Origin of the sequence: Qipengyuania sp., from assembly GCF_042095715.1 — a bacterium.
Taxonomy (GTDB): Bacteria; Pseudomonadota; Alphaproteobacteria; order Sphingomonadales; family Sphingomonadaceae; genus Qipengyuania.
Window position 1 is genome coordinate 1 of record NZ_JBELMO010000012.1, and the last position, 55,655, is coordinate 55,655.

Annotated in this window: 53 protein-coding genes (1 of these 53 running past the window's edge); 26 read left to right on the forward strand and 27 right to left on the reverse strand. The window is 62.6% G+C overall.

What is annotated here, in order from left to right; genetic code table 11:
• Positions 1–147 precede the first annotated feature (147 nt).
• On the reverse strand, positions 148–3,216 hold the full coding sequence (locus ACFDTG_RS04845; RefSeq protein ID WP_375289886.1) for a TonB-dependent receptor: 3,069 nt from the start codon (positions 3,214–3,216) through the stop codon (positions 148–150).
• Between the two features lie 220 nt (positions 3,217–3,436).
• Between ACFDTG_RS04845 and ACFDTG_RS04850 the strand changes: the two genes are divergently transcribed.
• The 5 genes from ACFDTG_RS04850 to ACFDTG_RS04870 all read left to right on the forward strand — a co-directional run bounded on the left by ACFDTG_RS04850 (position 3,437) and on the right by ACFDTG_RS04870 (position 11,126).
• Positions 3,437–5,266 carry a rhamnogalacturonan lyase gene (locus tag ACFDTG_RS04850; protein WP_375289937.1) on the forward strand — a complete coding sequence of 610 codons (1,830 nt, stop codon included), beginning with the start codon at positions 3,437–3,439 and terminating at the stop codon, positions 5,264–5,266.
• Positions 5,266–6,468: a rhamnogalacturonan acetylesterase gene (locus ACFDTG_RS04855; protein ID WP_375289887.1), complete on the forward strand. Its 1,203-nt coding sequence runs from the start codon at positions 5,266–5,268 to the stop codon at positions 6,466–6,468. The genes ACFDTG_RS04850 and ACFDTG_RS04855 overlap by 1 nt, the downstream gene beginning before the upstream one ends.
• An 85-nt stretch (positions 6,469–6,553) precedes the next feature.
• On the forward strand, positions 6,554–6,865 hold the full coding sequence (locus ACFDTG_RS04860) for an L-rhamnose mutarotase (protein WP_375289888.1): 312 nt from the start codon (positions 6,554–6,556) through the stop codon (positions 6,863–6,865).
• Positions 6,862–9,900 (forward strand): beta-galactosidase, encoded by a 3,039-nt coding sequence (locus tag ACFDTG_RS04865; RefSeq protein WP_375289889.1) that lies wholly within the window; start codon positions 6,862–6,864, stop codon positions 9,898–9,900. The genes ACFDTG_RS04860 and ACFDTG_RS04865 overlap by 4 nt, the downstream gene beginning before the upstream one ends.
• A gap of 173 nt (positions 9,901–10,073) precedes the next feature.
• Positions 10,074–11,126, forward strand: coding sequence for a glycoside hydrolase family 105 protein (locus ACFDTG_RS04870; RefSeq protein WP_375289938.1), 1,053 nt, complete (start codon positions 10,074–10,076; stop codon positions 11,124–11,126).
• A gap of 24 nt (positions 11,127–11,150) precedes the next feature.
• Here ACFDTG_RS04870 and ACFDTG_RS04875 read toward each other — a convergent pair whose 3' ends face one another.
• Positions 11,151–12,434 (reverse strand): oligogalacturonate lyase family protein, encoded by a 1,284-nt coding sequence (locus tag ACFDTG_RS04875; RefSeq protein WP_375289939.1) that lies wholly within the window; start codon positions 12,432–12,434, stop codon positions 11,151–11,153.
• A 185-nt stretch (positions 12,435–12,619) separates the two neighbouring features.
• Here ACFDTG_RS04875 and ACFDTG_RS04880 point away from each other — a divergent pair, with 185 nt between their 5' ends.
• Genes ACFDTG_RS04880 through ACFDTG_RS04890 form a run of 3 tightly spaced genes read left to right on the forward strand, consistent with a single transcriptional unit; the run spans position 12,620 to position 16,356 of the window.
• Complete coding sequence (locus ACFDTG_RS04880) at positions 12,620–14,152, forward strand: MFS transporter (RefSeq protein WP_375289890.1); 1,533 nt, start codon at positions 12,620–12,622, stop codon at positions 14,150–14,152.
• Positions 14,152–15,141: a glycoside hydrolase family 43 gene (locus ACFDTG_RS04885; RefSeq protein ID WP_375289891.1), complete on the forward strand. Its 990-nt coding sequence runs from the start codon at positions 14,152–14,154 to the stop codon at positions 15,139–15,141. Before ACFDTG_RS04880 ends, ACFDTG_RS04885 begins: the two co-directional genes overlap by 1 nt.
• A 3-nt stretch (positions 15,142–15,144) precedes the next feature.
• Positions 15,145–16,356 carry an SGNH/GDSL hydrolase family protein gene (locus tag ACFDTG_RS04890; protein WP_375289892.1) on the forward strand — a complete coding sequence of 404 codons (1,212 nt, stop codon included), beginning with the start codon at positions 15,145–15,147 and terminating at the stop codon, positions 16,354–16,356.
• Between the two features lie 3 nt (positions 16,357–16,359).
• Here the strand turns inward: ACFDTG_RS04890 and ACFDTG_RS04895 are convergent, their stop codons facing one another.
• Positions 16,360–17,364, reverse strand: coding sequence for a glycoside hydrolase family 43 protein (locus tag ACFDTG_RS04895; protein ID WP_375289893.1), 1,005 nt, complete (start codon positions 17,362–17,364; stop codon positions 16,360–16,362).
• Between the two features lie 216 nt (positions 17,365–17,580).
• On the opposite strand from ACFDTG_RS04895, the gene ACFDTG_RS04900 reads away from it, so the two are divergent.
• Both ACFDTG_RS04900 and ACFDTG_RS04905 read left to right on the forward strand, forming a co-directional pair.
• The gene (locus tag ACFDTG_RS04900; RefSeq protein WP_375289894.1) at positions 17,581–18,402 is read left to right on the forward strand and encodes a rhamnogalacturonan acetylesterase; all 822 of its coding nucleotides are present in this window, start codon (positions 17,581–17,583) and stop codon (positions 18,400–18,402) included.
• Entirely contained in the window at positions 18,393–19,361 is a 969-nt protein-coding gene (locus ACFDTG_RS04905) for an alpha/beta hydrolase (RefSeq protein WP_375289895.1), read from the forward strand. Before ACFDTG_RS04900 ends, ACFDTG_RS04905 begins: the two co-directional genes overlap by 10 nt.
• Before the next feature lie 11 nt (positions 19,362–19,372).
• Here the strand turns inward: ACFDTG_RS04905 and ACFDTG_RS04910 are convergent, their stop codons facing one another.
• The 6 genes from ACFDTG_RS04910 to rhmD form a co-directional block, all read right to left on the reverse strand.
• Positions 19,373–20,152, reverse strand: coding sequence for an IclR family transcriptional regulator (locus tag ACFDTG_RS04910; protein ID WP_375289940.1), 780 nt, complete (start codon positions 20,150–20,152; stop codon positions 19,373–19,375).
• Between the two features lie 108 nt (positions 20,153–20,260).
• Positions 20,261–21,409 carry an FMN-dependent L-lactate dehydrogenase LldD gene (gene lldD, locus ACFDTG_RS04915; RefSeq protein WP_375289896.1) on the reverse strand — a complete coding sequence of 383 codons (1,149 nt, stop codon included), beginning with the start codon at positions 21,407–21,409 and terminating at the stop codon, positions 20,261–20,263.
• 24 nt (positions 21,410–21,433) lie between these two features.
• Complete coding sequence (locus ACFDTG_RS04920; RefSeq protein WP_375289897.1) at positions 21,434–22,345, reverse strand: amidohydrolase family protein; 912 nt, start codon at positions 22,343–22,345, stop codon at positions 21,434–21,436.
• 24 nt (positions 22,346–22,369) lie between these two features.
• Positions 22,370–23,122, reverse strand: coding sequence for an SDR family NAD(P)-dependent oxidoreductase (locus ACFDTG_RS04925; protein WP_375289898.1), 753 nt, complete (start codon positions 23,120–23,122; stop codon positions 22,370–22,372).
• Positions 23,119–23,973, reverse strand: a complete 855-nt coding sequence (locus tag ACFDTG_RS04930; RefSeq protein ID WP_375289899.1) for a fumarylacetoacetate hydrolase family protein — start codon at positions 23,971–23,973, stop codon at positions 23,119–23,121. Before ACFDTG_RS04930 ends, ACFDTG_RS04925 begins: the two co-directional genes overlap by 4 nt.
• Before the next feature lie 10 nt (positions 23,974–23,983).
• Entirely contained in the window at positions 23,984–25,171 is a 1,188-nt protein-coding gene (rhmD, locus tag ACFDTG_RS04935) for an L-rhamnonate dehydratase (RefSeq protein ID WP_375289900.1), read from the reverse strand.
• A 128-nt stretch (positions 25,172–25,299) separates the two neighbouring features.
• On the opposite strand from rhmD, the gene ACFDTG_RS04940 reads away from it, so the two are divergent.
• Positions 25,300–26,067, forward strand: coding sequence for an SDR family NAD(P)-dependent oxidoreductase (locus tag ACFDTG_RS04940; protein ID WP_375289901.1), 768 nt, complete (start codon positions 25,300–25,302; stop codon positions 26,065–26,067).
• A gap of 412 nt (positions 26,068–26,479) precedes the next feature.
• Entirely contained in the window at positions 26,480–26,734 is a 255-nt protein-coding gene (locus tag ACFDTG_RS04945; RefSeq protein WP_375289902.1) for a hypothetical protein, read from the forward strand.
• A gap of 101 nt (positions 26,735–26,835) precedes the next feature.
• Here the strand turns inward: ACFDTG_RS04945 and ACFDTG_RS04950 are convergent, their stop codons facing one another.
• Entirely contained in the window at positions 26,836–27,306 is a 471-nt protein-coding gene (locus ACFDTG_RS04950) for a hypothetical protein (protein ID WP_375289903.1), read from the reverse strand.
• A gap of 329 nt (positions 27,307–27,635) precedes the next feature.
• Positions 27,636–27,887 (reverse strand): SWIB/MDM2 domain-containing protein, encoded by a 252-nt coding sequence (locus ACFDTG_RS04955; protein ID WP_375289904.1) that lies wholly within the window; start codon positions 27,885–27,887, stop codon positions 27,636–27,638.
• Positions 27,888–28,193: 306 nt separating this feature from the next.
• Between ACFDTG_RS04955 and ACFDTG_RS04960 the strand changes: the two genes are divergently transcribed.
• The gene (locus ACFDTG_RS04960) at positions 28,194–29,624 is read left to right on the forward strand and encodes a S41 family peptidase (protein ID WP_375289905.1); all 1,431 of its coding nucleotides are present in this window, start codon (positions 28,194–28,196) and stop codon (positions 29,622–29,624) included.
• A gap of 55 nt (positions 29,625–29,679) precedes the next feature.
• On the opposite strand, the gene ACFDTG_RS04965 is transcribed toward ACFDTG_RS04960, so the two are convergent.
• The 3 genes from ACFDTG_RS04965 to ACFDTG_RS04975 all read right to left on the reverse strand — a co-directional run bounded on the left by ACFDTG_RS04965 (position 29,680) and on the right by ACFDTG_RS04975 (position 31,719).
• On the reverse strand, positions 29,680–30,072 hold the full coding sequence (locus ACFDTG_RS04965) for a response regulator (protein ID WP_375289906.1): 393 nt from the start codon (positions 30,070–30,072) through the stop codon (positions 29,680–29,682).
• Positions 30,072–31,133 carry a PAS domain-containing protein gene (locus tag ACFDTG_RS04970; RefSeq protein WP_375289907.1) on the reverse strand — a complete coding sequence of 354 codons (1,062 nt, stop codon included), beginning with the start codon at positions 31,131–31,133 and terminating at the stop codon, positions 30,072–30,074. The genes ACFDTG_RS04965 and ACFDTG_RS04970 overlap by 1 nt, the downstream gene beginning before the upstream one ends.
• 130 nt (positions 31,134–31,263) lie before the next feature.
• Positions 31,264–31,719, reverse strand: a complete 456-nt coding sequence (locus ACFDTG_RS04975) for a COG3650 family protein (RefSeq protein WP_375289908.1) — start codon at positions 31,717–31,719, stop codon at positions 31,264–31,266.
• Positions 31,720–31,828: 109 nt separating this feature from the next.
• On the opposite strand from ACFDTG_RS04975, the gene ACFDTG_RS04980 reads away from it, so the two are divergent.
• Complete coding sequence (locus tag ACFDTG_RS04980; RefSeq protein ID WP_375289909.1) at positions 31,829–32,368, forward strand: hypothetical protein; 540 nt, start codon at positions 31,829–31,831, stop codon at positions 32,366–32,368.
• Positions 32,369–32,401: 33 nt separating this feature from the next.
• On the opposite strand, the gene ACFDTG_RS04985 is transcribed toward ACFDTG_RS04980, so the two are convergent.
• Entirely contained in the window at positions 32,402–33,637 is a 1,236-nt protein-coding gene (locus ACFDTG_RS04985) for a polyhydroxyalkanoate depolymerase (RefSeq protein ID WP_375289910.1), read from the reverse strand.
• Positions 33,638–33,780: 143 nt separating this feature from the next.
• Between ACFDTG_RS04985 and ACFDTG_RS04990 the strand changes: the two genes are divergently transcribed.
• The 5 genes from ACFDTG_RS04990 to ACFDTG_RS05010 all read left to right on the forward strand — a co-directional run bounded on the left by ACFDTG_RS04990 (position 33,781) and on the right by ACFDTG_RS05010 (position 39,468).
• The gene (locus tag ACFDTG_RS04990) at positions 33,781–35,583 is read left to right on the forward strand and encodes an ABC transporter transmembrane domain-containing protein (RefSeq protein WP_375289911.1); all 1,803 of its coding nucleotides are present in this window, start codon (positions 33,781–33,783) and stop codon (positions 35,581–35,583) included.
• 136 nt (positions 35,584–35,719) lie between these two features.
• Positions 35,720–37,876 carry a M13 family metallopeptidase gene (locus ACFDTG_RS04995; RefSeq protein ID WP_375289912.1) on the forward strand — a complete coding sequence of 719 codons (2,157 nt, stop codon included), beginning with the start codon at positions 35,720–35,722 and terminating at the stop codon, positions 37,874–37,876.
• A 74-nt stretch (positions 37,877–37,950) separates the two neighbouring features.
• Positions 37,951–38,760 (forward strand): undecaprenyl-diphosphate phosphatase, encoded by an 810-nt coding sequence (locus ACFDTG_RS05000; RefSeq protein WP_375289913.1) that lies wholly within the window; start codon positions 37,951–37,953, stop codon positions 38,758–38,760.
• Positions 38,761–38,854: 94 nt separating this feature from the next.
• Positions 38,855–39,124, forward strand: a complete 270-nt coding sequence (locus tag ACFDTG_RS05005; protein WP_375289914.1) for a hypothetical protein — start codon at positions 38,855–38,857, stop codon at positions 39,122–39,124.
• 74 nt (positions 39,125–39,198) lie between these two features.
• A complete protein-coding gene (locus tag ACFDTG_RS05010) occupies positions 39,199–39,468 on the forward strand; it encodes a hypothetical protein (protein ID WP_375289915.1) in 270 nt (89 codons plus the stop codon).
• 97 nt (positions 39,469–39,565) lie between these two features.
• Here ACFDTG_RS05010 and phhA read toward each other — a convergent pair whose 3' ends face one another.
• A complete protein-coding gene (phhA, locus tag ACFDTG_RS05015) occupies positions 39,566–40,456 on the reverse strand; it encodes a phenylalanine 4-monooxygenase (RefSeq protein WP_375289941.1) in 891 nt (296 codons plus the stop codon).
• Between the two features lie 105 nt (positions 40,457–40,561).
• Here phhA and ppk2 point away from each other — a divergent pair, with 105 nt between their 5' ends.
• Positions 40,562–41,338 carry a polyphosphate kinase 2 gene (gene ppk2, locus ACFDTG_RS05020; RefSeq protein ID WP_375289916.1) on the forward strand — a complete coding sequence of 259 codons (777 nt, stop codon included), beginning with the start codon at positions 40,562–40,564 and terminating at the stop codon, positions 41,336–41,338.
• On the opposite strand, the gene ACFDTG_RS05025 is transcribed toward ppk2, so the two are convergent.
• The 5 genes from ACFDTG_RS05025 to ACFDTG_RS05045 form a co-directional block, all read right to left on the reverse strand.
• A complete protein-coding gene (locus ACFDTG_RS05025) occupies positions 41,335–42,573 on the reverse strand; it encodes an acetyl-CoA C-acetyltransferase (protein WP_375289917.1) in 1,239 nt (412 codons plus the stop codon). The genes ppk2 and ACFDTG_RS05025 overlap by 4 nt on opposite strands.
• Before the next feature lie 166 nt (positions 42,574–42,739).
• The gene (locus ACFDTG_RS05030; protein WP_375289918.1) at positions 42,740–43,966 is read right to left on the reverse strand and encodes a CoA transferase; all 1,227 of its coding nucleotides are present in this window, start codon (positions 43,964–43,966) and stop codon (positions 42,740–42,742) included.
• A gap of 3 nt (positions 43,967–43,969) precedes the next feature.
• On the reverse strand, positions 43,970–45,145 hold the full coding sequence (locus tag ACFDTG_RS05035; RefSeq protein ID WP_375289919.1) for an acyl-CoA dehydrogenase family protein: 1,176 nt from the start codon (positions 45,143–45,145) through the stop codon (positions 43,970–43,972).
• Positions 45,142–45,330, reverse strand: a complete 189-nt coding sequence (locus ACFDTG_RS05040; protein WP_375289920.1) for a hypothetical protein — start codon at positions 45,328–45,330, stop codon at positions 45,142–45,144. The genes ACFDTG_RS05035 and ACFDTG_RS05040 overlap by 4 nt, the downstream gene beginning before the upstream one ends.
• A 5-nt stretch (positions 45,331–45,335) precedes the next feature.
• On the reverse strand, positions 45,336–45,647 hold the full coding sequence (locus ACFDTG_RS05045; protein ID WP_375289921.1) for a hypothetical protein: 312 nt from the start codon (positions 45,645–45,647) through the stop codon (positions 45,336–45,338).
• Between the two features lie 129 nt (positions 45,648–45,776).
• On the opposite strand from ACFDTG_RS05045, the gene recQ reads away from it, so the two are divergent.
• The 5 genes from recQ to ACFDTG_RS05070 all read left to right on the forward strand — a co-directional run bounded on the left by recQ (position 45,777) and on the right by ACFDTG_RS05070 (position 50,057).
• Entirely contained in the window at positions 45,777–47,552 is a 1,776-nt protein-coding gene (gene recQ, locus ACFDTG_RS05050) for a DNA helicase RecQ (protein ID WP_375289922.1), read from the forward strand.
• A gap of 82 nt (positions 47,553–47,634) precedes the next feature.
• Positions 47,635–48,549, forward strand: coding sequence for an SPFH domain-containing protein (locus ACFDTG_RS05055; protein WP_375289923.1), 915 nt, complete (start codon positions 47,635–47,637; stop codon positions 48,547–48,549).
• Positions 48,550–48,574: 25 nt separating this feature from the next.
• The gene (locus ACFDTG_RS05060; RefSeq protein ID WP_375289924.1) at positions 48,575–48,766 is read left to right on the forward strand and encodes a toxin-antitoxin system HicB family antitoxin; all 192 of its coding nucleotides are present in this window, start codon (positions 48,575–48,577) and stop codon (positions 48,764–48,766) included.
• A gap of 20 nt (positions 48,767–48,786) precedes the next feature.
• Positions 48,787–49,749, forward strand: coding sequence for an alpha/beta hydrolase (locus ACFDTG_RS05065; protein ID WP_375289925.1), 963 nt, complete (start codon positions 48,787–48,789; stop codon positions 49,747–49,749).
• Entirely contained in the window at positions 49,746–50,057 is a 312-nt protein-coding gene (locus ACFDTG_RS05070; protein ID WP_375289926.1) for a hypothetical protein, read from the forward strand. Before ACFDTG_RS05065 ends, ACFDTG_RS05070 begins: the two co-directional genes overlap by 4 nt.
• On the opposite strand, the gene ACFDTG_RS05075 is transcribed toward ACFDTG_RS05070, so the two are convergent.
• The 3 genes from ACFDTG_RS05075 to xth form a co-directional block, all read right to left on the reverse strand.
• Positions 50,058–50,765, reverse strand: coding sequence for a tetratricopeptide repeat protein (locus ACFDTG_RS05075; protein ID WP_375289927.1), 708 nt, complete (start codon positions 50,763–50,765; stop codon positions 50,058–50,060).
• A gap of 100 nt (positions 50,766–50,865) precedes the next feature.
• Positions 50,866–51,891 (reverse strand): GTP cyclohydrolase II, encoded by a 1,026-nt coding sequence (ribA, locus tag ACFDTG_RS05080; RefSeq protein WP_375289928.1) that lies wholly within the window; start codon positions 51,889–51,891, stop codon positions 50,866–50,868.
• 47 nt (positions 51,892–51,938) lie between these two features.
• Entirely contained in the window at positions 51,939–52,742 is an 804-nt protein-coding gene (xth, locus tag ACFDTG_RS05085; RefSeq protein WP_375289929.1) for an exodeoxyribonuclease III, read from the reverse strand.
• A 94-nt stretch (positions 52,743–52,836) separates the two neighbouring features.
• Here xth and ACFDTG_RS05090 point away from each other — a divergent pair, with 94 nt between their 5' ends.
• Positions 52,837–54,213 (forward strand): alkaline phosphatase, encoded by a 1,377-nt coding sequence (locus ACFDTG_RS05090; RefSeq protein ID WP_375289930.1) that lies wholly within the window; start codon positions 52,837–52,839, stop codon positions 54,211–54,213.
• Positions 54,214–54,434: 221 nt separating this feature from the next.
• Here ACFDTG_RS05090 and ACFDTG_RS05095 read toward each other — a convergent pair whose 3' ends face one another.
• The 3 genes from ACFDTG_RS05095 to arfB all read right to left on the reverse strand — a co-directional run.
• Positions 54,435–55,094 (reverse strand): outer membrane lipoprotein carrier protein LolA, encoded by a 660-nt coding sequence (locus ACFDTG_RS05095; RefSeq protein ID WP_375289931.1) that lies wholly within the window; start codon positions 55,092–55,094, stop codon positions 54,435–54,437.
• A 70-nt stretch (positions 55,095–55,164) separates the two neighbouring features.
• Positions 55,165–55,332 (reverse strand): 50S ribosomal protein L33, encoded by a 168-nt coding sequence (gene rpmG, locus ACFDTG_RS05100; RefSeq protein ID WP_375289933.1) that lies wholly within the window; start codon positions 55,330–55,332, stop codon positions 55,165–55,167.
• Between the two features lie 123 nt (positions 55,333–55,455).
• Positions 55,456–55,655, reverse strand: the end of a protein-coding gene (arfB, locus tag ACFDTG_RS05105; protein WP_375289934.1) for an alternative ribosome rescue aminoacyl-tRNA hydrolase ArfB. Its footprint extends 205 nt past the window's final position; only the last 200 of its 405 coding nucleotides appear in the window; its start codon lies beyond the right edge, outside the window — the gene reads right to left on this strand; the stop codon is at positions 55,456–55,458.

The following is a 55,655-nucleotide window of genomic DNA, read 5'->3' on the forward strand; positions in this document are numbered from 1 at the left end:
ATCGGGTTGCGCGAGCAATTTGGGGGATCCCGCGGGGGTGGTGGCGCCGGAGGAGATAATCCCCGCACCCAGCCACGACAGGAAGATTTGGCAACACCGGTTCATGCCTGCCGGCTGCCATCCAATTTTCTGGCTCCACTCACCGCGTCAGAACGCGGCCCGGAAGCCGAAGAAATAGCGACGACCGGAGTAGGCGAGTTCCGTCATGCGGATATCGCCAGCCGTCGAGCGCTCAGCAGTCCCGGTGAGGTTCTTTGCCTCACCGAAAATTTCCAGCTTTTCGACAGGTCCGAGCTTGAAGGTGTAGCCGAGCCGTGCGTCGAGATAGCCCGAACCGTCACGGAACACCGGATTTCCGGACCGATCGGCTGCAGCGATCAGATATCGGCTACGCCAGTTGTAAGCGAGCCGGGCCGCGATCCCGTACTTCTCGTAATAGCCGATCAGGTTGTAGCTATGACGTGAAAGGTAGGGGTAAGGCAGGCTTCCGCCGGTCAACTGATCGACCAGTCCGACATTCGAGCTGTCCGAATAGGTGTAGTTCGCGATCGCGCCGAAACCGTCGAGCGGGGAAGGCAAGAAGGTGAACGCGGTCTGCGCCGAGACCTCGACCCCCTTCTGGACTGCACCCGTACCGTTGATCGGCTGGTTCACATCAAACAGGCGGCCGTCGCCAAAGAAGTTGACGTTACGGACCAGAGTTCGGGACAGGATGAACGACGAGATGTCCTTCTGATAATATCCCACGCTGAACGATGTATCGCGGTTGGGATACCAGCCGACATTGAGATTCCACTGCGACGCCCGGTAAGGCTTGAGATAGGGATTGCCAGCCGAGCAGCCATCGAGCGTATCGTCCGCCATCCCTTCCGCTGTCAGGTCGTAGAGACAATTCGAATTCGGCGCGAGATCGGTGAAACGCGGACGCGCCATCACTTGCGACCAGTCGGCACGCGCAATGATCTCCGGCGTGATCACGAAGGCGGCGTTGAACGCTGGCAGCCAGTCCCAGTATTCGTTTTCAAGCGAGATGAGTTGCGTGCCGACGGTCACGTCGGTGAAGCCGGCAGCGTTGTTTGAGGGTCGACGCTCCCGAATGATGTTCGTGCCAGACGATACGTCATGCGTGCGGACTACGCGCAGGCCGAAGTTGCCGAACAACTGCATATTTCCGATCGGCTGGTCGTAATTGACCTTGAAATATCCCGCTGCGATCTTCTCCGTGATTGCGAAAGCCGGTGCCTGCGGCTGGCCATTGCAGACGCGCACACAATCGTGATTGAAGCCGGACTGATCGAAATAGTCCGATACCAGGTCGAAATTCGGCGTGAGCCAGGAATTTTGCAGACCCGAACGATTGAAGCCGGGCTGGTCGTAAAAGGTCCCCGGAGTCTGCTCGACAGAACCACCAAGAAAAGCCGCGAGGCGATCCGGAGACCAGACCGGGCTGAACGTCGGTGCCGGGTTGGGCGACGTACCAGTGCAGGGCAGCGCGTAGGTCAGGTTGTCGGGCGAACCATTTACAATCGACTGGATCGTGACATTGGCGGAAGGTATGCAAGTTCCGTCGGGCGTAAGATATCCGCCGCCGCCATAGCTGACGGCGCCGGCCTCGCGGTACTGGAAACCCCACTCCAGGCTTTTGAGAAAGCTCTTTTCCACCAAGAGGTCGAAGTCGACCTTGTACTGATCTTCGGTATTGTCGGTTTCGGTCGGACGATAATCGAGGCGGGGCCCAAGCGCCCGCGCGGAAGCATCGTAGTCGAATGCCGAGATGTCGTCGGCATCGAAGCCAGCCGGGAACTGGAAGCTAGGGGTCCCGGTTTCCGGATCAAGTTCGATACGCACGCTACGCGGAGAAGCCTGGATCGAAATCCGATTGGTGTCGCCAAAAGTGGTCGATTTGGAGTTCACCGCCAGTCCGGTCACCGAAAGGTTGCCTATGTTCCAATCGAACCCGGCATTATAATAGGTCGACTTCTGAACGTAGCCGAAGTCGCGCTTTTCGACATTAAAGATTGAACCTGCGCCCGCGTTAGCCGTCGACGCGTTGTTCGTGACCGTTGGAGCTGTCGTCAGCCCGATCACATTGCCATTGTCATCGACCGTTACTGATGACCCCAGCGTATAACGAGACGTCGCTGTAAGATCGAACACGCGGTTGTAGTCGGTGAGGTGGTTGTTGCGCTCGTTATACTGGATGCCGACATACGCGCGAAAATTGTCTGCGATCTCCCCCTGGAGGGTCGCATCCAGAGACAGACGCTCGTCGTTCCGCACCCAGATCCCATAGCGCGGAATGCGGGGCGAAAAGTCATAGAACTGCGCCTGGCAATCCGCGCGCGTAGCACCGGTGCTACCGGTCGTCGGTACGGCACCGCAGCCAGCCAGACTCTCGATGTTGGCGAAATTAGGATTTACCGTGTTGCGTCGGCCATCGCCGTTGAGATCGCCGAGCCGGACCCATTCGGTGTTACGAATGAAATCGCCGCGGGTATCGTTCCGATCATAGGTCGCGTTGACAAGAAAGCCGATGCGATTGTCGAGGAATTTCGAACCCGCTACCAGTGTCGCGCGCGGCTTCCAGCTTCCAATCGTATCGACGGTCTGGCCTGCCAACGACGCTACCAACAGCGGCTCGCGAAGCTCGAGAGGTTTGCGGGTCGTAATGGCGACCGTTCCGCCGACGCCGCCTTCGGTAAGGTCCACCGAATAACCCTTGAAGACGTCTACGGACTTGATCAGCTCTGCTGCGAGTTCGCGAAAGTCGTTGCCGCGTCCGCCTTGACCAAGTGTTGTAGCTCCGTTCACTTCCACCCGGTTGAGGTCCGGTTCGACGCCACGGATCGAGACCTGTACGCCTTCGCCGAAGTCTCGGGTCAACTGAACACCAGTCACGCGTGACAGTGCCTCGCCGATATTCTTATCGGGGAATTTCGCCACATCTTCGGCAACGATGGAATCGACCGTGGTGCCGGCATTCTTCTTCCGATCGATAGCCGATGCCAGCGACTCACGGATGCCGCTGACCACAATTACGTCGCCGGGTTCAGAAGTGCTCGATGAGGTAGAAGAATTGGCCGGCGCGTCGGACTGCGACGTTTCGTCCCTATTTTGCTGCGAATCGCTTGCCTGAGCCATCGCGGTCGTCGTCGACAGGGCCAGTACCACCACCGAGGTGGTTGCAAAAGCTCTCGACAAAACACTGATTCTCATCACTTCCCTCTCCCAATAAGGCTTGTGTTTTCGCGCTCGTTTTCACGCTTTTTGCGCGCCTCTTGTGATCTTTGGCATATCGGCAACCCATGCTCTTGCCAACAATAATTTTCAGCTATAGGACTTTGATACCATAATATGGGAGAGATTGATGGCGCGGATGGGAAAGCGCGGCGTTGGAGCAATCCTCGCGACAATATTCGCGACGGGCTGCGCGACGATGCCGATGGGAAGTCGTATTGACGTCGTCGGTCGAGCAGCTGTCGCGGTGCCGGCGATAGGCGAAGGAATGCTGGTCGATTGGCAATTCGCCCCGGGGGAAGCGGTGTCGCTTTTGCGTGACGGCGAGCAGATCGCCACGGTGACGGGTCACTCGACGTTTCATGACCCTGAAGGCACGCCGCAGTCGCGTTACACGCTGATTGTGGAGGAGGCCCCTCCCGCTCCTATATCGACTTGGAGCAAGGGCTACTTGTCGATACCGCTCGATAAGCCCGCCATGCGAAAGTCCCCTGCGGGTGAAGCATATGAATACCGCGCCAACGATGTCTCGGCGGGGGATCTGGACGGCGACGGGCAATTTGAACTTGTCGTGAAATGGGATCCCGGAATATCCAAGGACAATGCTTTCGGCGGATACACCGGCGAGACGATCCTCGATGCCTACAGCATGGATGGTCAAAGGCTCTGGCGCATCGACTTGGGTCCGAACATTCGCTCGGGCGCGCACTACACGCAATTCATGGTGGCCGACTTCGATGGCGACGGCAATGCTGAGGTCATGGTCAAGACGGCCGACGGCACTGTTGACGGAACCGGCAAGGTGCTCGGCGACGCCAATGCCGACTGGCGCGAAAGGAACGGCACCTCGGCGACCAAGGACCGGACCGGCTCCACCCGAGACTCCGCCGGTGCGATGAGGGCCGAGTTAACGGGTCGTATCCTTTCCGGTCCGGAATTTCTCACCGTTTTCGACGGTGCGACGGGAGCAGAGCTCGCGAGCGCACCCTACTCACCGCCCCGTGGCATGGTCTCGGAAACTGCAACCCGAGACGAACTTGCTCGTTTGTGGGGCGATGGATACGGCAACAGGTCCGAACGCTATCTCGCGTCCGTTGCCTATCTCGATGGCAAGTTGCCGAGCGGGATATTCGGTCGCGGCTATTACGCGCGCAGCGTGATAGCGGCCTGGGACTGGCGGGGCGGTGAATTGACCCAGCGCTGGCTTTTCGACAGTTCCAGCCCAGGCGACGATCGCTTTGCCGGACAGGGCAATCACCAGATGTCGGTTGCGGACGTCGATGGAGATGGCCGTCAGGAGATCATCTATGGGTCCATGGCACTGGATGACGATGGGTCTGGATTGTGGTCAGCCGAACTTTACCACGGCGATGCACTGCATGTAGGCGACCTTGATCCAACGCGTCCGGGCCTCGAACGGTTCGGCGTCCACGAGGAGATGCGCAACGGAAATATCGGCTCCGCGATGCTCGATGCGGCGACCGGCAAGGTTCTGTGGACCACTCACGCCGACAAGGATACCGGGCGCGGCGTCGCGTTCGACATCGATCCCCGCTTCCCAGGCGCCGAGGCATGGGCATCGAACGATCCACGGCTGTTCGACGCGCGGGGCAATCCCATAGGTGAGAAACATCCCCGCTCGATCAACTTCGGTATCTGGTGGGACGGTGATGCTCAGCGCGAATTGCTCGATGGGACGAGCATCTACAAGTGGAACTGGAATGACGTTCGGGACGACCGGATCTTCCTTGCCGATGGTGCTGCGTCGAACAACGGCACCAAGGCTACGCCTGCGCTCAGCGCCGATTTGGTGGGGGATTGGCGCGAAGAGGTGATTTTTCGGAACGAAGACAGCACGGAACTGCGCATATATACGACACCCTACCCGACGACCATCGGGCTGCCGCCCCTGATGACGGACCCGCAATACCGGGTGGCCATCGCCTGGCAGAATTCGGCCTATAACCAGCCGCCGCATCTTTCGTTCGACCTTGCCTCGCGCGTGAGCGGGATAGGCCCGGCGAAGTGATGGGCTTTGCCCTCCCGATCTCTGTGTCGGGTGCTCTGCTGTGGATCGGCCCAGTGATGGCACAGGAGCGAACAATCGCCTCCTACGTTCTCGCGCCCGCGCGGGTTTATGATGGATCGTCGGGTTTCGAGCCGGACGATCCGCGCAGTTTTTCAATAGCCGTTCCGGAAGGGAACTGGCGGGTATCGCTGACGATCGGCAATGCGGCCCATGCTGCGACGACGACGGTCAAAGCCGAAGCGCGTCGCCTGATGATCGACCGCCTGAAAACTCGCAAGGGGGAGTTCGTCGAACGCAACTTCGTCGTCAATGTCCGTATGCGCTCCCTCACAGCGCCGCCGGCAAACGCGCCCGGCGGCGCAAAGGTGGCACTGAAGAGCAGCGAAGAAGGCAGCCGGACATGGGACGACCGGTTGACACTCGACTTCTCGGACCCGGCGGACGTCAGGCGGATAACACTCGAGCAAGCGGATGTACCGACGATCTATCTCGTCGGCGATTCGACAGTAACCGACCAGCGCTACGAGCCAGCGGCGAGTTGGGGCCAGATGCTCCCAGCCTTCGCGGGCAGCGGTGTCGCTGTCGCAAACCACGCGGAATCCGGCGAAACCCTGAAGTCGTTTCTGGCGGAATTGCGCCTGGCGAAAGTGCTATCGACTGTCCGGGAGGGCGACTACCTCTTCATCCAGTTCGGCCACAACGACCAGAAAAGCCAGTGGCCCCAGACGTATGTCGACCCTCGATATGCTTACCCCGCCTATCTCCGCACCTACATTGCCGAAGCAAGGGCACGAAAAGCCATCCCGGTTCTTGTTACACCGCCGGAGCGAAGAAATTTCGAGGCCGATGGCTCCGTCCGAGAAACCTTGACCGAATATGCCGACGCGATGCGTTCGGTCGCAGAACGTGACAATGTTCCGTTGATCGACCTGAATGCCTTCTCACGGACGCTGTATTCCGAACTCGGCGAGGAGCAGGCAGCTCTACTGTTCAACGACGGCGGAAAAGATCGGACGCACCATGACAACGCAGGCGCCTGGCTGCTTGCGCGGTTCGTTGCGGCAGAGGCGCGGACCGGGGTCCCGGGTCTCCGCTCGGCGATTGAGCCTGTCGCTGCTGGATCGCCCGAAGAGAACTACCGGCGCGCGCTCGGCATCGTCGCCAGTTCAGCGAGCAGCACAGTGCGCCCCGAGGGCAATTGATTGTCCATCGTTACCAATTGACTCAATCATAATCGGAATATAATATGGAACGAAATTTCATAATATGGGCGAGAGGGACATCGTGATGCGCCATGCATTTCGTATGCAGTTGAAGCCGGGTATGCGCGACGCGTACCGGGCTGCCCACGACCACATCTGGCCCGAATTGGTGGATCTCCTGCGTGCAAGAGGGGTGCGCGACTATTCGATCTATCACGATGAAGACAGCAACGCCCTGTTTGCCATCCTGACCATCGAAGGCGAAGATCGTCGCGCGGACCTTCCCTCTCATCCGGTTATGAAGCGATGGTGGGACGAGATGGCTCCGTTCATGGAAACCCATCCCGACAATCGACCGTGCGAATGGCCTCTCGAGCGGGTGTTCCACCTCGCATGAGGATGATACCGACCTCGTCATTCGTGCTTGCTGCCGCGATCTCGCTGGCGCTCCCCGGGCCGACAGCTTCGGCCCAGGAAGCGACCGCTCCGGCCGACGTCGACGCGCCGATCCAGCAGTTCGGGCGGGTGGCGTTCGACGGTCGCTCGCTCCTCATCGACGGCGAACGCAAGATCATCTGGGGCAGCGAAATGCATTATTTCCGCCTGCCCAGCCCCGACCTGTGGCGTGACATTCTTCAGAAGATGAAGGCGAACGGGTTCAACACCGTCGCGCTTTACTTCGACTGGGGATACCACAGCCCCAAGCAGGGGGTGTACGATTTTAGCGGCATTCGAGATGTCGATCGCCTGCTGACGATTGCGCAGGAGGAAGGTCTCTACGTCATCACCCGCGCGGGGCCGTATGTGAATGCTGAACTCAGTCGCGGCGGATATCCGGGCTGGATGGTCAACCAGCGGGCTCGCGCACGGACGGATGATCCCGAATACGAAGCCGCGGGTGACGAGTGGCTGACGCGGATCAACGCAATCATCGCGCGGCATCAGATCAATGGCGATGGCAAAGGGAACAGCGGCTCGGTCATCCTGCATCAGATCGAGAACGAGCTCGCGGTCACCACGCCCAAACAGCGTCGGTACATGGATCACCTCTACGCTAAGGCCCGCGAAGACGGGATAACGGTGCCAATCTTTCACAACGACCAGGGCCGCAATGGCTACTGGGTACCCGAAAGCAGCGATGTCCCGGAGACCGTTGCCGGGCCGACCGACATGTATGCCTGGGACAGCTATCCCGGCGGGACCTGCACCGTCGGCGGCGAAGTGACTCGCGGATCGCCTGCCCCCGACTTCGGCTACTATGGACCCGGCGGCGCCCGGGGCGGTTCATCGGCCTCCCCGAAGACGCCGGGTTTCGCGGCCGAATTCGGCGGCGGCTGGTTCGACTACTGGGGGTCCAACGGCGGTTACGAGTGCAACGCCGTCCAGCGTGGACGGCGGTACCAGCGGGTGTTCTATGGCACCAATCTGGCCAACGGGATCGGAATCCAGAGCTTCTACATGGGCTATGGCGGGACAAGCTGGGGCTGGCTGCCCGCACCGGTGGTGTTCACCAGTTACGATTATGGCGCGGCTATTTCCGAAGTCCGCACGGTTCGCGACAAGGCCAAGGAACTCAAGCAACTGGGCGGTCTGATCGAGGCTGTGCCGGACCTTGCCGGAATGGTGCCCGCAGGAAAGCCAACGATTTCGACCGATAAGGTTCGGATCTATCACAACCGGCGGCCTGAAACCGATGCGCGGTTCCTGATGGTCACACAGAACCCGTCAAACGGCAGGGCGGACATACGCTTCAACTTCACAATAGACTTGCCTGGCGGTTCGTATCGCATCCCTTCGAGCGGCGACATGGAGCTCAACGGATTTGACGCGAAATGGTTGATCGCCAATGTCACGCTAGGCGGACAAAAACTGGTCTATTCGACATCCGAACTGCAAACCGCGCTTACGGTTGACGGAAAAGAGACCGTCCTCTTTTACGGACGGGAAGGCGAAGCCGGCGAAACCGCCCTGCGATATTCCAGCGAGCCACAGGTTCGGGTGATCGAAGGCGACGTAGCTCACAGCTGGGATGCCTCCCGCGGTGACCTGATTTTGACTTACTCGCATTCCGGCCTCGCCCGCGTTGCGATCGAAGGCGGCGGGCGCCCGGCGTCGACGCTGCTCATTGCCGACGAAGAAACCGGCTGGCAGTTCTGGAAGCAGGAAACGACCTCCGGCGATATCCTCGTTCGCGGTCCGGAACTTCTCCGTGAGGCAAGCGCAGCGCGTGGCTCTCTCGATCTCTTGGGCGACACCGACATTGCATCTCCACTCGAAGTGTGGGCTCCGCGCGCCCTCCGAGAGGTGAGCTGGAACGGGGAGCGGATCGCAATGCGGCCGTCACCCTCGGGTAGCCTGGTCGCAATCCGCGATCTGCCCGGCCCGGACCCCCTTGATCTGCCCGCACTCACCGAGTGGAAACGGATGAAAGGGTCGCCCGAAAGCGCCGGCGATTTCGACGACAATTCGTGGCAGAAGACCGAGGGCCAGCGCTATTCCAGCACCACGGCACGCCCGGACGGTCAGCCCAACTTGTTGATGGATCCTTATGGCATCCATGACGGCGATGTCTGGTATCGTGGAAGGTTCGACGGCTCCCCGGATGCCGAACGCATTCGGCTCCACTATGGAGCCGGAGGCAGCGGAATGATTCAGGTCTATATGGATGGCGAATTCGTCGGGCAGGACGAACTGCCCGGCGGCTTGCCCCGCCCGATAACGACCGGGGTGGCAAGCTTCGATCTGCCGGACGCGGCCCGCAAGCCGGGACGGCACGTTCTCGCGGTCCTCCTTCGCAACAACGGTCACAACTGGAACCTGGAAGCGGACGACTTTCACAAGGAGGCACGCGGCCTCGTATCCGTATCGCTTGACCGACCGGGCGGACGCAGCTTCGCCGTGCCGATCGAGTGGAAAATCCACGGGCGGGGCGAGGACCTTCCCGACTTGGTTCGCGGCGTCGCCAACAATGGCGGGCTGAACGGTGAATTCGACGGCTGGCATTTGCCTGGATTCGAAGATGCGAAGTGGCAGCGCACCATTCTGCCCGACAGCAAGGTCGAACCGGGCGTCACCTGGTATCGCACACACTTTGCCTTGGACGTGCCGGAGGGACAGGACGCAACCATCGGCGTCGCGTTCGGCGACGTAGACCAGCCGCGCTCCCCTGTCGCTTACCGCGCTACGCTATTCGTAAATGGTTGGAACATGGGGCAGTTCATCGCTCACGTCGGGCCGCAGCGGGTCTTTCCGATCCCGCGCGGCATCCTCGATCATAACGGCCGAAACACCATTGCACTCGCCGTTATCTCGGATGGCGCGCCCGGCCACGCGCTGGAAGCAGTCCGCCTGGTCACTCTCCATAATCGCCGTGGCGGCCTCGACGTACGGAACGTCCCAGCCCCCGGCAAACCCGAGGAATTGCTAAGATGACGGTTCAAAACGCCGCAGTCCACGACGGGGGTGATCCGCAGAGCCTCGGCGAAGAACAGGGGAAGCGCTCAATGGCATCGGAAACAGGCTCGCACGACGAGGACGACAGCATTCTACGTGCGCCCACCCGAGCCGTCAGTCGGAACGATGTGATAGCCACCATCCGCCGGCTGATGGACAACCTCGTCAATATCAAGGACGAGACGGGTGAGTTCCTGCTGCATCTACCCGACGGACGGGTGATAGACACCAAGGGCTGGAACGGGTGGGAGTGGACCCATGGCGTCGGTCTTTTCGGCATGTGGCGCTACTTCGAACAGACCGGCGATCGCATGGCCCTCGATATCATCAAAGGCTGGTTCGCCGATCGTCTTTGCGAAGGAACGCCGACTAAAAACATCAATACGGTCGCGCCCTTCATCACGCTCGCTTACCTTCACGAGTACGAGCCCAACCCGGCGAACATCCCCTATCTCGAAACCTGGTGCGACTGGCTGTTGGCCGCCGACGGACTACCCAAGACCGAGGACGGCGGTTTCCAGCATATCGTCTATAACGATGTGAACCCGGGCGAGATGTGGGACGACACGTTGATGATGAGCGTCCTGCCGCTCGCCAAGATTGGCGTGTTGTTGGGGCGCCCGCATTACATCGAGGAAGCGAAGCGGCAGTTCCTGGTCCACATCAAGTATCTTTTCGACAAGAAAACCGGGCTGTGGTTTCATGGGTGGAACTTCAACGGTCGCCATAACTTTGCCGAGGCGCTTTGGGCTCGCGGCAATTGCTGGGTAACTATCGCGATCCCCGAAATCATCGAAATCCTCGACCTCCAACCGGGTGACGCCTTCCGCACATTCCTGATCGATACGCTTGAGGCGCAAGTCCGCACGCTGCGTGAAACTCAGGACGACAGCGGGTTGTGGCACACCTTGGTGATGGATCCGTCCAGCTATCTCGAAGCCTCGGCCACCGCTGGCTTCGCCTATGGTATCCTGAAGGCCGTGCGCAAAGGTTACCTTCCGCGCGAGTACGAAGAAACCGGTCTGCGCGCGATCAAGGGCGTGATGGACAATATCAGCGATGACGGCGAACTCGAGCAGGTCAGCTTCGGCACGGCGATGGGGGACACCCTGCAATTCTACAAGGATATCGAACTCACCTCGATGCCGTACGGACAAAGCCTGGCAATCTGTGCGCTCGGCGAATACCTGAGGACGTATATCTGACCGCTGCGGCGGCAGCGGCGGACATCAAGAAGCGCTCTTCACCTCGACCGCGTAGACGTGGCTCGCCCCTTCGAAATTGCCTCTGAAGACGATCCATTTTCCGTCTGGCGTGAACACCATATTCGGCTCCAGCCGATAGTCCTGCTTGCGCATGTCGACGAGCTTCTGCGAGTCGAGCACGCCCGGTTCGATCAACTCGTCGGCATTGTCGGCATGGATGTCGGCGACATCGGGGATGGCGCGGGGCGTAAACAGGTAGAGGTACTTTCCGTCGGGCGCGTGGGCGACCATCTCGCTATCGCCCCCGTCGCCGGAAAAATGCTGCATGTCGGGTGCTTGGTTGTAATGCACCGACCATTGGTTGCGGTCGATCTTGTACCAATGCCGTTTTCCTGTCTCGATTTCATGTCCGGCGAGCCAGAAAACCTCCCCGCGAGGGGTCTGCAGGTCGTACCAGATGGTCTTGCCGTCGGGCGAGAAGAACTCGTGACCCGCGATCTCCATGTTCATCATCCGCTCGTGCACCTTGGTCTTGCCTGTTCCATCGGTGCGGATCGTCCAGATCCGATCGACCTCGTGCCAAGGGCCTTCGTGACAGTACATGATCTGGTGCGGATCCGTCGGCGAGAACTGGATGTGGTTGAGCCAGTCCTTAGACGCGACGACCACCTTGCGTTCGCCGGTCCGGATGTCGATCGTGAAGATCTCCATCGGCAAGCCTGCCTTCAGACGTTCATGCAGCCTCCGCTCTTTCGCTTCGGCGTAGGTATAGGGTGTGCCGTCGGGACGCGTCGCGCGATAATCCGTTTCACCGGGCCGTTGTGCGGGCGCGACCTGCCCCGGCTGACGTCTCGTCCCATCGGGATTGAGGTCGTAGTCCGTCAGGGTGACCTGCCCGAGCAGCAGTGTTTCATCCGCATTGATCGAGCCGATCGTTCCGCCCGGCACCCGCGCGACCAGGCGCGTCTTCCCGCTGTCGATATCGACGGCGCGGATCTCGGTCGCACCGCCCGCATCGTCACGGGCGCGGGTGGTGTAGTATGCGCTTCGGGTTTTGCGACCGGTGAACAACAGCGTGACCCCCTCACCCTTGACGAGCGGCGCCAGGCCCCACGTGCCGACCGTGACGACGCCGATGCCATCGGGCAGCTGCACGACCATCTTGTCGCCTTGGGGGGTGAAGCTGTTCTGGTGAAAATAAAGGCTCGTCGTTCCCGGGACCGTACTGATACGCACGACCCGGTGCCCGGTTGTCGCGTCGACCCAGGACGCCGCAGGAGTGGCCAGAACGGTTGACGGGGCGCCCATGCCGGCAAGCAGTACGGCGGCGGCAATCGCTGTCTTGAAAGACTTCACCAGCGGGTTCCCTTCCCTACGATCCGCCTAGGAATTAGGACCTTGCGGATTTCATATAGTATGATACGTTTCCACAATATGGCGCTAAAGGCGTGACTAGGCAAGCCGAATGCTTGCCGGGACGGAGGATAGCAGGGATGGCCACGGGCACACCCGTCGCGAAGGGGTCTACGGCGGGCGCAACGGCCCGTCCCGTGCGTCTCATCAACTTTCTCGCTTATGGATCGAACGACATCCTTGGGGCGGGTTCGATGGCGGTCATCTCGTCGTGGGTCCTGATCTTCTACACCCAGTTCTGCGGCCTTTCGGCGACCCAAGCGGCGCTGATCTTTGCGATCGCGCGACTGATCGATTCCATCGCATCCCCTTTGATCGGACACATCACCGACCATTTCGGCTCGACGTGGCTTGGCCGGCGGTTCGGCCGTCGGCGTTTCTTCATTCTCGCCGCGATCCCGCTCATGCCCAGCTTCGCGCTGATGTGGCTGCCCGGGCAGACGTTCTGGTATTATCTCATCAGCTACGTTCTGTTCGAACTGATCTATGCCATGGAGATCATTCCGTACGAAACGCTCGCGGCGGAAATGGCGAGCGATTACAAGACGAAGGCCAAATTTGCCGGGTTTCGCATCCTCTTTGCGCAGGCCTCCGCGATCCTTGCGGGTTTCCTGCCGCTGTGGCTGATCGATTACCTTGGCCGCGATAGCGCCGATACGTTCTTTTACATGGGTATCGTTTTCTCGGTGCTGTTCATGCTGGCGGTTGCGTTCCTCTATTTTTTCAGCTGGGAACGCAGGCATCCTGAAATGGCGAAAAGGGAAGGGCCGGGAGGAGGCCTGGGGAGCGTGCTTAAGGGGCTTTTTCGCAATCTGGCCTCCACGATGCGCATACGGGCATTCCGCCTGCACCTCGGCATGTATCTTGGCGGCTATATCAGCCAGGACATATTCAACGCAGCGTTCACCTTCTTCGTCGTTTTCGCGCTGGCGGGATCGACCGCGATTGCCGGCGCGCTGCTCGGCACCATGTACATGGTTCAGTTCGTCGCGGTGATCATCGCTATCAATCTCGCGCTGCGAAAATCGCCTTCGCTGGCCTATCAGATCGCCGCGGCCTGCTTTGCGATCGGCGTTATCATGCTGCTCTACTACTGGTCGCAGGGGGTAACCGCCACGAGTGCACTGATCTACATCGTCATCGGCCTTGCCGGCCTGGGCCGTGGCGCGCTTAACTATATTCCCTGGGCGACCTACAACTACATGGCTGATGTCGACGAGGCGGTGACGGGCCTGCGCCGGGAAGGCAGCTTCGCAGGCGTCATGACCTTCGTGCGCAAGGCCACGCAGGCCGCCGCCGTCGCGGGCGTCGGCGTGCTGATGGAAAAGGGCGGGTTCATCTCCGGCCAGGAACAGCAGAGCGCCCAGGCGATTCAGACCCTCGCCCTCATTCTCGGCGTGGGTGTCCTGTCCGTCCTGGCATTTGGTGTGTTCGTCTCGCTGCGCTTTCGCCTCGACCCGCGCACCCATGCCATACTCATGCATGAAATCGAACACCTCCGTACCGGTGCAACCGAGCCTACCAGTGTCGAGAACGGTCGCGTGGTAGAGAACCTGACCGGGTGGCCTTATGAGCGGCTTTGGGGCCGCAACACGGTGGCGGTTCAGGCGTAATGATACTGACCGCGGCGCTTGCGCTTCTGGCAGCGGGCACAGTATCGGCGGACGCTGGCACGCTCGCCCCGGCGCCGCTCTATCGTGATCCCGTCCATGATGGCGCCGCCGACCCGAGCGTCGTGTACGATCCCCGAGCAGGCAAGTGGGTGATGTTTTACACCAATCGCCGCGCCGACATGGAGCTGGACGATTCCAAGGACGTGCGCTGGGTCCATGGCACGGCAATCGGTATCGCTCGCTCGAAGGACGGCGCCGACTGGCGCTATGCCGGAACGGCGAAGCTTCCCTCGGCCTGTACCGGCGAAACGCTCTGGGCGCCGGATGTCCTGCGTGTCGGCAAAACCTGGCACATGTGGGTGACGGTGGTGCCGGGCATCTATCGCGACTGGAATGCGCCCCGTCGAATCGTCCACCTTGCCAGCGACGACCTTCGAACCTGGACGTGCAGTGATGCCCCCGAACTCGGATCGGACCGGGTTATCGACGCAGAAGTAATGCCGCTTCCGACCGGTGGCTTCCGCATGTATTTCAATGACGAGCGCAAGGGCAAATCCGTCCGCTTCGCCGACAGCGATGACCTCATAAACTGGAGCATCCGCGATACCGTGATCCAGACGCCCGGCGAAGGTCCGGTAGCGTTCCAGTGGAAGGGCAGTGTCTGGTTGATCAGCGATGCCTGGAAAGGCTTGTTGGTCATGCGCTCCCAGAACGGGGCGAACTGGACCAAGCAAGAGAACTATCTCCTAGACGAACCCGGCGTTCGCCTGACTGACAGAGCCAAGGGCCAGCATCCCGACGTAGTCGTGGTCGGCGACCGAGCCTGGCTGTTCTATTTCGTCCAGCAGAGCGGCGAACCGGAAGCCGCCGGCAAACCCGGGTGGGGCCGTCGAAGTGTGATCCAGGTCACCGAACTTCATGAGTGTGATGGCCAGCTTTCGGTATCTCGCGACGAGCCGTCCCGCATTCTTCTGCCCGCCGAGGACTGACCGATGCCTTTCGACATAAACCGCGTCATGCTCTCATTGCTCGCAGCGATCCTTACGATATCGCCTGCTTCCGCGAAGAATGAAACATTCGTCCGCAGTTGGGCGGTCGCGATGCACGAGCCGGTCAGCGACCCTCGTGCCGCCCTACCCGACGTCACCGATCATACCATTCGCCAGATCGTTCGCGTATCCAGCGGCGGAGAGCGAATGCGCATTGTCCTTTCCAACCTAGAAAACGCAGCCCCGCTCGACATCGGCCACGTCGAAATCGCGCTCGCTGCACCGGATGGCTCGATCGTTCCCGGGTCCAGCCGAACCGTGACGTTTTCCGGGGGCGAAAGGCGCGCAGTCGTCCCTGCGCATTCGCCCTTCATCAGCGATACGATAGACTTCCCCATACAGCCGCTCGGGAAGGTCGCGGTTTCGATCTACCTGCCGAGCGGCGGCACCGACCTTGCGACACACCGGCAAGCCGTCGCGACGGGATGGCTCGCACCAGGCGACCAGTCGGAACGAACCCGTCTGGACGAGGCGAAACCCTTCACGATGCGGGTAGTCTTGACGGCGCTCAAGGTCGCCGCCGAGCGCAAGGCGCATACAGTGGTGGCGTTCGGCGATTCCATCACCGACGGGTTTCGCGCGACCCTCGACGCTGACAATCGATGGCCCGACGATCTTGCCGAGCGTCTCATAGCAAAAGGTGTTCGATCGACTGCGGTGGCCAACGCCGGGATCGGCGGCAACCGTTTGCTCACCGACGGATATGGCCCAAATGCGCTGTCGCGGTTCGATCGCGATGTCCTTTCCGTGCCGGGGGTCAGCCACGTCGTGATGCTCGAGGGGATAAACGACATCGGCAATGCCTGGCGTGAGAACCGTACCGAGACAATGACCGCCGCCCGGCTGATCGGCGCATACCGCCAGATGATCGAGCGGGCGCACGGAAAAGGTATCAAGGTCGTCCTCGGCACGATCCTGCCTTTCAAGGGAGCGCCCTATTTCAGCGACTGGGGCGAAGGCCTCCGCCAGGAGGTCAATGCCTGGATACGCACGCAAACCATGGCCGACGGGATCGTCGATTTCGATGCAGCGATGAGGGACGCAGCCGAGCCGGCACGCCTTCGGAGGGACTTCGACAGCGGAGACTTTCTCCACCCGAACGACACCGGCTATGCGGCCATGGCAGAGGCGGTCGACCTCAAGCTGTTCCGGTAGGTCTCAACAATCTGGAAGGCGGTTTCCCGTTGGCGAGTCTGGTGAAAGGCACGGATGCGTGGGGTAGGCCTCCAGATCGAGCTCTGTCGCCTCGCGCACGACTTCCACGCGGTCATCGGCATCGCGCATCTCATAAATCTTCCCGAGCGCGCGCGTGAAAGGCCGATGGAGGATCATCATGAGGCGTCCATCGAACGCCCGGAACAGCATTCCATGTCCGCTGTCGCGTCGGACCAGAGGCCCCAATTGTTCCCAAGGGCCCGCAATCGTGCCGGATGTCGAGCGCGCAAGAGCCTGGACGTAGCCGCGCTCGCCGTAGCTCGACCACAGCATTAGCAGCGTGCCCGTGCGCGTTCGAAATAGCTGCGGTCCGTCTGTCACCCAGACACGATCGCCCTGGGGCTGGGCCTGGCCCCTCGCCCACCTGGCGGCATCGGCACGGAAAAGCTCGATGGGCTCTCCGGCCTGGCGGAGCTGCGGATCGAGTGGAAACGCTTCGATTGTGCCGACCGTGGTCTGGAGCCATTCGTGTGCGAAGACGAACCACGGCGTCCCATCCGGCTCTACGTGCAAGGTGCCATCGAGTGACATCAGATTCACCGGCGCAACCGGCTGACCGTCGTTGACCAGTTCGAATGGACCGGTCAGCGAATCCGACACGGCAACCAGGGTCCCGCGTCGATAAGGGCGGCGCGAACTCCCCTCATCGGCCTCGATCGCTTCCCCCTCGTTGTGAAACGTCGTGAAGAGATACCAGCGCCCGTTCCAGCGGTGAACCTCCGGCGCCCAGCTCCCTCCGTTCGCCCAATTCCTTTGGGGTAGCGTGAATACGACCTTAGGGGGGATCCAGCTTTTCAGGTCGCGGCTGGTGTAAACCATTGTGCCGAGACGATCATCGCCTGTCATGGCCGCTTCGTTGCGAGTGAACAGGTGATACACGCCGCTCGCCGTGTCGGCGACAACGAAGGGATCGTGCAACTGCATCTGCGGAAGCAGGAGGCTGGCCACTTGTTTTTCAACGGCCGGTACATCCCGCAAACTTGCAGGATACGTCGCACATGAAGACAAGGCTGAAGCTGCCATCACTCCAATGAGCGCCCATTTCAGGGTCTTTGCCATCATTGCTTACCCTTCCTCCACCCTCGCTTTACATTCCCACTTTGTGGTATAGTGTTCTACCTTGTGACACAATAATGGCGGTAAATGCCATAGTGGAGAGGTTCGATGGCACGTGGATTCGCATTTTTTCTGGGGTTCGGATCTATTACGCTGTCTGCGTGCTCCACGCTCAACGAGACCGCAGACACGGCGCCTGCTCCCCCGACGCCCACGGTTTTCATCGCCTCCGATTCCACCGCATCGGACTACGCCGCCAGTCGCTATCCGCAGTCCGGGTGGGGCACCTTTATCGGTTGCGTCCTGGAAGGGGTGCGCGTGGACAACCGCGCGATCGGCGGTCGCAGCACGCGCACATTCATCGAAGAGGGTCGCTGGAATGCGTTGCGCACCAGCCTGAAACCGGGAGACACCGTGCTGATCCAGTTCGGGCACAACGACGCATACAAGGCAAAGCCGGAACGGTTCGCCGCGCCCGAGACCGCCTACAGACAGAATCTGGTGAGTTTCATCGCTGATGTCCGCGCAGCGGGGGCGACCCCGGTTCTGATCACCCCGGTCGCACGGCGAAGTTTCGAGGATGGCGAGGCGAAAGCCGATTTTCCCGAATATTCCACTGTGGTCCGTGAACTGGCGGAATCGCGCGATGTCGCGCTGATCGATCTCGAAACCCGGTCGCGTCGAATGCTAGACGGGCTTGGGCCTGAGGGATCGAAGGCCTACTACCTTCATTATCAAAAGGGCGCCTATCCTGCATTTCCGGATGGCATCGACGACGATACGCATTTCAGTGAAATCGGGGCGCGGCATGTCGCAAATCTGGTCGCGGATGGTCTGGCCGAAACTTCGACGTCGCTTGCGGCGAATGTTTCTCCGGACCGAAAGGACCTGAACATCGCTGCGCCTTTGGGGGATAGCCGATGCCACTGATCTCGCGCAGGAATTGGATCGGGGGTTCGCTGTTCTCGACACTGGCGCTCAACGGCGGGGGTTCTGTGGCACGCGCGGCTGCCTCAATCCCGAGGCCTTCGATGCATCTGCCGCTGTGGCCCGGCGACGCACCCGGCGGCTCCGGGGTCACGGCTGAAGCAGCGGAAATCCCGCGGTCTGCGGAGGGGCCGGCGGACGACACGGCCTTCGTTCATGTCCGCAACCCCTTTCTGATCCATATGCCACCGGTCGTGCCCAACGGTGCGGCGCTGCTGATGATACCAGGTGGCGGCTATGTTCGCGTCGCCGTCGGACGCGGCGGCAGGGCGATGGCCGACTACTTCGCTCGGCTCGGCTTCGCGGTCTACACCCTCGTCTATCGGCTTCCCGCCGACGGGTGGGCGGCAGGGCCTGACGCGCCCCTCCAGGATGCGCAGCGCGCGCTAAGGCTGGTCCGCTCGCTCGCCGTATCGGATGGGTTCGACGCGGAGCGTGTCGGTATTCTCGGCGGAAGTGCTGGCGGCCACCCCGCCGCCAGGCTCGCATTGCGTCAGGATATCGCGTCATACAGCCCGCTCGATGCAGTCGACAGGCTGCCTCTGGCGCCCAAGGTCGCAGCTTTGCTGTTCCCGGTCGTTGCGACAACCGGACCGTATGCTCATCGCGGCTCTGTGGAGCAGATGTTTCCCGGCGGCACCACGGAGGTTGCCGCCGCGCCTTACGCAGCCAACGCCTTGGTGGCGCCCGGTACGCCTCCAACGTTCCTTGCCCATGCGATGGACGACCGGGTCGTTAACTGGCGCAATTCGGCCTTGTTGATGGACAAGCTTGCGGATGCATCGATCGCTCAGCAGGCGCATTTTTTCGAAGCGGGCGGCCACGGCTTCGGCTTGGAAGGCCCGGCAGCGCACTGGTCGGACCTGTTTCTGGAGTTCGCGCGTCGGCACGCGTTGATTTGACGCCGGGCTGATTATTTGGGGCGGTAGCCCGCCAGTTCGCTCACCTCATCCGCGGTCGCGCGCAATTTGGCCGCGAGTTCTTCCCCGTTTTCATCGGTCAGATACTGCGCGGCGCTCGCAATGCTAAGGGCAAGGCAGATGTTGCCCTTCGCATTGCGCACGGGGCTGGCGATGGAGCGAACACCGTCTCCCAGTTCGCTTTCGTGCCGAACCTGATCGGCGTCGCGAAACCGACGCATTCGATCCAGCCAGCTTTCCATCCTGTCGGCGGGGACACGGCCGCCCTGCGATAGGCGGTAGAGGCGCTTCCATTCCTCTTCGGTTTCGTCGAGGATCAGCGCCTTGCCCAGTCCGGTTTCGGCGACAGGCCTTCGGTCTCCAGGTGCCGTCGCGACTCGCAGACGCTGGGTTCCAGTCACCCGCTCCAGGTGACGCGACCAGTCGCCTTCGCGCATACCCGCGAAGACGCAGAATCCCGTCTCTTCGGAAAGGCGGGTCATGATCGGGCGAGCATAGCGCACCAGATCCACCTGCTCCCCGGCCAAAACACCCAACTGCATGAGCTTGGGACCAAGGGCAAAGCCGTCGGAGGTGTTGGACAGGTAGTCGCGCGATTTCAGCGCATGCGCGAGGCGGTGCGCGGTCGTCTTGCTCATGTCGAGTTTGCGCGCGAGATCGACCGCCCGGACAGGTCCGTCGATAACCTCGTCGAGAATGTCGAGCGCGCGCATCAGGGTCTGAGCGCCCTTCACCTCGCCGCTACCCGTCTTGCTGTCGGCGACTTTTGGCATCTCGGTTCGGAACCCCACCTGTCGGTCGGCCCGATTGCCGCCGAATTTCATAATGTGAACATAGGGTCTGCATGCAAGGAACGCAAACGCGATGGATTCGGTTCTCGATCAGGTCAGTCGCTCAATCGCATCTTCCCCGATGTCGGCAATGCGCGTGTTGCCGGTAAGCGCCATTGCGACGCGCATTTCCGCCTCGACCAGCGAAAGCATGCGGGAAATCGCGGCCTCCCCGCCGGCGGCCAGGGCGTATGCCCATGCTCGTCCCAAAAATACGCCGTCAGCTCCAAGTGCCAACATTCGCACCACGTCGAGCCCCGATCGCACGCCCCCGTCCGCGAGGATCGTTATGTTGCCGGCCACAGCCTCGGCGATGGCCGGCAATGCCCGAGCAGTGGACAGTGCGCCGTCAAGCTGGCGGCCGCCGTGGTTCGAAACAACGAGGCCATCGGCTCCGGCTTCCATGGCCAGAACCGCATCGTCGGGGTCTAGGATCCCTTTGATTACGATCGCCCCCTTCCACTGTGACCTGATCCAGGCGATATCTTCCCAGCCAACCTTGGGCTCGAAATTGCTGCGCATCCACGCGAAGAAATCTTCAAGGCCGGTATTTGGGCCAAGAACCGGTGCCACGTTGCCGAGCGCATGCGGGCGGCCCCACAGGCCTACATCCCAGGCCCAGCGCGGATGCATCAACGCTTGACCGAACCGGCGCAAATTGCCCGTAAGGCCCGGCGCCCCCGCAAGTCCCGAGCGATAATCGCGATAACGGGACCCCGGGACCGGCATATCCACCGTAAAAACAAGCGTCGGGCAGCCGACCTGCGCTGCCTGGGCCAGGAGATCGCGCATGAAGCCCCGGTCGCGGATCATGTAGAGCTGGAACCAGAAGGGTTTCCTGGCAGCCGCAGCAACTTCGTCGAGTGGGCACGCCGATACGGTCGACAGGGTGAACGGAATTCCCGCCTTTTCGGCGGCACGTACAGCCTGGCATTCACCCCTGCGCGCGTTCATCCCTGCAAGGCCGATCGGCGCGAGTCCGACCGGCATCGCGAATTCCTGCCCGAAGATCCGGGTCGAAAGGTCGATCTGAGATACGTCTCGAAGCACGCGTTGACGCAGGGCGATGTCCGCAAGATCGCTCTCATTGCGCTTGAGCGTAACCTCTCCATAGGACCCGCCGTCGATGTATTCGAACAGGAACCGCGGCAGCCGACGACGCGCCAGTTCCCGGAAATCACCGACCGAGGCCGCTTGCATAACTTTCCCTTTCTGCCCCGGCCGTCAGATGCCGAGGTGGAGGCGGTAGATCCGATCCGCATTCCGACCGAACAGGTTGCGTCGCTCGTCGAGCGAATACTGGCGGGCGATCTCGTGATAGGCCGCCATTGAAGCGTCGAAGGGCGCAAAGAGCTTGTCGGTGGGGGTGTCACTCGCGAACATGCAGCGCTCGCTGCCGAACAGGTCGATCACCTCCTCGATCAGGGGTGCAATCTGGCGCAGTGTCCAGTCGCGGTAGACGAAACCCAGACCGGACAGTTTCACCGATACGTGCGGGATCGCCGCAAGCCGGCGCATTCCCGAACGCCAACGCATCAGCCCTTCAGGCTCGTCGGTGATCGGCATGCCCATGTGATTGACGATCACTGGGATTTCCGGATGGCGCGCGATCAGCGGCGTGAGACCGGCCATCTGTCCGGGGTAACACTGGAGGTCGAAAGATAGCCCATACTTGCCGAGCAGGCCGAACCCTTCTCGCCAGCGATCGTCCTGCGTGATGTCCCGCGCGGTGTAGGTGCGCTTGGGATCGCCATGCCAGTTGACGATCTGACGGATCCCGCGAACGCGAGGGTGCACCGCCTGAGCTGCGAGAAGACGTTCGACGTCCAGGTCTTCGAGCGGTGCATAGGCGACGATGCCGCTCGGCAGCCCACGATCGTCGGCGACGGCTTCGAGCCATTGTGTCTCGTCCAGAGCCTGCGCAGGATCAGCCCCTGCATCGATATGGACGCAGCCCTTCACCTGCCATTTGCCGGCATCTGATAGGTAATCGTCGAGCGTATAATCCGACGCGATCGCCGAGACATCGCCATTAGGCCCCGCGTCATCGAACGGAGGCGTCAACCACGCATAGCGTATGCGATCCAGTTCCCACAGATGGACGTGGGCGTCGACAAAGGGGACGTCGGTCTCCATCGGAAGCCCTGCCCTAATGCCAGCTCAGAAGGTGGTCCGGCCGCCAGAGGTGTCGAAAGTCGACGCGGTCGTGAAGCTGCATTCCTCGGACGCCATGAAACAAACCATGGCGGCGCTCTCCGCGACTTCGCCCAGGCGACCCATCGGGATTTTCGACCGCATGTAATCGACTTGGCTCTGCGGCAATTGCTGCAGGATCGGACTTTCGAAGGTTGCCGGGGTAAGCGCGTTGGCGATCACGCCCTTGCCTGCGAGTTCCTTGCCAAGCGACTTGGTCAAGCCAATAACAGCTGCCTTCGAGGCGGAATAGGCACTCGCGTTCGGATTGCCTTCCTTGCCCGCGACCGATGCCACGTTGACGATACGTCCGTAGCCATGGCCGAGCATCAGCGGGACGACCGCGCGGTTGCAGTAGAACAGCCCGTTCACATTGATGTCGAAGACCTTGAGCCAGCTGTCGACAGGGAATTCGTGAACGGGCGCAGTGGCACCGGTGATTCCTGCCGAACAGACGAGCACATCGATGCGGCCGCCCAGCATCGCCGCGCTGCGCCCGGCGGCCTCTTCGACAGCGGATTGGTCGGACACGTCGAGGGCGCAGACACCTTCCGCCCCCATCTCGTCCCCGGTGCCGGAAAGCGCGTCTTCGTTAAGGTCCCACAGCACGACCTTGCCGCCTTCCGCCACGATGCGGGCGGCGCTTTCCCTGCCGAGACCCGAGGCCCCGCCGGTGACGACCGCCGTGCGGCCCGCGAAGCGTCCCGAATAAACGGTCATGCCGCGCGCCATGCGACAAATTCCTGGCGCTGCTGGCCAAGCTTTTCGATACCCAGTTCTACCACGTCCCCCGCCTTGAGATAACGGGGTTCAGGCTTCTGCCCCATTCCGACCCCCGGAGGCGTGCCGGTGGTGATGACGTCCCCCGGCAACAGGATCATGATGCGCGAGAGATAGGAAACGATCTGAGCCACATCGAAGATCATCGTGCGGCTGCTACCGTCCTGCATTCTTTGGCCATTGACCGAAAGCCACATCGCAAGATCCTGCACCTCGCCGACCTCGTCCTTGGTAACCATCCAGGGGCCGATGGGTCCGAACGTCGGAAACCCTTTCCCCTTGTCCCAGGTCAGGCCGCGTTCGATCTGCCAATGCCGTTCGGACACGTCGTTGACGACGCAATAGCCCGCCACGTGATCGAGCGCATCGGCTTCCGATACCATGCTCGCACGGCTGCCGATGACGACGCCCAGTTCCACCTCCCAGTCGGTCTTCTCGCTGTCCTTGGGAATGGTCACGGGATCGTTCGGTCCCTGGATGCAGCTCACCCATTTCTGGAACACCACCGGCTCCTCCGGAATCGGGAGGTTGGATTCATGCGCGTGATCGACGAAGTTCAGGCCGATCGCGACGAACTGGCGCGTGCCCCCGACGCAGGCGCCGTAGCGCACCCCCTCATCCACCAGCGGGAGCGAGGCGGGATCGATCGCCGACAGCCGGGCGAGTTCGCCCGGTGCCAGCGCATCGGGCCCGATATCGGCGACATGCTCGGAGAGATCGCGGATGCGGCCCTCGGCGTCGATCACGCCGGGCTTCTCTGCACCTGCAGGACCGTAACGACACAGCTTCATGAGTTCTTCCTCAGTTCGGATAGGGGCGATGCAAGGGGATGTCGCGGTTGAGTTCGACCCCGAAGCCGGGCTTGTCGAGCTCGCTCGCGCGGATGCGGCCGTTGACGGGAACCGGTTCGCCCAGGAGCTGCGGGGCGAACATCGGCACGACCTCGGTCGGGCCAGGATGCATCATCAGGAATTCGGCGAACGGCGAATTGTGCCGCGTGACGACGAAGTGATAGCTGTAGACCGAGGATCCGTGCGGAACCATCATCACCCCCCGGGTGTCGGCATAATTGGCGATCTTGATCAATTCGGTGACGCCGCCGCACCAGCCCACGTCGGGCTGGATGATGTCGCAACAGTCCATGTCCATCAACATCCGGAAGCCCCAGCGGGTCGCCTCGTGCTCGCCGGTCGTCACCAGCAGTCCCTTGGGTGCATTCTTCTTGAGCTGCGCATAGCTCCAGTAATCGTCCGGCGAGAGTGCTTCCTCGATCCACTTGAGTCCGCACTCATCCCACGCACGGTGCGCAAGACGTGTGGCGTAATCGATGTCCAGCGCCATCCAGCAATCGTACATGAGCCAGAAGTCGTCGCCGCATTTGGAGCGCATGTCGGCAAGCAGGGCGATGTTCTTTTCAAGGCCCTCCAGCCCTTCCGCAGGGCCGTGATGCAAGGGCAGTTTTCCGCCGATGAAGCCCAGTTCTTTGGCCACATCGGGGCGCGCGCCGGTCGCGTAGAATTGCAGTTCATCGCGCACCGCGCCGCCGAGCATATGATATACCGGCTCGCCGCGCAGCTTGCCGAGCAGGTCCCAGATTGCCAGATCGACACCCGAAAGCGCGTTGACCACCAGGCCCTTGCGTCCGTAATACTGGGTCGAGAAATACATCTGGTCCCAGATTTTCTCGTACTCGGCCGGGCTGCGTCCCACGAGAAAGCGCGCGAGGTGCTTTTCCACGATATAACAGGCAGGCTCCCCGCCGGTTGTCACCGCAAATCCGACGGTGCCGTCTTCCGCCTCCAGCTCGACCACCAGCGTGCCGAGCACGTTGATGCCGAAGCTCTGGCGGGATTGGCGATATTCGGGGTAGCGCGACATCGGCGTGGCGATGTGATTGTCGATCCAGTGCCCCTCGCCCTGGTCGTGATAGTCGGCGCCGCCTCCGCGCACGGTGAACGCCCGTACGTGCCTGATGCGTGGCAATGCCATCCTGTCCCAACCTTTCACCATTGCCATTATGTGGCACCGAGTATTATAAAATGGGATTGCAGGCGTCAATAGACGGTCGCAATCAGTTTCGCTGTGGCACGAGTGGGCCGCAGGTGGGAGAAAACGGGATGACGAAGCTTCTACAGGGCAAGACTTTGCTGGTCACCGGGGCATCGGCGGGGATAGGCCGCGCAGTAGCCATCGGTGCGGCACGGCATGGGGCCGACATCGGCATCAATTATTCGAGGGACGATGACGGAGCACGGGCTGCTGTCGCCGAAATCGAGGCGGCGGGGGGGCGCGCGATCGCGGTAAAGGGCGATGTATCCGACCCTGCCACGGCGACCGACTTCATCGCGAGGTGCACCGAGGAATTCGGCAAGGTCGACGTGTTCGTGAACAATGCCGGCATCTGCCCGTTCCATTCGCTGCTCGACATGCCGGTTGAGACCGTCGATCGCACGATGCGAGTCAATCTCCATGGCGCCTATTACATGGTGCAGGCGGCGGCGCGGCAGATGGTGGAACAGGGCCATGGCGGGGCGATCATCGCGGTGTCTTCGATTTCGGCGCTCGTCGGCGGCGAATTTCAGACCCATTATACCCCTACCAAGGCCGGGGTTCACTCGCTGATGCAATCTGCTGCCATCGCTCTGGGCAAGCACGGCATTCGCTGCAATTCCCTGCTCCCGGGCACGATTCTGACGGACATCAACAAGGAAGACCTGGCCGACCAGGATAAGCGCGACCGGATGACTGCTCGTATCCCCCTGGGCCGGCTCGGCCAGCCGGACGACATGGTGGGACCGGTTGTCTTCCTCGCATCGGACATGGCCGAATACGTGACCGGAGCGGCGCTGCTCGTCGATGGCGGTGCTTTCGTAAACCTGCAGTGAGAAAACCTCAGGCGGGCCAGGCCATCGCACGCTCGAGCCGACGACAGAGCTGCCGCTCTACGAGCTGAACAGCGGGTTCACAGGTGCCGGACCCGGGGGAAGGTCGACCGGCGGAAAAGCTTACGAGGGATATATATTCGAGAACTGGTTGATCAAATTGACGAGAATCATGGCGGAACCGGACATCAGACCGATAACGGCCAATCTCATACGCTGTCTAACGCTCATAACGGGGCCTTTCTTAAGCCCCGCTATGCGCTGCAGAGTTTCTAGATTTGGTTAACGCGAGCCTCCGCCGTGACGCCAACATGCGCGTTGGCCAACCGCCGACCTTACAGCGATCCGCTCGGATAGCGGACTTTCCGCTTGCGACCCAATTGCGGACGTTTCTGAGAGCGGTAAGTTCGGTGCGATGAGCCGCTCAATCCTCACTGGCATCCTCAGATTCGTTGGTATCCTAATATATTCCGCGGCTCTTGCCTTCGTTCTGTTGATGGTTGGCTTTAGCGAAGGAAAGGTGCTTGATTTCTCGGCCGCAGCGAGCGGTGCCAACCCGTTACCGTTGATTGCAATCTCATTAGTTTGCTGGATAATCCTGCTTGCTCTGCCGATATGGCTCGCCGTCGCCTTCCTCAAGAGATTCGCACTCCGCCTTCGCGGCTCTTGAGCTTGCACCTTTCACCCCCCACAGTGTGAGTGAGTTGCGAAGCTGGTGATCTGCCAAAAGCTGAAGGGAAAGTAACGACCCCGTTGAGACATGACTTGCGGCTAATTTCCGCATTCATGGTAGGAGCCGTCGGAGCTTGGCGCGTCAATAATTTTCCAGCGGCTCGATACGACTGAGATCAGGTCACGGCGTAGATTTTGCGTGTTGCTGTCGGACCCGAGTAGATCGTCGTTTCGGAACATCGATACTCCGACAGACTTCGCTGACGCCGCCCCGATGTTGTTGATCATGACAAGCCCGGCTTCCGACCGCCATCTGGTGTCTTCCATCAAGAGCGCAAATAAGTGTTCTGTCGCAATGGGGCTATCGAGCGCCTGCAAATCCCTGCGGGCCAAATTGGAGTAATCGTCAACCGTGGACCCATAGTGCGTGGCCACTCGAGTTGCGACCGCTTTCAAAACCGCCAAGTCTTCAGTGTTGGTAAGACAGACCCCGAACTCATCATAAGGCCGTTGGGACGCGCACGCCGTTAGCAGAAGAGCAGAGCCGAAAAGGAGGGTGCGCGCCGTCATCTGCTTGATCTAAGACTATCTTTGGCCAAAGCCAAATGACCGATTCCCACCTCAATATCGGTCGTTCGCGAAGCTTGCCATGAGCGGATCGTCCGATCCGCCTTGTTGTGGCCCAGATCAGGACTAACCGCTAAAGCCCCATTTCCTGCCACAGAAGGCCCGGTTCGAGCGGGCCAATTGCGGATTCCCCGAAAAGTCGGAGGATCAGCCCGCGCACAGCAAAGCCCCCTCCCCATCGGGGAAGGGGCCTGAGTAACGGGGGCGGCAAGCGCGCCCTGCCCGTCGCTGCGATCGGGCCCTTCGCGCTAGAACCGCGAGGGCCGTGTCGATCAGCTCATGTGCTTGGAGACGGCGCCCGTCATCTTGAACATGGAGATCTGCTCCTTGCCGATCACCGCGCCCAGCTTGTCGTCGGGATTGATCATGCGCCTGTCCTTCGAATCCTGAAGGTCGTTCGCCTTGATGTGGTCCCACACCTTGGAGGTGACCTGCGCACGGGTCATAGGACCCTTGCCCACCACCGCCTCCAGCTCGGGCGAGAGATTTACCGGCTTCTGCAGCGCGTTGTTCTTGCCAGCCATGATCGTTCCTTTCCTGTCAGGCCTGTTCGTCTTTTCTCTGAACGGCGCGGCTTAACGCGCGGGCGTCCATCAATCCACCTTGGCGCGCCGGGGGGAGCAGCGCCATCTCGATTTTCGTTGCGAACATGGTTTATCCGCAGAATTGCATGAAAAACACGGCGGAACGCACTCAATGGCGAAGTAAATTGCTTGCTTGCCGCTTCATAAGCCCGTGTTAAGCCGATCTGAAACATATTGCGGCCCGCCGTGACCCCCACGGCCCGTTCCGGAGAGAATCGCATTAACATGCATTTGGGTCGCGCCATCATGTCATCGCTCGCCGCGCTATCGCTCACCGCCTGCGGCGGTGGTGGGGGCGGCGGAACCACTCCCGCTAGCGACGGCGGCGGAACCCCGACCGGTGGCGGCAACATCGGCACGTGCAGCTATGCCAGCCGGGCCGACTGGGCGCGCGGCGTGATCCAGGAATGGTATCTGTTTCCAAACGGCCTCAACACCGCCGCCAATCCGGCCAGCTATACCAACCTTCAGGATTACATCGACGCGCTGGTGCGCCCCTCGGTCACGCCCGCGGCGGGCGGCACGGGCGGTCCGCTCGAAAAGGCCGGCCTCACCTACATCACCTCCATCAAGGAGGAGAACGCGCTGATCAACAGTGGCTCCAACGCAGGGATCGGCATCCGCCTGTCCTACGACACCGCGACCAACCGCGTGTTCGTGGCCGAGGCGTTCGAGAATGCGCCCGGCTTTGTCGCCGGGATGGATCGCGGCACGCAGCTCATCTCCATCGGCGGGCAGAGCGTGGCTGCGCTGATGTCCTCGGGCGGGGCGGCGGCGGTCTCCGCTGCGCTCGGCCCCTCGGAACCGGGTGTTACCCGGACGATCACCTTCCGCACCGCGGACGGCCGGGAGCTGACCCGCGACATCACCAAGCAGGACTATGCCCTCGACCCCGTGTCGGACCGCTATGGTATCCGGATCCTTAGCGATGGGGCCGGCGGGCAGGTGGGTTATGTCAACCTGCGCACCTTCATCGTTGCCGATGCCGCCAACCAGCTGCGCGCCGGGTTCGCGCAGTTCAAGGCCGCCGGGATCACGCGCATAATCCTCGATTTCCGTTACAACGGCGGCGGCCTGGTCTCCAATGCGGATTTGCTAACCGATCTGCTGTTGGCCGCCAATGTCGGGCAAGTCTCGTCCCAGACGGTGCTGCGCCCCAGCAAGGCGAGCGAGAACCAGACCACGCGCATCACCGCGCGCTCAGAAGCCGTTGCCGCCACCCGCGTGGCAGTGATCGGGCGGGAAGGGACGGCCTCGGCCAGCGAGCTCGTCGCCAACAATCTTATCCCCTATCTTGGCGGTGGGCTGGCGCTGGTGGGCGAAAACACCTTTGGCAAGCCCGTGGGCCAGTTCGCCTTCGACCGCACAGCGTGTGACGACCGGCTGCGCGCCATCGCCTTCAAGACGGTGAACGCAGCCGGCAATGGCGAATATTACGGCGGCCTGGCTTCCGTGGTGCCGGCGACCTGCGCGGCGGGTGACGATTTCACCCACCAGCTCGGCGATCCGGAGGAAACCTCCATCGCAGTCGCGCTCGATTTTCTGGCCGGACGGTCCTGCACTGCGATTTCGCAGTCGAGCGCGGGAATTTCGGGCCAGGGTGTCACGGCGCGGGCACGACCGATTCAGCCGGCCCAGCCCAATGTCGTTCAGCGGGAGAATCCGGGACTGTTCTAGACCGCGTGCGGCATATTCGGGGCGCCGACCAAGTGGGTGATCGGCACCATGCGGGCTATTTTCCGGTGGCGTTCGAAAGCGCGTGCGCCTGTCCGAATTCGTCGATGGCGGCGGCCACCACGCGCTCCGAAATTGCCGGCTTGGCAATCAGCCGCGCGCCGAGACTGCGAATCGTCTCATCGCGTCGGTCAAGGTCGCCGGAGTGCAGGATGAACGGAATTCCGCGCTTGTTGAGCTCTTCGGCAATGGGGGCGCAGGTTTCCCCGCGGGACAGGCTGACGTCCAGTATCGCCACGTCGATCTCGCTCACATTGTCCAGGTGATCCAGCGCCTGGGCGACGCAGCCGGCGCTCGCGAAAGTGCTTCCGGCATCTTCGACCGCGAACTCGAGATCGAGCAAGATCAAGGGTTCGTCCTCGACCAGCAGGATGCAGCGTGGCGTGGGCATCAACCGGCCCCCCGCAGTGGCAAACGAAGCTCAACTCGCAGTCCCTCGCGGTCCCAATGCCGCTCCACGCTACCCTCGGAAGCGCGCAGCAGCCGGTCGATTATCATCGTCCCGGTGCCCCGTTGGGGATCGGTTTCGAGGATTTCCGGCCCCCCTTCCTCGCGCCATGTCAAAAGCAGATCGCCCTCCTCCGTCGAGTGCCAGCTCACCGTCACATGTCCGCCTGGCTGCGACCAGGCTCCGTATTTTCCGGCATTCGCCGCCAGTTCGTGCAAAATCATACCGATGGAGGAGACCACGCCGAAAGCCACCGGCACCTCTTCCCCATCCAGCGTCACTTGCGCGCCGTAGGGTTCCAGCGCGGCCTCGATAGCCTGTTTAAGCGGCGTCTGTCCGGTCACGGCATCATCGAGCGTGGCTTCATAGGCCCGCCCAAGCGCCTGGATCCGTGCCGTGATCTCATTGGTATCGCTTTGGATGCCGCGCACCCGCCCGGTCACGTTGACGATAGCCGATATGACCGAAAACATGTTCTTCATGCGATGTGAAAGTTCACGCGCCATGAGCCGGGCGTTCTGTTCGCGCGCTCGGGCTACATGGAGATCCGACACGTCCCACTGACTACCGAAGAAATACGCGAGCTTTCCCGTATCGTCGTAGATCGGGCCGATGTGGAGGGCGTTCCAGAAGGTGCTTCCATCCTTCCGGTAGTTCAGCAGTTCGACGATCATCACGTCTTCGGTTTCGATCGCCTTGCGAAGCTGCCTTACCGGCTCCTGATCGGTCTTATCCCCCTGCAGGAAGCGGCAGTTGCGGCCCAGGATCTCGTCTTCGCCATAACCGGTCAAAGAGCGGAAAGCGCGATTGGCGAAGATGATCGGATTGTCCGGCAGGTGCGGATCGGTGAGGCAAATCGCCATACGCGTCTGGGCCATCGCCTGTTCGAACAGCATGCCCGAGGACCCAGAGAAATGATCCTCCGGATGGCCTTCTAGAAAACGGCGGGGACTGTCGTCGAAGGCGAGGTTTGATTGGCTTTTCGGGTCTTCTGTATCGTGCATACGGTTCATCCGCGCCCCAAGCTATCTCGCGAAGGGTCGATCGCCACCCAGCCCGAGCAATTCGCGTCCGCGGGTAACGTTCCCGCCAAACGCTGCTGACGCCGGGATAAATCGGAACGCGAAAAGGCCGTCAAGGCTGTCGTGGCCCCGAAAAGCCGTGATCGCGCGTCCACGCACACCCCAGGCGCCGATCCTCGCCGATGGCCAATGTGGCGGTGAAGGGGTAGCGGCGGTCGCTCATGCCGTCCGAGCATTCGGCCTTGGTAACAATCAGGTCAACGGATTGCCCCGCGTCGGTTCCACTATAGGCCACCCCATTGTTGCCGGCAAAACGCTCCACGGAAATGACCGTCCCATCTGGATTGTTCATCGGGATATAGGTGAACTTGCCAGCCACAACCTCGCCTCGCCAGAACGGTTCGGTGCCGGTGAGATTGATGGCATCGTCGGGGCCGATCTCATTGAAGGCCTCCGTCCGCGCATCGAGATTGCGATCGTGGCCACAGCCGCTCGCGGCGGACAACGCGATAATCAAAAGACCAGTCTGGGCCGCACGGATCATGGGCGTGTCTTTCGAGCGCGCCATCCCTTGTGTCAACGAAATGTGTCCGGAGCGCCGGCGACCACTGGGACGGCTTGGGAACGCGCAGCCACCATCAAGCATTGATTGGGCAAACACCCGTTGGAGAATTCGCATGATATCGTCTCCCCTCACTTGGGGAGCTGGAGCGGCGTGCCTGATAGGCGGCGCCATCGCTGGCGCAGCTCTCGGCAGCACCCCGGTTATCGATCGCGCTTCGATGGGCGCATTCTATGCGCAGGAACAAGATACCTCGCCGCCGATGGTAACGGATTCGGCAGGAGAACAGCTTCCCGACCATTATCCTCTCGTTACCGCCCGCGGGACCGTTCCCGTAGAACAGCTTTCCGACCGGGGGCTATACAGCCAGGCGCGCTATCAAAGCCATTTTTCCTATGGCGAATACGATCCTTACGACGAGACGGTGCCTGCCGATTACCACATCGACGATTATGCTCCCCCGCGCCAGGAACCGCGCTATGTCGCGCGTGATCTGAGCCAGGAAGCCGGCGCCAAATCTGCACGACAAACGCAGCGTGCGGTGCCGTCACCAGCCGGTGTGGTCGTACCGCTGAGGTTGGCGGAGGGGCCAGCCTCGATCGGTCAAGCGGTCCAGCCGCTTAACATCAAGGTCTCGGCGCAACTCGCCAATTGATTGCAGCATCGGTCGTCAAACGCATCCCGGATTTTACGCGTGGGTTGCGATCCAGTCCTCGACCACCGGAGCGATCTTGTCCCGCCAACGGCTGCCGTTGAAGATCCCGTAATGCCCCGCTCCTTCGGCGAGCAAGTAACGCTTTCTGCTCTTGGAAAGCCCTTTCGCCAGCGTGAGAGCCGCCTTGGTCTGGCCGATCCCCGAAATGTCATCCCTCTCACCTTCCACGGCGAGCAGAGCGGTGGTCTTGATCTCACCCAGATCGATCGTTTCGCCGCGATGCGTGAAGGTGCCATTCGGCAGGGAGTGCTTCTGAAACACCTCCTCGACCGTTTGTAGATAGAATTCCGCAGTCATGTCGCACACGCTGCGGTACTCGTCGTAGAAATCCTTGGTTGCCTGCGCGCTTTCATCATCGCCGACGGTCAGGTGCTTGAACATCTCCCAATGGCTCATCAGGTGATTGCCAAGGTTCATGCTCATGAAGCCGGCCAGTTGCAGGAAGCCGGGATAGACCCTGCGTCCGGCACCGCGATATTGCATCGGCACTGTGGCGATGACGGTGTGGCGAAACCATTCGATCGGACGCTCCATCGCCAGGTCGTTGACCGTCGTGGGCGATTCGCGCGTGTCGATGGGCCCACCCATCATCGTCAGCGTCTTTGGCGCAGCATCGCTCTTGTGCATGTTCAGCACGGCGGTCGCTGCAAGTGCGGGAACCGAAGGCTGACATACCGCCACGGCATGCACGCCCCGGGCCGGTTCCTGCCGCGCGATGAATTCGAAGAATTCGATCAGATAATCGATGTAGTCATCGAGGTCGAAAGCCCCCTCGTCCATGGGCACCATCTTTGCGTCCGCCCAGTCGGTGATATAAACCTCGGCGCGCTCCGCCATGCGCTCCACCGTGCCCCTCAGCAGGGTTGCGAAGTGACCGCTCATTGGCGCCACGATCAGCACGCGCGGCGCATCCTTCGGCAGCCCGTCATGCGTAAAACGACGCAGGTCGCCAAACGGCTTGTTCAGGACGATGGCCTCGGTGACGGGATAGCTTTCGCCGTCGACGGTTACCGATTCGATCCCGAAAGCGGGCTTGCCGCGCGCGGCGGTTGCATGCGCGAAAACCTCCAGAGCATTGGCGGCGATCGGCCCCAGACCCATGTAGCCCATCGGCAGCACCGGATTGGAGAGCATTTCGGCCCCGATGGAGGCCCAGGCGCTGGCCGAGTTCAGCCAACTGCGCTGCAATTCATGCGCGTGATAAAGCAAATCAATGTCCCCTGCTGCGCCCGGTTTTTCGGATCGGTGTCTACGGTATGTGGCGATTGGTGCAGTGTTGTGCAACGCACAATCACCTGATCGGGTTATGCCAAGTGTGGATTTATGCCACATCGGGGCTTAACGCGCGCGCAATGGCACTATCCGAAAATTCCGATACGTCCCCGGTCCAGGAAGCTCCCAAGGCTCGGTCGCTGCGGCCTCTGGGTATCGTCTGGCGCGCTGCGCTTGCCTATCCGAAGCAACTCATGGCGGCGATGGCTGCCTTGCTGGTGACCGCGGCAGCCACCCTGGCAATTCCCGCCGGGTTTCGCCTGGTCATCGACCGGGGCTTCGCCGCCGGGGGCGATGCGGGGGATATCGGACGGTGGTTCCGCTATCTGCTCCTGATCGTAGTCGTCCTTGCGATCTTCACAGCCCTGCGGTTCTATTTCGTCAGCTGGCTGGGCGAGCGCGTGGTGGCGGACATTCGCCTGCGCGTGCAATGCAACCTGCTGCGCCTGGCCCCGGCCTATTACGAGGAAACCAGCCCCAAGGAAATTTCCAGCCGTATGACGAGCGATACCGCGCTTATCGAGCAGGTGGTCGGCACCTCGGTTTCGGTGGCGCTGCGCAACACGCTGATGGGCATCGGCGGGGTAATCTATCTCTTCGTCCTGGCTCCGAAGCTCACCCTGGGGCTGCTGCTGGTCATTCCGCTGGTAATCGTTCCGATCACGCTGTTCGGTCGCCGGCTGAGCGCCATATCGCGGACCAGCCAGGACCGGGTCGCCGACATCGGCGCCATGGTGTCGGAGGTTCTCTCCGCGATGAAGATCGTCCAGGGCTTCAATCAGGAAAACCGCGAAGCGTCCCGCTTCGGCGCCGCCGTCGAGCGCAGCTTCGAGACTGCGCGGCGGCGTATCGTCATTCGCTCGTTCATGACGGCAATCGTGATCCTGCTCATCTTCGGCGCGATTACGCTGCTGATGTGGCGCGGCGCGATCGATGTCAGCGAAGGACGCCTCACCGGCGGGACCATCGCCGCCTTCGTCCTTACCGGCGGGCTGGTGGCAGGCGCTTTCGGCGCGCTGACCGAGGTCTATGGCGATTTGCTGAGGGGTGCGGGTGCGGCGAGCCGTCTGGGCGAATTGCTCGAGGAACGCCCGACCATCGCGGCGCCGGAACGGCCGCTGGCTCTGCCCAGCCCGCCCCGCGGCGGCCTGTCCTTCCGCAATGTGACGTTCCGTTATCCCACGAGACCGGAAATCGCCGCGCTGCGCGATCTCAGCCTCGAGGTCGAACCCGGTGAGACAGTAGCCATCGTTGGGCCCTCGGGTGCGGGAAAATCGACGATCTTCCAGCTCGTGGAACGATTCTACGACCCCCAGGCCGGTACGATCCGGCTGGATGGCGTACCGATCGCCAGCGCCGATCCCGCCGATCTGCGCGAGCGCATTGCCCTGGTCCCCCAGGACGGGGTGCTGTTCAGCGCGAATGCTCGCGACAACCTGCGCTATGGCCGATGGGACGCGAGCGACGACGAGATCTGGGAGGCAGCGCGCGCCGCCAACGCCGCGCAATTCATCGAGGCGATGCCGCAGGGCCTCGATACCTTCCTGGGCGAGAATGGAACGCGGTTATCGGGGGGCCAGCAACAACGCCTCGCCATCGCGCGTGCAATCCTGCGCGATGCGCCCATCCTGCTGCTGGACGAGGCCACCAGCGCGCTCGACGCGGAGAGCGAACGTCTGGTCCAGGATGCGCTGGATCGCCTGATGAAGGATCGCACGACGCTGGTCATCGCCCACCGCCTGTCCACCGTGCGCGCGGTGGATCGGATCGTGGTGATGGATGAAGGCCGGATCGTCGAGCAGGGCACCCACGCGGAGCTTGCGGGCGCCGGGGGGCTATATTCCCGCCTTGCCAGCCTGCAATTCGGATCGGAAGTCGCCTGAGAGGCGGGTTTTCTACCAGACGCCCCAACCGCTCGACCAACGACTTTGGCGGGAAGCCCTAGCCCACTAGGGTGCGCGGCAACGCCTGCGGGCTTCGCCTCAGACCCTTCAGAACATTTCGGGAGCACAAAATAACATGAAATTTAGCGCAATTCTCAGATCGTGCAGCGCTCTGGCACTCGCCCTCAGCCCCGTGGCAATCGCATCGCCCGCCGCCGCGCAGGACGGCGCCAGCGCGACAGCGCAAGAGACCGTCCCCCTCCCATCGATGAATTTCGGCACTTGGGGCTTCGACCCGGAATCGATCTCCCCTTCGATAGATCCGGGCGACGATTTCTTTGCCTATGCGAACCAGAAGTGGCTCGATTCGAACCCACTTCCGCCCGAATTCAGCCGGTTCGGCTCGTTCAATCTGCTGCGCGAGAAATCGACCAGCGACGTGAAGGCGCTCGTGGATGAACTGGTCGCAAAGGATCCGGCGAGCCTTTCCGCAGACGAGAAGCGGATCGTCGATGCGTACAATGCCTTTCTCGACACCAGTGCCATCGATGCCGCGGGCCTTGCGCCGGCGAAACCCTACCTCGATACCATCTCTTCCGCGGACACGCTGACCGAACTGGCGAAGCTGTGGGGCGAACCCGGCTATTCGGCCCCGCTCGGCGGCTATGTCTCTGTCGACGCGAAGGAGCCGACGCGATATTCTGTGTATCTTGGTGCACGCGGCCTCGGTCTGCCCGACCGCGATTATTATCTGGACGAAAGCGCCAAGGGCCGGGACATCCAGGCGAAATATCGCGATTACCTCGCCTTCCTGCTTTCTCAGGCCGGATATGCCGATCCTGCGGCCATGGCGGCGAAGGTCTATGCGTTCGAGGATACGGTCGCGCGCACGGTGTCGTGGGATCGCGCAACACGGCGAAATCGCGATCTGACCTATAATGCCGTGACGCCAGCCGAACTCTCTGCGCTTACGCCCGATTTCCCGCTTGCGACGCTGCTCGAGGCCAGCGGCCTGGCGGAAACGGACCGCTACATCGTCTCCGATCTGCCGCCCAGCGCCGGGCGCGCCGAAGAGCTGGGCCTGGATGCCGATACGATCGCCAAGATCGGTGGCGGCCTGCCCGCCATGATGGCGCTTCTCGAAAACACGCCCGTCGACGTGCTGAAGGCATGGACCGCCAAGGGTTTCCTCTCGGCGAATGCCTCCGTGTTGCCGAGTGCGATCGACGATGCGGACTTCGCCTTTTACGGCACGCTGCTGAACGGCACGCCCGAACAGCGCGCAAGGTGGAAGCGTTCAATCGCGGAAACGGAAAGCCTGATCGGCGAGCGCGTGGGCGCAGCGTATGCGGCGCGATACTTCCCGCCCGAAAGCAAGGCCGCGATGGAAAAGCTGGTCGGCAACCTGCGCGTCGCGCTGGGGCAAAGTATCCGCGAGAACGACTGGATGAGCGCGGACACGAAGAAGGAAGCGCTCGCCAAGCTGGAAGCCTTCGACCCCAAGATAGGCTATCGCGACGAACTGGAAACCTATCCCGGCCTCGATATCGAGCCGGGGCAGCCGCTGGAAAACCGAATGGCAGCCGGGCGCTGGGCCTGGAACGACATGGTGTCAAAGCTTGGTCAGCCGATCGACCGCACCGAATGGGGCATGCTGCCGCAGACGGTGAACGCTTATTACAACTCCACCAAGAACGAGATCGTTTTTCCGGCGGGCATCCTGCAACAGCCCTTCTATGGGCTAAGCGCGGATCCGGCGGTAAACTATGGCGGGATCGGCGCCGTGATCGGACACGAGATGGGCCATGGTTTCGACGACCAGGGCTCCAAGTCCGACGGCACGGGCATGCTGCGCAACTGGTGGACCGATGCAGACCGCGCGGCCTTCGACAAGCTGGGCGATGCATTGGTCAGCCAGTACGAAGAATTCTGTCCGCTCGACGAGGGGCAGACCTGCGTGAACGGGCGCCTGACGCTCGGCGAGAACATCGGCGACGTGGGTGGTCTCAGCCTGGCCTACAGGGCTTACAAGCTTTCGCTGGGCGGCAAGGAGGCTCCGGTCATCGATGGGCTGACGGGCGACCAGCGCTTCTTCCTCGCCTGGGCGCAGGTATGGCGCAGCCAGCAACGCGACGAGGCGGCTCGCCAACGCCTGCGCACCGATCCGCACAGCCCGGAGCAATTCCGCGTCAACGGTGTCGTCCGGCAGATGGAACCCTGGTACAAGGCCTTCAACGTCACTCAGGACGATGCCCTTTACCTGCCGCCCGAGGAGCGCGTGCATATCTGGTAACGGCTGCCAGGCTGAATTGACCGAAGGGTGTCAGGTCGCTTGACTTGGCACCCTTCTGCGTCTTGTGCGCCCGTATGAACGAGACCATCACTGCAATCCTTCTCGGCATCGTCGAGGGGCTTACCGAATTCGTACCGGTATCTTCGACGGGTCACTTGATCCTCGCCACCGAGCTGTTCGGCTACGACGCTGCGCAGTGGGCGATGTTCAACGTGGTGATCCAGCTCGGTGCGATCCTGGCGGTCGTCTATCAATATTGGGGCACGTTCTGGACCGCGCTGATGGATCTGCTCCAATGGAAGAGCCACGGCGTTCGTTTTGCCCGCAACATTCTGGTCGCCTTTCTCCCCAGCGCTGTGCTTGGGCTCGCTCTCAAGGACTATATCGACATCATGCTCGGCAGCCCGTCGGTCGTGGCCTGGGCGCTGATTGCCGGCGGTATCGCCATTCTTGCGATCGAGAAGGTCGCCGATCCCAGGGGCGAGGAAGGCGTTGCGGACCTGCCGCTCAAGAAAGTGCTCGGAGTGGGGTTCGCGCAGTGCCTTGCCATGGTGCCCGGCGTCAGCCGTTCAGGCGCGACGATCATGGGAGCTCTCGCCATGGGGGTGAACCGCAAGACCGCCGCCGAGTTCTCATTCTTTCTGGCCGTGCCGACCATGATCGGCGCCACCACGCTGGAACTCCTCACCAAGTCGGACGAACTCTCCGGCAGCGGCACGGTAGGCTGGGGAGAGATCGCGATCGGCTTCGCAGTGTCCTTCGTCGTCGCGTTGTTCGTCATCAGAGCCTTTGTTGCTTACGTCAGCCGGCACGGATTTGCCCCGTTCGCCTGGTATCGCATCGTGCTGGGCGGCGCAGCCGTGGCGTGGCTCGCCCTGCGCTGACATACTAAGGGCGCACGCCCGCCCAGGTGCCCCGGAACCATTCCGTGCCATGCGATTTTAGCTTGGTAACACGTGATAATGGGCCAGAATTTCTATGGGACTGCTTATCGTTCTCGTCGTCGGCGCGACGCTGGGATGGTTATCTTCTATCGTCATCGATCGTGAGGATCGGACTGGCACGGCCAGCTGCGTGATCGCCGGTGCGCTGGGTGCATTGGTCGCCGCCGTTCTGGCGGGCGAGGTTCCGTTGCTTTCCGGCGTCAGCCCTGCACAGTTGCTCTTTGGAGTGCTGGGCAGCCTGGTTGCGATCGCCGTCATCAACATCTGGCAGGGCCGGGCACGATCCCGCGTTAGAAACATTTGACTTCGCAAGGTTGGCCCGTAGGGTCCGCCCGCTTTCCAGACCAATGCTTTCCATATCAACAAGGGGAAATGGAAATGAAGACCGTATTTAAGACCACCATGATCGCCGCCGCACTGACCTTCGGTCTCGCCGCTTGCGAAGGACCGAACGAGAACGCGATGGAAGACGCCGGCGAGCAGAACGCCGAAATGGTAAACGACCAGGCCGAAGCCATGGAAGATGCCGGCGCGATCTCCGACGATCAGGCCGAAGCCATGACCGAGAACGCCGAAGACAAGGCCGACGCCATGGAAGAGCAGGGCGAAGCCATGGACGAAGGCGCCACCACCACCGAAACCATGTAATCTTCGCGCTCAGCGAATATGCGAACGGCCCCGGAGCGATCCGGGGCCGTTTTCGTAAAAGCGTCCCAAATGCCTTGATCGACTCGTGGGTGAGGCTTCAGACGGGTCTTGCCCCGCTGCCGCGCCCGCCCCGCAGCAGATATTCCTGCGTACCGCGATGCAGGACGTGGTCGACATCGATGATCGCGCTGTTGGCATAGGTGAAACCGGGGGACAGGCTGCGATAAAGTCGCTCGAAATCCCGCTCCACGGTCTGATGATAAAGATCCTCGAATGATGGGATCACGAAATATGTCGGCTGAAGATCGCTGATGACGTAGTCGGTGCGCATGACCCGATCGACGTTCAACATGATGCGGTTCGGGCTTTCGGCCTCCACCGCATAGACCACCTCGGTCGGGCCCGAGAGAATGCCCGCGCCATAGGCCTTTATGCCCGACGGCTCCTGAATCAGCCCGAATTCGACGGTGTACCAGTACAATGCGCCTAGGGATTTGAGACGGTTGAACCGCATCGCCTTCCATCCGGCGCGCCCGTATTCCTGCATGTAGTCGGCGTAGACCGGATCGGTCAGCATCGGCACATGGCCGAAGACATCGTGAAAAACGTCCGGCTCCTGGATGTAGTCGAAGGTTTCCCGGGTGCGGATGAAATTGCCTGCCGGGAAGCGCCGATTGGCAAGATGCCAGAAGAACACATGGTCGGGGATGAGCATGGGTACGGGCACCACGCTCCACCCGGTCAGCCTCCCCAGTTCGGCGGACAGTTCGGAGAAATCGGGGACGCCGCCCCGGCCCAGGTCCAGCTTTTCCGTCCCGCGCAGGAAAGCGCTGGCGGCGCGGCCCGGCAAAACATCCATCTGGCGCGCAAAAAGATCGTTCCAGATCTTGTCGTCTTCGCTTGTATACTCGGTCTGGCTGGGCTCCAGCCAGTCTTCGCCGACATGCCCAGGCCGCTTGAGAGGGGCGGTGAAAACGTCGTCCGGCATTTCGGGCAGCCGGGTGAAATCGGTTTCCGGTTCGATGAGCGTGGCGGTAGTCATGAGGTTCAAATAGCATCCCCCCCGGCGGCATACAAATCGCAAGGAGCGCGCATGAAGTCCAAGCACTATGAAAAGACACTGGAAGCGCTGCATGAGGAGCTTGTCGGGATGGCCCGCTGGGCGGCCGCGACGGGCCAGCGGATCGTGGTGCTGTTCGAAGGGCGCGACACCGCTGGAAAGGGTGGAGCGATCTCCGCGATGCGGCACCCGCTCAATCCCCGCCAGTGCCGCGTCGTGGCGCTGCCCAAGCCAAGCGAGGCCGAGAGTACGCAATGGTACTTCCAGCGCTATGTCCAGCATCTGCCGAGCGCTGGCGAAATCGTGCTGTTCGATCGCAGCTGGTACAATCGCGCCGGGGTGGAGGCGGTGATGGGCTTTGCCAGCGCGGCGCAGGTGTCCGCCTTTCTCGCCCAGACACCGGTGTTCGAGCGCTTGCTCGTCGAAGATGGCATCCGCCTGTTCAAATACTGGCTCACCACCGATCAGGAGCAGCAGGAAGAGCGGTTGCAGGAGCGGTACGAGGACCCGCTCAAGCGCTGGAAGCTATCGCCCATCGACCTGGCGGCGCGCGCGAAATACACCGACTATACGGATGCGCGGGAGGCCATGCTGACCGCGACCCATACCGAGTGGGCGCCCTGGACGCTGGTCGATTTCAACGACCAGAAACGGGGGCGGTTGACGCTGATCCGCGACCTGCTGGACCGGTTGCCCGATACCGCCGTGGCCCCGCCCGCAATCGAGCTGGCGCCGCTTGGGCACGCACCCGAAAAGGAAAGCTACGGCGTGTTGCAGCCGCTGCCCGATTTCGACGCTGGCGACGGTTAGGCCGCGCGCTCGAAGATCGCGGCCATTCCCTGCCCGCCGCCGATGCACATGGTTTCAAGCCCATAGCGCACTTCGCGGCGGTGCATCTCGTGCGCCATGTCGACCAGGATGCGGATCCCGGTGGCACCAATGGGATGGCCGAGGCTGATGCCGGAGCCGTTCACATTGAGAATGTCGCTGCGGCTGTCATCCTCGCTCCAGCCCCAGCCCTTGAGAACCGCCAGTGCCTGCGGGGCGAAGGCTTCGTTGAGCTCGACCAGTCCGATATCGTCCCAGCCCATTCCGGTGCGCGCGAACAGCCGTTCCACCGCCGGGACGGGGCCGATGCCCATGCGGCTGGGGTCGCAGCCCGCCGCGCTCCATGATGTGAGCCACAGCATGGGCTCCAGGCCCAGCTCCTCCAGCTTGTCTTCCGCCACAATCAGACAGGCGGCGGCGGCATCGTTCTGCTGGCTGGCGTTGCCCGCCGTCACGACCGCGGAGGGATTGGACTTGCCTTCGATGGCTCTCAAGGCACCCAGCGATTCCATGCTCGCATCGGGGCGGAACCCTTCGTCCCGGTCGAAGACCTTGGGGTCGCCGCGCCGCTGCGGGACCTCCACCGGCACGAGCTGGGCGTCGAACTTGCCCTCGTCCCACGCCCTCGCCGCGTTCTGGTGGCTGCGCACCGCGAAGGCGTCCGACTGCTCGCGGCTGATATCGTAGTCGCTGGCGAGATTTTCCGCCGTCTCGATCATGCCGCTGATCACGCCGAAACGTTCGATGGGCTGGCTCATCAGGCGTCCGCGCGTCAGCCGGTCCCACAGGACCATGTCCCCCATGCGCGCGCCGTGCCGCGCCTTGGTGGTATAATGTTCGACGTTCGACATGCTTTCCACGCCGCCCGCCAGCACACAGTCGGCGACGCCGGTCTGGACCATCATCGCCGCGGTGGCGACGGCCTGCAGTCCCGATCCGCAGCGCCGGTCGAGCTGGAAACCGGGCACTTCGATGGGCATTCCGGCGGCAAGCCAGCTCCACCGACCAATCGCCGGGGCCTCACCGCTACCGTAGCCCTGGCTGAAAACCACGTCATCGACGCGCGCCGGGTCCACACCCGTGCGCTCCACCAGCGCCTTGATGATGATCGCGCCCAGTTCGCCCGCTTCGATGGGGGCAAGCGTGCCCAGAAAGCTCCCGACCGGGGTGCGCAGGGGCGAGCAGATGGCAACTCGGCGGAGGGGTGATTCGTTCATCGATCAAAGTCCAAGGCTTAATGAAGTTGACACTTGGTTGACGCAGGTGACGCAGTCCTGGGATTAAAATCCAGGGCTACGAGGCAGGCGCCAATCGCGTTTCGAAAATGGAGTTTGCTGCGTTCATAAGCCGACCATGGCACAAACAGGGCCTTGTAGGACAGGCTCATTTGCGGTCGGACAGGCGCGCGATGCCGCGATCGACCAGATCGCCGATCGCGCCGCTCGGCAGCCCCAGCCTTTCGGCCAGTACCGCTTCGGTATGCTCGCCAAGGAACGGCGCGGGGCGCGGATCGGCGGGCTCGCGCCCCGGAATATTGGCGAAGCTGCGCGTCGCGGGATAGGCGAAGCCGCTGGGATTGGCGGGCGATGGCCCGAACAGAGGATTGCCTTCCACCAGCAGCGGGTCCTGCGCGGCCTCGTGCATGGTGCGATAGCGTTCATAGGTTGCCCCCGCGGCGCTGAGGCGCGCCTCCAGATCGGCCCAAGGAAGCGCCCCCGCCTTCGTCTCGAACAGCGCGAACAGGCGATGGCGGTGTGCGAAGCGCGGCGTGTCGCCATCGGCGAAACACACGCCAAGTTCGTCTTCGAGCGCGACGATCTCGTTGCCCAGATCGAAGGCACCGACCAGCCCCTGCCACTGCTTGGCGGTGAGCGCCGCGACCATGAAGCGCACCCCGTCGCGGCTGCGGAAGTCGCGCCCGAAGGCGCCCCAGATCGCATTGCCCAGCCGCTCGCGGTCGCCGCCGCGATAGAGCATCTCGGCCATCGCCCCGCTATTGGCCATGGTTCCGATGGCGACATCGCCCAGGGGCACGCGCAGTTCGCTGCCCTCCCCGGTTCGATCGCGGTGGCGGATGCCCGACAGCAGCGCAAACGCGGAATAGGCGCCGGTGATGAAATCCCAGGCCGGCAAGACCTGATTGACCGGCGGCGGATCGGCCGCCTCCCATTCTTCCGGCCCGCACATCAGCGGATAGCCGCTGGCCGCATTGACGGTGAAATCCATCGCCTGCCGGCCATCGTGCCAGCCCATCACCCGCAGCGATACGAGGTCGGCGCGCCCCCGGCTCATCGCGGCGTGGCTGAGGAAGCTCTTTTCGGGCAGATTGGTGATGACATTGCCCGTCTTGCGGGTCATTTCCACCAGCAATTCGCGCCCTTCGTCGCTGCGCAGATCGAGCGCGACGGACTTCTTGCCCCGGTTGAGATTTTCCCACGACAGGCTGCGGCCCTCGCGCGTGAGCATATAGCGATCGTAATCGAGCCCGCCGGCCTTGTGATCCACGCGGATCACCTCTGCTCCGAACTGGGCGCAATATAGCCCGGCGGTGGGGGAAGCGACGAAGCTGGACGCTTCGATTATGCTCAGATCGCCGAGAAGATCATACATCGCTCAGCTATGCGCCGCGAATTCGCGGAGCATATGCTTGGCGATCTGGAGTTGCAGGATCTGGGTCGTCCCTTCGTAGATGCGATAAATGCGCGCATCGCGGAAGAACCGTTCGGCGTCGTATTCCGCCAGATAACCGGCGCCGCCATAGATCTGCACCACGCGGTCGACCACGCGCCCGCACATCTCGGATGCGAAGACCTTGAACGCCGCGGCCTTGGTGATGGTGTTCTCGCCCCGGTCCACGCGGGCCGCGACGTCTTCCATCATGCATTCGGCGGCGTAGATCTCGGTCTCGCTCTCGGCCAGCATCTGCTGGATGAGCTGGAAATTGGCGATGGGTTCGCCGAAGGCCTTGCGCTCGCTGGCATAGCGGACCGCGCTGTCGAGCGCGCGGCGGGCATAGCCGGTGCTGGCCGCGCCCACGGAAATCCGCCCGTTGTCCAGGCTCTTCATGGCGAACACGAAGCCCCGGCCCGTCTCCCCGCCCAGCAGCGCGTCGCCGGGCACATGGACATCATCCATGATGACGTCCGCGACCTGGGCACCGGACTGGCCCATTTTCTTGTCCGGGCTGCCCGTGGACATGCCGGGGGTATCCATCGGCACGATGAAGGCGGAAACATGGGCGTTCTTGGGCAGCGCGTCCTTTTCGGTGCGCGCCATGATCAACGCGACATCGGCCTGCGGCGAATTGGTGATATAGCGCTTGGTGCCGTTCAGGATCCAGCCGTTGCCGTCGGGGTCGGGGCGCGCGGTGGTCTGCATGGCGGCGCTGTCGCTGCCGCTGCCAGGCTCGGTCAGGCCGAAACAGGCAATCTCGCCCGCGGCGATGCGCGGCCACCACTCGGCTTTCTGCGCATCGGTGCCCCCGTTCTTGATGGCGGAATTGAACATGCCGACATTGATCGAGAAGATCGAACGGAAGGCAGGCGCGGCATAGGCCATGGTCTTGACCACGCGTGCATACTGGCTGGTGCTGAGCCCCGCCCCGCCGAATTCCTCGGGAACGGTCAGACCGAACAGGCCCATATCCTTCATCTCCGCCAGCACGTCCGCCGGGATCGCATCGTTCTCGATCGTCTCCTTCTCGGCAGGGATCAGCCGCTCGCGCACGTAACGGTCGAGCTGGTCGATGAACTGTTCGAAGGTATCGGCATCCATTCCGGTCTGCGTCATGGCGTGGCGTTCTCCTCGGGAACCGGTGTCGGGGTGGGTGTTTCGTCGGCAGGGATCATGGCCTTGGCCTCCGCCACGGCGCGTGCCTCGCTGGGCGTGGGCGGCGCGGGTGCTTCGGAATCGTCCGAGCATCCGGTCGCCGCCAGCGCCAGGGCGGCCAGCACGATGCGAAGCCGCAGGGGCATTGGGCTTACTGTTCCTCGGTCTCCATGTCGCCCATTGCATCGGCAGCCGCGGCTGCGGTGTCGGCGGCGCTGTCGCCGGCTGCCTGGATGCGATCCTCCTCGGTTTCGGCCGGGGTGGTGTCATCGGCAGGATCGACGAATTGCGTATTGGCGTCGGGATCTTCGACGGGCATCGCTTCGACACCCTCCAGCGCCTCGTTAGCCGGGATTTCGACGGTGTCGGCCTCGGCCTCGGTCGAGGCGTTATCGGAACTGCCGCAGGCCGACAGGGCCAGGGCGAGCGGGGCGGCAAAGGCGATTGCATGGCGAAGGGTCATCGGTTCTCTCCTGAAAGGCGGGCCTGAAAAACAGGTTCGGCGCCAGTAACCATAGGGCCGGTCGCTGGCCAAGGGGAAAAACGCCCTTTCGCCGTTCCCACGAACCAATGCGTCTGCCAACAGCCGCGCATGGATCGCCCAAACCTCGACACCGCCCGAAGCGCGCTCAAGCGGGTTTTCGGGTTCGACGACTTTCGCGGGCGACAGGGCGCGGTGATCGAGCGCGTCCTCGGGGGCGAACGCACGCTGGCGGTGATGCCGACGGGCGCGGGCAAGTCGCTGACCTATCAGCTGCCCGCGGTGCTGCTGGAGGGAACCTGCGTGGTCGTGAGCCCTCTGATCGCGCTGATGCACGATCAGCTGCGCAGCGCGCGGGCCAACGGGATCCGCGCCGCGACGTTGACCAGCGTAGACGCGGACTGGCGCGAAACGATCGACGCGTTTCGCGCGGGCGAGCTCGATCTGCTCTATGTCGCGCCCGAGCGGGCAAGCCAGCCGGGCTTTCGCGCGCTGCTGTCGGAGGCACCGCTCGCCCTGTTCGCGATCGACGAGGCGCATTGCGTGTCCGAATGGGGGCATGATTTCCGCCCCGATTACCGCCAGCTTCGCCCTCTTATGGATGCCTTCCTCGAGGTGCCGCGCCTCGCGCTTACGGCGACCGCGGACAGGCAGACCCGCGCCGATATCCTGGGTCAGCTGGGCATTGCGGAGGAGGGGCTGGTGCTTGCCGGGTTCGACCGGCCCAACATCCGCTATGCGATGCGCCCGCGCGACAATCCCGCGCGCCAGATCGCACAGCTGATGGCGCAGCAGCCGGGGCCGGGCATCGTCTACGTCCCCACTCGCGCCAAGACCGAGCGGCTGGCCGAACAGCTTTCAAAGGCCACCGGGCGGGAGGTGCGGCCCTATCATGCAGGGCTCGACCCAGGTGTCCGCGCCGACAACCAGGCCGCCTTCGTCGCCAGCGAGGATATGGTGGTGGTGGCGACGGTCGCCTTCGGCATGGGGATCGACAAGCCCGACGTCCGCTTCGTGGCGCATGCCGGGATTCCCAAGTCGATCGAGGGCTATTATCAGGAAACGGGGCGCGCCGGGCGCGACGGCGATCCCGCCCGCGCGGTGATGTTCTGGGGCGCGACCGATTTCGCCACCGCGCGCCAGCGCCTGTCCGAAGTGCCCGAGGATCGCCGCATGGCCGAGCGCGCACGCCTCGATTCGCTCGCCGCCCTGATCGAGACGCCGGATTGCCGCCGCGCGGTGTTGTTGCGGCATTTCGGTGAGGATCCGCCTGCCGAATGCGGCAATTGCGACAACTGTCTGGACAAGCCCGGCACGGTCGACGTCACCGAACTGGCGCAGAAGCTGCTCAGTGCAGCTTATCGCACCGGCCAGAGCTTCGGCATCGGCCACCTCGCCAAGGTGCTGACCGGAAGCACGGACGAGCGCGTGCGCCAGCGCGGCCACGATGCGCTCAGCGTCTACGGGATCGTCGGGGCCGAAGAGGCGGCACTGCTCCAGCCGCTCGCCCGGGCGCTTCAGGCGCGCGGCGTGCTGGTCGCCAACGTGCACGGCGGGCTGGAACTGGGCGGCGATGCCCGCGCGATCCTGAAAGGGGGCGAGCAGGTGGCGATCGTGATCCCACCGAAACGGTCCGGCCGCCGCCGCGATCGCGGCGCGGCCAACCCGGTGGACGATCCGCTGTTCGAGGCACTGCGCGACCTGCGGCGCGATCTGGCGAAGGAGGCGGGTGTGCCGCCCTATGTTGTCTTCCACGATTCGACCCTGCGCGCCATCGCCGAAGCGCGCCCGTCGTCGCTATCCGAGCTGGGCGCGCTCCCGGGTGTCGGGGCGAAGAAGCTCGATGCTTACGGACGGCCGTTTCTGGACGCGGTTACAAGGGGTTAAGTACCGGCCTTTCCCAAAGCTTGACTCGCGCCAACCGCGATATAAATATGATATCATAATTATATCGAAGGAGGGCTTTTCGATGTCCATCGAACTCATAGGGATGAATACCAGCATCGAGCGCAAGGGCGCCAGCTACAGCGGTTATCCGGTCCTGTTCATCCTGCTCGCGCTCGCCGCCGTAGTGGCCTGGGATCTGATCACCGGCCTGCCCCCCGCGGGCGCCTCCAAGGCTGACAAGCTGATGTTCGTCGGCCTGCTTCTGGGACCGATCCTTGCCGCTGTCTTCATCGGAATCGGATTTTTCATGATCCAGCCCAACCAGGCCGCCGTCCTGACATTGTTCGGTGAATACCGCGGGACGGAGCGGCGCGAGGGGCTGCGCTGGGTGTGGCCGTGGATCATGCGCAACAAGATCAGCGTGCGCGCCCACAATATCCATTCGGAACGCGTGAAGATCAACGATTTGCGGGGAAATCCGATCGACATCGCCTGCAACGTGGTGTGGCGCGTGCGCGATACGGCACAGGCTGTGTTCGACGTGGACGATTACAAGGCTTTCGTGAACATCCAGATCGAGGCCGGGCTGCGGACGGTCGGATCGCGCCACCCCTATGACGATTTCGAAGGCGAGGAAACCACACTGCGCAGCAGTGGCGACACCGTGAACCGCGAGTTGCTGGAAGAGCTGAACGACCGGGTCAAGGTGGCGGGAATTGTGGTGGACGAGGCGGGCCTGACTCATCTCGCCTATGCTTCGGAAATCGCAGGCGCCATGCTGCGCCGGCAGCAGGCCGAAGCGGTCATCGCCGCGCGGGCCAAGCTGGTGATGGGCGCGGTGGGCATGGTCGAGGACGCGCTGACCAAGCTGAGCCAGGACAACATCGTCGAGCTCGACGACGAGCGGCGCGCGACCATGGTCTCCAATCTGATGGTGGTGCTCTGCGGCGAGCGTGAGGCGCAGCCGGTCGTCAATGCCGGTACGCTTTATCAATAAGCACGCTCTGCGGATTTCCTGACCGATGCAGAAGAAAGCCTTCGCCCTTCGCCTCGATCCGGCGGTCTTCGCCGCGATCGAGCGACTGGCGGGAGCCGAGTTGCGAAGCGCCAACGCGCAGATTGAGATGTTGCTCCGCGAAGCGCTCAAGAAGCGCGGGGTCGAAGTCAGCAAGACCGCCCCGCCCAGGCGTGGGCGACCGCCCAGAAACGAATGATCAAGGAAGGATGGCATCCCATGACGAAGATCAGGACAGTGACGAAGACGGGCATGGCGGCGATCGCACTTGCCGCCGGGACCGTGGCGCAAGCGGGCGAACCGATCACGGCACCGGGCCCGGCAGGCGATCTGTCCGGAACGCTGGTGCGGCCCGCCGCTGACAAACCCGTGATCCTCATCATCCCCGGCTCCGGTCCCACGGATCGCGATGGCAACAGTCCCTTGGGTATTTCCGCCGGTTCCTATCGCCTGCTGGCCGAAGGACTTGCAGACGAGGGGATAGGATCGATCAGGATCGACAAGCGCGGCATGTTCGCCAGCAAAGACGCGGTGGCGGACGCCAATGCCGTGAGGCTGAGCGACTACAGGCAGGATGTCGCCGCGTGGATCGCGTCGGCCCGCACTGCGACTGGCGCTGAGTGCCTTTGGCTTGCGGGGCACAGCGAAGGGGGGCTGGTGGCGCTGGCGTCCGCCGATCTCGACGGGGTTTGCGGCCTTGTGCTGCTGGCCACGCCGGGCAGGCCCCTTGGCGTTCTCCTGCGCGAACAGCTGCGGGCCAACCCCGCAAATGCGCCGCTGTTGTCGCAAGCGGACGAAGCCATCGCCGCTTTGGAAAAAGGCGAGCGTTACGACACCACCGCCATGCATCCGGCACTGAAATCCTTGTTCAATGAAGCCGTGCAGGATTTTCTCATCGACATGATGGCCTTCGATCCGGCGGACAAGGCATCGTCCGCCCCGGTTCCCCTGCTGATCGTGCAGGGCGGAGAGGATCTTCAGGTCGGCGCCGAAGACGGCGCGGCGCTGCAAGCCGCGCGACCGGACGCCGGTTTCGTCAGGCTCGCGACCATGAACCACGTCCTGAAGGATGTACCCGAAGGTGACCGTGCGGCCAATCTGGCGACCTATGGCGACCCCGACCGCCCGCTGGCTGCGGGTCTGGTGGATGCCATAACCGATTTTCTGGAGGGTCACCGGTGAGTGGAGGCCCGCGCTTCCGCTATTACAAGGCGGGCATGAGCAGGCAGATAACACCGGTCAATCTTGCCGGATGGATCGCGCTGACGGTGTGGGCGGTCGCGCTCGTCCTGATGATCTGGGGTATCAGCGTGAGCCTGCGCGGCTTGCAGGATCCGATCTATCGCGCAGGCGCGGTAATCGGCTGCTCGCTGCTCAGCATGATCTGGCTGGTCGGCGGCGTTTTATGGATGAAGGCGCGAAGCGAAATCATCGATGCCGACGCATTGTACGATCGGCAAAAGGCGAAAAACGGCGAAGGAAAACGCTGATCAGCGCCCCATCGATGCGGTCCGGACACCGGCCATGACGATGCGGTCGTAGGCGTCCGCGATCTGGTTCGCGCGCGCGAACACCGGCGCCGCCTCTGGCGACGAAGCGGAAGGCATATACTGACCAAGCAGGGACTTCGCATCCCCGTTGCCCGCAGCGGCCGCGACCAGCCAGTGCGCCAGCGCCTCTCTCATATCGCGTTTGACCCCTTGGCCGTTCGCGTAGAGGATTCCGATCCCTTCCAGACCATGTGCATTGCCCATGTGCGCCGCCGCCTGGTAATAGCGCATTGCCGCTTCGAAGTCCTGATCGACGCCTCGCCCGGCGGCGTACATCACGCCCAAGCTTGCGGCGGCCCCGGAGGTGCGGTCCGCGGCGGCTTCGCGAAACAGTTGGATCGCTTCGCTCGCGGTCCCTTCGGTCAAATTCCGATCGATCATGACGCCAAGACGCCACTTGGCAAACGCATCGCCCTCGCCGGCCGCAGCCCGATAGTACCCGGCCGCCCTGGCGGCATCCGCGGTTACGCCATGGCCGCTTTCGTACAGCCAGCCCAACGTCGCAATTGCGACCGGATCACCGGTCTGGGCATTCAGTTGAACGCCGGCGGCAGTTGGCAGCGGGTTATGGATGGGCTGAGCGGCGAGCGGCGCGCTTGCCGCGAGGGCAAGTGCCGTCGCGGCGGAGACGCCGAGCGGACTGCTCATCGAATTTCCAGTATGTTGCGACCCAAAGGGCTTTACCTTTGCTTAACCAAGCGCCGCAACCGTGTTCGGTTCCCGAGGCAACTGATACCAAGCAAAAAAATCAGGGAATGAGATGCCCTGCCCGGTCACGCTTGGTCGCCAGATAGTGATGATTGTGAACGCCAGGGGCCAACGCGAGGGACACCCTTTCGGTCACGGTAATGCCTGCCGCTTCGAAGGCGGCGACCTTTTCCGGGTTGTTCGTAAGCAGACGCACCCGCCCCACTCCCATCAGTTCCAGCATTCGGGCGGCGACCGGAAAATCGCGCGCCTCGGCGGGAAGGCCAAGCCGCGTGTTGGCGTCGAGCGTGTCGAAACCCTGGTCCTGCAGACGATAGGCGCGCAGCTTGTTGACCAGCCCGATACCGCGCCCTTCCTGACGCATGTAGAGCACCGCACCCCAGCCGCCCCGCTGCGCTTCCTCCGCGATAGCGGCAAGCGCAGCGTCGAGCTGGGGACCGCAATCGCACTTGAGACTGCCGAACACGTCGCCCGTCAGGCACTCGGAATGCAACCGGACGAGGGGTACACGGCCTTCCGTCCGCTGCCCGATCACGAGCGCGGCATGTTCGCGGATGTCGTCGGTGCTGCGAAAGGCGATGATTTCCGCATCCTCAAGTGCCTCTACCGGCAGGCGGGCCCGCGTCGCGATCTGGAGGCGGGAGGGGTTCATCAGCGCGCCGATGTCTTGCGCGAATACTGCCTGCGCCTCCCCAGCCCCTGATGGGTCGACGAGGAAGGCTGGCAGAATGCCCGCGATACGCGCCAGTTCCAGCGCCGCCGTCGCCTGAGCGCGCCAGTGGAGAGGCATCGCCTTGAACGGGCCCTTTAGAGGGCTGGCGAGATCGCGGGACGGGTCGGCCACGGTCTGCGCTGCCGAAAGGTCGAAAGGGTCGGCTCCGCGCAGCAATACCGGCGTGCCCGGCACCGCCGCTTCCCGCTGATTGGCCAGTTTCAGGGTCGCGGCGCGGCTTGCGGATACCAGCATCGAACCGGCAGCCAGCCCTTCCCCGAAAGCGGTTTCCACCGGTTGCAGCACCGGCGCGCCCGGAAGTGCGAGCGGCCAGCCATGCCGCAGGGCATCCACCGCCTGCGCCGCGCGCCGTGCAGGTGAGGCCGGAGGCAAGCCGTCGCTCAGAACGTGAACTCCGTGACCAGCGGCACATGGTCGCTCGGCTTTTCCCAGCCGCGCGTGTCCTCGATCACCGCATGGCCGGTCGTCTGCGCCGCCAGCGCGGGGCTGGCCCACATATGGTCGAGCCTGCGGCCCCGGTCGCCCACCCGCCAGTCCTTGGCGCGATAGCTCCACCAGGAATAATAGCGCTGCGGATCGGGAATATGCCGGCGCCCGATGTCGGCCCAGCCATGCGCATCCATGAAGCGCTGCAGGCTCTCGACCTCGATCGGCGTGTGGCTGACCACCTTCAGCAGCGCCTTGTGATTCCACACATCGCTTTCGAGCGGCGCGACGTTGAAATCGCCCACGATCAGCGTGGGCCGTTCGATCGTGTCCGCCCAGCGCGCCATCCGCTCCAGAAAATCGAGCTTCTGGCCGAACTTGGGGTTCACGGTGCGATCCGGCTCGTCACCGCCGGCCGGGATATAGACATTCTCGATCACCATGCCCTGCATGGCGGGATCGGTCAGTTCCACGCCGATGTGCCGCGCTTCGCCGTTGTCCTGCCAATCATGCCTGGAGAAATCGCGGATCGGCACGCGGCTGACAGTGGCCACCCCGTGATAGCCTTTCTGCCCATGCACGGCGATATGTTCGTACCCGGCGGCGCGGAAGGCTTCGAAGGGGAACTGGTGCTCCTGGCACTTGATCTCCTGCAGGCACAGAACATCGGGGGCCTGTTCGGTGAGGAACCGTTCGACCTGATCGATGCGCAGGCGAACGGAGTTGATGTTCCAGGTGGCAACCGAAAGCGTGGGCATGGCCGGTCAGTTAGGTGGCCTTCACGCAAATGTCACCTTGCTCCGTGATGTGGAGACGATACGAGCGAGCCCAGCCACCGAACGGGAACCCATCATGACCATACGCCTTGTCGCCGCCCTTCTTCTCGCGCTGCCACTGGCGGCCTGCGCGACGGATCAGAACCGCCCCGTTACGCAGCTTTCGCCGCCCGCGAGGGCCAAGAACGTCATCCTGTTCATCGGCGACGGCATGGGCATTTCCACCATCACCGCGGCGCGGATCTACGAGGGGCAGAAGCGCGGCGAAACCGGCGAGGAGAATCTGCTCAGCTTCGAACGCTTTCCGCAGACCGCACTGGTGAAGACCTACAACACCAATGCGCAGGTCCCCGACAGCGCCGGCACGGCAAGCGCGTTGAACGCGGGCGTGAAGACCAGCATCGGCGTGATCAATGTGGACCACAGCGTGCCCAAGGGCGATTGCGCGGCCGGTATGGCCAATCCGCTGCCGATCACGGCGGAAGCCGCCCGCCAGGCCGGCCTCAACATCGGCATCGTCACCACGGCGCGGTTGACCCATGCGACCCCGGCCGCCGTCTACGCGCACAGCCCGGACAGGGACTGGGAGTCGGACAAGGACATTCCGGCAGCCGAGCGGGCCAAGGGATGCCAAGACATAGCCAGCCAGCTCCTGAACTTCCCCTTCGATGTGGCGCTGGGCGGAGGAATGGGCAAGTTCGCAGGTGCGGGCCGGCTCGCGCCCGACGACATCGCCAAGGGCTGGGCCGCTCGCACGGGGGGCAGCTTCGTCCAGACCGCATCGGCGCTGGCTGCGGCGCCTGCCAACAAGCCCGTCCTCGGCCTCTTCAGCCCCAGCCACATGACCTACATGGCGGATCGCACGGCAGACAGCGGGGAGCCCACCCTTACCGACATGACCGCAGCCGCGCTTTCGCGCCTGGGCGGCAAGCAGGCCGGCTATTACCTGATGGTGGAAGGGGGACGCATCGATCACGCCCATCACGCGGGCCAGGCGGGGTACGCGCTGGAGGAGACGGTCGAGTTCGCCCGTGCCGTGCAATACGCGCTGGAGCATACCGATCCCGCCGAAACGCTGATCCTGGTCACCGCGGATCACAGCCATGTGTTCACCATCGCCGGCTACCCCAGGCGCGGCAATCCGATCCTGGGTCTGGTCACCGGTGGCGGCGAAGGCGAAGGATCACCCGACCAGCCAGCACTGGCGGCGGATGGCAAGCCGTACACTACGCTCGGCTATGCCAACGGACCCGGTGCCGTGAAAGGCGAACGCGGCGTGCCGGAGACCGGTCTGCATGCCCATCAGCAGGCACTGGTCCCACTGGGATCGGAGACCCATGGGGGCGAGGATGTGGCCCTCTATGCAACCGGTCCGGGTTCCCAGGCGGTGCATGGCGTGATGGAGCAGAACGTGATCCAGCAAGTCATCGCCGGAGCGCTGGGGCTGGAGTGAGGGCATGAAAAAACCCTCGTGCCGGGGGCATTGGCACGAGGGTCCTTCATGCGTTCGTCACGCTTGGACAGAACGGGGTACCGAAGGTCGAGGTAACAGGGGGGAAAACCCGCCTTCAACCGCTCTGTGAGACCATATTTAGGGCTCCGCGGCTTTCGATCCGATGAACGCGACGTATCGGATTGTCGCGGGTTTCGCGCAAACCGGAGGTAAACCGTTACCTAGCGGCGACCGCCCGTTCGGCGCGGATCGGTGAACCTGAATTTGCTGTCAGAAACCTGCGCGCCGTAGTTCTGGTTCTTCAGCCGCACTGTGGTGCGGTTGTTCTGCGCATCCAGCGCGACCCAGTTGGTGAGTTCCAGCCCACCCGGCGCCTTCGCATCGCGCACGAAGATCAGCGTGATGACGCCGTATTCGGGATGCTTCTTGTCGCGCACCTCGACGCTTACGACGTCAGGATGATCGCTGGGGACCAGCTTGCCGTAGGTCTTCACGTCGCGACTGGGATCCAGCAGCGCACCCAGCGGCGAATTGCCGATGGGCCAGCGCTGGACCTGCTTGACCTCGTAATCGACCAGATAAAGCGACTTGCCATTCGACACGACGAGCATGTTCGCGCTCTTGTCGTATTCGAAGCGGATCTTGCCCGGTCTCTTGAGATAGAGCTTGCCCGGAATGGTCGCGCCATTGCGGTCGGTCTGGGTAAAGTCCGCCGTCAGGGTCGAAATGCCGCGCAAAGCCTCGACAGCGCGGTCGAGGTCGCCCGCAGCGGCGCTTACCGGTGTCGGCGCGGCGGCAAAACTGGCTGGAACGGCAACGCCCAGCGCCACGGCAAATGCGGCGCCAAGCGGCTTTTTCGGAATTTTGTGCAAGATCGTCATGCTCCGGTATATGGGTTCGGAGCGTTGAACTGCCACTGAATGCAGGGTGTTCCCGTTATTCAGCCAGCGCTTACTTGATCTTCGCTTCCTTGAACTCGACATGCTTGCGCGCGACGGGATCGTACTTCTTGAAGACGAACTTTTCCGTGTGGTTGCGCGGATTTTTCTTGGTCACATAGTAGAAGCCCGTGTCGGCAGTCGAGACGAGCTTGATCTTGACGGTGGTGGGCTTCGCCATGGTCTTATCCTGAAAATGTCGGTTTACCGGGGCCTTGCGCCCCCAAAAAAACAAAAGGCGGCGGAAAGCCCCGCCGCTTGCGCGCGGCCAATGCGCGATTCCATGGGAAAAGTCAACTGCGGCCTACCAGTCCACCTTGCCCCGATTGGCCTTCACGGTTCCGCGCACTTTCTTGGCCTTGAGCCGCTGGGTTTTGCCCACGCGGTTGAGGCGGCTTTTCTTGCGCGCCTTGGGCGGGGTAAGCGCATCATCGATCAAATTTGCCAGGCGCTTGCGCGCTGCATCACGGTTTTCGGCCTGCGTGCGATATTCGCTGGCGGTCA

What these genes read in the sequence shown, in the direction of transcription:
- ACFDTG_RS05030 (WP_375289918.1), bottom strand. Translation starts at nt 43,966, where the DNA reads ATGTATGATCTTCTCGGCGATCTGAGCATAATCGAAGCGTCCAGCTTC.
- ACFDTG_RS05005 (WP_375289914.1), top strand. Translation starts at nt 38,855, where the DNA reads ATGGGACTGCTTATCGTTCTCGTCGTCGGCGCGACGCTGGGATGGTTA.
- ACFDTG_RS04900 (WP_375289894.1), top strand. Translation starts at nt 17,581, where the DNA reads ATGGCACGTGGATTCGCATTTTTTCTGGGGTTCGGATCTATTACGCTG.
- ACFDTG_RS04945 (WP_375289902.1), top strand. Translation starts at nt 26,480, where the DNA reads ATGAGCCGCTCAATCCTCACTGGCATCCTCAGATTCGTTGGTATCCTA.
- ACFDTG_RS04980 (WP_375289909.1), top strand. Translation starts at nt 31,829, where the DNA reads ATGATATCGTCTCCCCTCACTTGGGGAGCTGGAGCGGCGTGCCTGATA.
- ACFDTG_RS04995 (WP_375289912.1), top strand. Translation starts at nt 35,720, where the DNA reads ATGAAATTTAGCGCAATTCTCAGATCGTGCAGCGCTCTGGCACTCGCC.
- ACFDTG_RS04965 (WP_375289906.1), bottom strand. Translation starts at nt 30,072, where the DNA reads ATGCCCACGCCACGCTGCATCCTGCTGGTCGAGGACGAACCCTTGATC.
- ACFDTG_RS04875 (WP_375289939.1), bottom strand. Translation starts at nt 12,434, where the DNA reads ATGGGCGCCCCGTCAACCGTTCTGGCCACTCCTGCGGCGTCCTGGGTC.
- ACFDTG_RS04905 (WP_375289895.1), top strand. Translation starts at nt 18,393, where the DNA reads ATGCCACTGATCTCGCGCAGGAATTGGATCGGGGGTTCGCTGTTCTCG.
- ACFDTG_RS04950 (WP_375289903.1), bottom strand. Translation starts at nt 27,306, where the DNA reads ATGACGGCGCGCACCCTCCTTTTCGGCTCTGCTCTTCTGCTAACGGCG.
- ACFDTG_RS05075 (WP_375289927.1), bottom strand. Translation starts at nt 50,765, where the DNA reads ATGAGCAGTCCGCTCGGCGTCTCCGCCGCGACGGCACTTGCCCTCGCG.
- recQ (WP_375289922.1), top strand. Translation starts at nt 45,777, where the DNA reads ATGGATCGCCCAAACCTCGACACCGCCCGAAGCGCGCTCAAGCGGGTT.
- ACFDTG_RS04870 (WP_375289938.1), top strand. Translation starts at nt 10,074, where the DNA reads ATGGACAACCTCGTCAATATCAAGGACGAGACGGGTGAGTTCCTGCTG.
- ACFDTG_RS05000 (WP_375289913.1), top strand. Translation starts at nt 37,951, where the DNA reads ATGAACGAGACCATCACTGCAATCCTTCTCGGCATCGTCGAGGGGCTT.
- ACFDTG_RS05055 (WP_375289923.1), top strand. Translation starts at nt 47,635, where the DNA reads ATGTCCATCGAACTCATAGGGATGAATACCAGCATCGAGCGCAAGGGC.
- ACFDTG_RS04925 (WP_375289898.1), bottom strand. Translation starts at nt 23,122, where the DNA reads ATGACCGTTTATTCGGGACGCTTCGCGGGCCGCACGGCGGTCGTCACC.
- ACFDTG_RS04940 (WP_375289901.1), top strand. Translation starts at nt 25,300, where the DNA reads ATGACGAAGCTTCTACAGGGCAAGACTTTGCTGGTCACCGGGGCATCG.
- ACFDTG_RS04860 (WP_375289888.1), top strand. Translation starts at nt 6,554, where the DNA reads ATGCGCCATGCATTTCGTATGCAGTTGAAGCCGGGTATGCGCGACGCG.
- xth (WP_375289929.1), bottom strand. Translation starts at nt 52,742, where the DNA reads ATGCCCACGCTTTCGGTTGCCACCTGGAACATCAACTCCGTTCGCCTG.
- ACFDTG_RS05065 (WP_375289925.1), top strand. Translation starts at nt 48,787, where the DNA reads ATGACGAAGATCAGGACAGTGACGAAGACGGGCATGGCGGCGATCGCA.
- ACFDTG_RS04920 (WP_375289897.1), bottom strand. Translation starts at nt 22,345, where the DNA reads ATGGAGACCGACGTCCCCTTTGTCGACGCCCACGTCCATCTGTGGGAA.
- ACFDTG_RS05025 (WP_375289917.1), bottom strand. Translation starts at nt 42,573, where the DNA reads ATGAACGAATCACCCCTCCGCCGAGTTGCCATCTGCTCGCCCCTGCGC.
- lldD (WP_375289896.1), bottom strand. Translation starts at nt 21,409, where the DNA reads ATGCAAGCGGCCTCGGTCGGTGATTTCCGGGAACTGGCGCGTCGTCGG.
- ACFDTG_RS04880 (WP_375289890.1), top strand. Translation starts at nt 12,620, where the DNA reads ATGGCCACGGGCACACCCGTCGCGAAGGGGTCTACGGCGGGCGCAACG.
- ACFDTG_RS05060 (WP_375289924.1), top strand. Translation starts at nt 48,575, where the DNA reads ATGCAGAAGAAAGCCTTCGCCCTTCGCCTCGATCCGGCGGTCTTCGCC.
- ACFDTG_RS04955 (WP_375289904.1), bottom strand. Translation starts at nt 27,887, where the DNA reads ATGGCTGGCAAGAACAACGCGCTGCAGAAGCCGGTAAATCTCTCGCCC.
- ACFDTG_RS04910 (WP_375289940.1), bottom strand. Translation starts at nt 20,152, where the DNA reads ATGCCAAAAGTCGCCGACAGCAAGACGGGTAGCGGCGAGGTGAAGGGC.
- ACFDTG_RS05095 (WP_375289931.1), bottom strand. Translation starts at nt 55,094, where the DNA reads ATGACGATCTTGCACAAAATTCCGAAAAAGCCGCTTGGCGCCGCATTT.
- ACFDTG_RS04990 (WP_375289911.1), top strand. Translation starts at nt 33,781, where the DNA reads ATGGCACTATCCGAAAATTCCGATACGTCCCCGGTCCAGGAAGCTCCC.
- ACFDTG_RS04970 (WP_375289907.1), bottom strand. Translation starts at nt 31,133, where the DNA reads ATGCACGATACAGAAGACCCGAAAAGCCAATCAAACCTCGCCTTCGAC.
- rhmD (WP_375289900.1), bottom strand. Translation starts at nt 25,171, where the DNA reads ATGGCATTGCCACGCATCAGGCACGTACGGGCGTTCACCGTGCGCGGA.
- ACFDTG_RS04890 (WP_375289892.1), top strand. Translation starts at nt 15,145, where the DNA reads ATGCCTTTCGACATAAACCGCGTCATGCTCTCATTGCTCGCAGCGATC.
- ACFDTG_RS04885 (WP_375289891.1), top strand. Translation starts at nt 14,152, where the DNA reads ATGATACTGACCGCGGCGCTTGCGCTTCTGGCAGCGGGCACAGTATCG.
- ACFDTG_RS04960 (WP_375289905.1), top strand. Translation starts at nt 28,194, where the DNA reads ATGTCATCGCTCGCCGCGCTATCGCTCACCGCCTGCGGCGGTGGTGGG.
- ACFDTG_RS04865 (WP_375289889.1), top strand. Translation starts at nt 6,862, where the DNA reads ATGAGGATGATACCGACCTCGTCATTCGTGCTTGCTGCCGCGATCTCG.
- ACFDTG_RS05090 (WP_375289930.1), top strand. Translation starts at nt 52,837, where the DNA reads ATGACCATACGCCTTGTCGCCGCCCTTCTTCTCGCGCTGCCACTGGCG.
- phhA (WP_375289941.1), bottom strand. Translation starts at nt 40,456, where the DNA reads ATGCCGGACGACGTTTTCACCGCCCCTCTCAAGCGGCCTGGGCATGTC.
- ACFDTG_RS05040 (WP_375289920.1), bottom strand. Translation starts at nt 45,330, where the DNA reads ATGCCCCTGCGGCTTCGCATCGTGCTGGCCGCCCTGGCGCTGGCGGCG.
- ACFDTG_RS04930 (WP_375289899.1), bottom strand. Translation starts at nt 23,973, where the DNA reads ATGAAGCTGTGTCGTTACGGTCCTGCAGGTGCAGAGAAGCCCGGCGTG.
- ACFDTG_RS04855 (WP_375289887.1), top strand. Translation starts at nt 5,266, where the DNA reads ATGGGCTTTGCCCTCCCGATCTCTGTGTCGGGTGCTCTGCTGTGGATC.
- ACFDTG_RS05010 (WP_375289915.1), top strand. Translation starts at nt 39,199, where the DNA reads ATGAAGACCGTATTTAAGACCACCATGATCGCCGCCGCACTGACCTTC.
- ACFDTG_RS05045 (WP_375289921.1), bottom strand. Translation starts at nt 45,647, where the DNA reads ATGACCCTTCGCCATGCAATCGCCTTTGCCGCCCCGCTCGCCCTGGCC.
- ACFDTG_RS04975 (WP_375289908.1), bottom strand. Translation starts at nt 31,719, where the DNA reads ATGGCGCGCTCGAAAGACACGCCCATGATCCGTGCGGCCCAGACTGGT.
- ppk2 (WP_375289916.1), top strand. Translation starts at nt 40,562, where the DNA reads ATGAAGTCCAAGCACTATGAAAAGACACTGGAAGCGCTGCATGAGGAG.
- rpmG (WP_375289933.1), bottom strand. Translation starts at nt 55,332, where the DNA reads ATGGCGAAGCCCACCACCGTCAAGATCAAGCTCGTCTCGACTGCCGAC.
- ACFDTG_RS04850 (WP_375289937.1), top strand. Translation starts at nt 3,437, where the DNA reads ATGCCGATGGGAAGTCGTATTGACGTCGTCGGTCGAGCAGCTGTCGCG.
- ACFDTG_RS04845 (WP_375289886.1), bottom strand. Translation starts at nt 3,216, where the DNA reads ATGAGAATCAGTGTTTTGTCGAGAGCTTTTGCAACCACCTCGGTGGTG.
- ACFDTG_RS05035 (WP_375289919.1), bottom strand. Translation starts at nt 45,145, where the DNA reads ATGACGCAGACCGGAATGGATGCCGATACCTTCGAACAGTTCATCGAC.